Below are 55,077 nucleotides of genomic sequence, written 5' to 3'. Positions count from 1 at the left end.
AGCTCGGCCGCCGTCTTGCCGATCGTGATCGAGCGATCCACCTCCAGCTCGCCGGTCCGCGCATGCGCAGACTGCGCGTGGCGCATCGCGCCGAGCGCGCCCACGCCGGCGACCGCCGTCAGCGCGAGCGCGGCGGCGCCTTTCTTCCTGCCGCCGAGGCTGGCCACGATGGCGGCCCCGCCCAGTGCGACGGGAATCCAGCCGAGATCGCGCGCCGGTCCGCCGGCCGCGCCGGAGCCGGACGAGCGGCCCCATTGCGATGCCTTGCCCCGTCCTGTAGCTTGGATACTGCTTGCCATGATGGATCCTCCCTTGCTGATCGCCCGCCTGGCGGACTGGTGATGCGTGGACGGCGCGCGGGCGCCGCATGACGATGTCAGTTGCGTGGCCGGGGCAGGCGCCAGAGCTGGGTCGGCAGGGCCAGCGGCGCATCCCGGTTGAAGAAGGCCGAGTCCTGGATGCGCGACGTGGTCACGTACAGGCTGCCGTCCGGGCCCTGGCTGAAGGTGTCCGGCCAGCGCAGGCGCGGGTCCTGCACCACCGTGCGCAGGCCACCGGCCGGTCCCTGGGACAGGTTGCGTGCCTTGATGGCGTTGTCCTCGATGGCCGTGACGTACAGGGTGTCGGTACCCCGTGCGATCCACAAGCCGTCCGTGGGGCCGACCTTGCCGTAGGGCTGGACCTGGCTGGAGAGGTCTTGGCCGGCCATGCCTGCGCCCGTCAGCGCGGCCGTCCGGATGCGGTACAGGGTCGTGCCGGTGAGCGCCTTCCAGTACAGCCAGGCGCCGTCCGACGACAGGGCGATGCTGTCCGCCGCGAAGAGCACGGGACGCCCATCCGGATAGCGCAGCGGCTTGCCGTCCGTGCGGACGACGACGCCTTTCTCGGGCTGGGTCGACGGATGGCCGTCCAGCACGCGGCGCGCCTTGCCGCTGGCCAGGTCCACCACGACCAGGGCGCCGCGCTGGCCGGCGTCCGTCAGGTAGGCATGCCTGCCGTCGGCCGAGAAACGGACGTCGTTCAGGTAGGAGCCGGGGATCGCGACGTCCTGGCCGAAGCGGATGACCTGGGCCACGCGGTCCGTCGCGAGATCGATGCGCACCAGCTTCGGTCCAACCGGCACGAGGCCGTCCACGGCGGGGGCCGCGGGATCGACGACCCACACGCTGCCGCGGCCGTCGGCCACCACGCTCTGCACGCAGACCCAGTGCTCGGCCGGGTCCAGCTCGTCGCGCCGCACGTTGCGCCAGGCATTCCATTGCGCGTCCGGATAAGGGCGCAGGCTCCCGTCCCGCAGGACCTCGGCGACGGAGACGGGCGCGTCTTCCGTCCAGCGGGGAAAATTCACGAACAGCCGGCCGCCCTCGCTGACGGTCACGCCCGTGACCTGGTGGTCGAACTGCGCCGCCTGCTGCAGGGCTGAGTCGGAACGCCTGTGTTCGGGCTGGACCGCGGGTGCCGCTTGCATTTGCGCGGGCGCCGGCCCGGGATGCAGGCCGGCGCCGGCGCCGGCGACGACGATGGCGAAGAGGTAGCGGGAAAACAGGGGAAGGGATCGCATGACGCTTCCTTTCTGAAGGTGCAGCGTGCGCTGCAGCGGGCTCCGTCGGGCACGAGACGGACTGGAGATGCGCCGTCATCCGACGGATCATGTGAAGGGTGAATGCGCGAGGCTACGCCGATGCGCGCGATGCCGCAAGACGTTTCAGGCGTGCGCGCCAAAAGGACTGAAAAGCGACTGGACCGCGTTCGTTTGCGCTACGCGCGTTTCGTGAGGCCGGCCCGGGCGTAGGCTACCGCGCACGTTTTCGGCGTGCCGCCGTGTGCCCACGTGGCAAGCGAATCGCCGCTTGCGGTTCGTCGAACCCCTGTCTAATCTGGGTCGCTTGTCCCGCGGGCTTCTTCCGCGGTATCGCCATTCTCTGCCTGGACGCGTGGCCGCGTCCTGTCATGCGGGACAGGCTTCTTCCCGGCAGCTTACAGGAGTTAATCATGAAAGCTGTTGTCTATCGCGGTCCCAACCAGGTCGCCGTCGAGGATGTGCCGGATCCGAAGATCGAACGTCCGACGGACGCCATCATCAAGATTACCAGCACGAACATCTGCGGCTCGGACCTGCACATGTACGAAGGGCGTACCGATTTCGAACAGGGCCGCGTGTTCGGCCACGAGAACCTCGGGGTGGTAATGGAAGTCGGCCCCGCGGTCGAGCGGCTGCAGCCCGGCGACTGGGTCTGCATCCCCTTCAACGTGAGCTGCGGCCACTGCAAGAATTGCGAACGCGGCCTCACCAATTACTGCCTGAAGGCGAACGAGCCCGGCGTGGCCGGGGCCGCGTTCGGCTTTGCCGACATGGGACCGTGGCAGGGCGGCCAGGCCGAGTTCCTGCGCGTGCCGTGGGCCGACTTCATGTGCCTGAAGCTGCCGCCGGACGCGGAACAGAAACAGGCCGACTACGTGATGTGCGCCGACATCTTCCCGACCGGTTGGCACGCGACCGAGCTGGCCGGCATGAAGCCCGGCGATGCGGTGGTCATCTACGGCGCGGGGCCCGTCGGGCTGATGGCGGCGCACTCGGCGATGATCAAGGGCGCGTGCAGCGTGATGGTGGTCGACTGCCATGCCGACCGCCTGAAGCTGGCGGAATCGATCGGCGCGATCGCGATCGATTACTCGAAGGAGGATCCCGTGCAGCGGGTCAAGGACCTGACCCATGGACTCGGCGCGGACGCGGGGTGCGAATGCGTCGGCTACCAGTGCCACGACCACCATCACCACCGGCAGGAGCGTCCCAACCTCACGATGAACAACCTGGTCAACTCGGTCAAGTTCACCGGCGGCATCGGCGTGGTGGGCGTGTTCGTCCCCGAAGATCCGAATGCATCGGACGAGCTGGAAAAGCAAGGGAAGATCGCGCTCGACTGGGGCATGCTCTGGTTCAAGGGGCAGCGGGTCGCGACGGGCCAGTGCCCCGTCAAGGCCTACAACCGCCAGCTGCGCGACCTGATCCACGTCGGCCGCGCCAAGCCCTCGTTCATCGTGTCCCATCAACTGACGCTGGACCAGGCACCCGACGCCTACCAGAACTTCGATCGGCGCGAGCACGGGTGGACCAAGGTGATCCTGCATCCGGGCTCCTAGCACGGCGGGGCGTCCGGCGGCATCGAACGCCCATGTTCCACTGACGTCTTCGTCCCGAGGCAAACCATGAACCCAGCCAGACCCTTAACCACGGGCAGCGCCGCCCAACTCTTCCAGCCGGACGCCCATGGCGCGACGGCCGGTGCCGCCCACGACCAGGAAGTGCCCGAGGTCGACCTGCTCAGTCCTCTGGCCCTGCGCGGCGTCACCATGCGCAACCGCATCGCCATGGCGCCGATGTGCCAGTATTCGGCCCAGGAAGGCATGGCCAACGACTGGCACCTCGTGCACCTCGGCAGCCGTGCCGTGGGTGGCGTCGGGCTCGTGCTCGTCGAGGCCACCGGCATCACGTGGGACGGCCGCATCACACCGGGCGACCTGGGGATCTGGAGCGACGATCACGTCGAGCCGCTGGCCCGGATCGCCCGCTTCGTGCAGAGCCAGGGCGCCGTCGCCGGCATCCAGCTCGCACACGCGGGCCGCAAGGCGAGTACCGCAGCGCCCTGGACGGGCGGCGCGACGCTGGCGACGCCGGAAGAGGGAGGCTGGCCCGTCGTCGCCCCCAGTCCGATCCCGTTCCACCCGGGCGATCCGACGCCCGTGCCGCTGGACGAAGCCGGCGTCGACGGGATCGTCGACGCGTTCGAGACCGCGGCGCGGCGCGCCCTGGCGGCCGGGTTCGAGGTGCTCGAGATCCACGCCGCGCACGGCTACCTGCTGCACCAGTTCCTGTCGCCGCACAGTAACCAGCGCGAAGACCAGTATGGCGGCAGCCTGGAAAACCGGATGCGCCTGGTGCTGCGCGTGACCGAGCGCGTGCGCGCCGCCATGCCCGACAGGCTGCCCCTGTTCGTGCGCATCTCCGCCACGTACTGGGTCGCCGGAGGTTGGGACATCGAACAGTCGGTCGAACTGTCGCGGCGCCTGAAGGACCTGGGCGTCGACCTCATCGACGTTTCGACGGGCGGCAACCTGCCGACGGCGCGCATTCCCGTGGCCAAGCGCTACCAGATACCGTGCAGCCGCCGCATCCGCGACGGCGCCGGCGTCCCGACCGGCGCCGTCGGCCTGATCACGGATCCGAAGGAGGGCGACGAGATCGTTACCGGCGGCGACGCCGACCTGGTGCTGCTCGGGCGCGAACTGCTGCGCGAGCCGTACTGGGCATTGAAAGCGCAGCATGCGTTCGAGGAGGAGCCGGATTGGCCGGTCCAGTACGGGTACGCGGTGAAGCGGCGGGCGAAGTGAGCGCGTAGCGAACACGACGAGGTCCGCTCCGCGTGTCGGGGACTGCTCAGGGATGCGCGCCTTCGCCGTCGCGGGCGTATGCAGCGGGCCGGAAGTCGGATTCGGCCATGCCGTCGGGGATCGCGTGCCGGATCAGGCTGGCCAGCATCGACAGGCCGATGAGGAACAACAGTGCGAGTATGGGACGGAATCGCCGGCGGCAGCTTCTGCGCGGTGATCTGGTATAAATTGTTGAAGTAGACGCTCCGGCTGCGCGTGAACTTCGATGCGCGTGACGCCGGGATGGTCAAGCTGTTCGAGGCGAGCGCGCCGGGCTGGGCGACTGCAATGGCGTGACAGATAGGAAGCGGACATGGAAATGCCGTCGACGCCAACTCGGCGGGAGGCGGCGCCACGCGACGCGACGGACGGTGGCGGCACGAATCCATGCGGCTAAAAGGATCGCGTGAGTCGACGCAAGGTTCGCAAAGCGTCTAAGCGACACGGCTCGCGGATCGGAGCCGATTGTCGTGGGTCTGCCGCGTTGAAGAGGTCGATTTATGCGATGCATCACGCCATATCACGGCTTTTTGCTAAATTCGCATAATCTATATTATGTCAAATTCGGGATATGGATCAGTGCCACCAATGTCCCGCCTCGCCCGGAGGACCCGGACCACCCCATGTATCGAATCCTTATCGCGCCCATCCAGCCCGGTCGATATCCGGTACCGGATGGGACGCCTCTACCTTCTCAGGCTGCCGCCTTTACCGCTGCCGGCGTACCGGTCATGCGCGCGACGGCCGTATCCGTCGTCCACAGCGCATTCGCCAGCCAGCGGAAGTTGATCAGCGCGGCCAGGTAGCCGTCGCCTTCCGGCAGCATGCTGCCCGCGGTGGCGTCGCGCACGACGGCCACTTCGATGCCGTGCTCGACGAAATCGCGCAGGTGCGATTCGATGCAGAAGTTCGCGGCCATGCCGGCCAGGATGACCTGGTCGACTTTCTTCTTGCGCAGCTGGAAGATGACGTCGTTCGTTTGCGGGCCCGCGATCTTGTGCGGCGAACAGACGATCGTCTTGCCGTCCTCGATGTAGTCTCGGAATTCGGGCATCCAGTCGGCGCCGGAACCTTCGAAACCTTCCAGCGACAGCGCGCTGGGGCGGTCGAACATGTGCAGCCCGTGCATGAGGCGCTCGCCGGGCGCCGCGAAATCCCATTTGTGGTCGTGCGGATAGTAGTAATGCGGCGAGATGATGACCGGCAGGTCGACCTGCTTGGCCGCCGCGAACAGGCGCTCGAGGTTCGGCACCGTGTTGTGGTGCGTGATGCTCGCGCCGAACGCGCCCCAGGCCACGCCTTTCGGGCTCAGGAAGTCGATCTGCGGGTCGATCACGACCAGCGCCGCGCGCGACAGGTCCAGCTGCACGTCGACCTGCGGCAGGCCCGGGTTCGCCGGGTCCGCATACGGATCGGCTGCTGCGCCATTCGGGTTGTTCTTGGTATCCATGGCATTTCCTTTCAGGTTCGTTTTGGTTGAGCGGGCACCGCGTCGCGGCCCCGCGTTCTCGCTCCGGAGACGGGAAAATCGTACTCGTCCCGCGCGCCGATGCAAAAGGAAATGTGGCCACCCACGCCCTATGGTGGGCCGCCGTTTGGCCGGGGCATGGCGGCAGTCGCAGCAACCCTGCTGTTCGACCAGCTGCCAGGATCGGGCAGGCGCCCTATCGTCACGGGCGAGAGGGCACCGAAAATGCAACTCGACATTATGAATACTAATGTCGAGTTTGATGGATTGGCGGGATGATGCCGAACCGTCGGAACATTCCCGGAACAGAATATGCATTTGAGTGCGGCCAACGGCCCCCATTGCGCCTGCACGTTCGGCGTCGCCGACGGTCTTGGTGTCGCTCTTCCCCGAGCCTCTTCGCGGGCAGGAATCTGCATGCACGTCTACAAGACAACCGTGGTCCACATCGATGGCGCGCCCGAGCAGGAAAGCCGGTTCGCCCTCGCCGCCCCGTTAGTGCGTCGCGCGCGGTGCGTACCTGGTCGGCAGTGCCGCTACCAGCATCGCCTTGCTTGACTACACCCTGCTCACCGGCTCGATCTGCGCGCCTGCGGCCGATGCCGGCGCGGACTCCCGGGACTTGCGCGATTGCCGCCGGTGATCAACGCAAAGCGGTCCCCACCCTGCTCCAGCCGCTATCGACCGATATGACTTCGAGCCCGGCTGCCGGGAGCGCGTTCCCGCCCCCTCCTCCACCGCGGCGCGGTGCCGGCGAGAGCCGTCAGAGGATGCCGCGCCCGTTCACGGAAGCGATGATCTCGTCGTAGCGCTCGTTGTCCGTCTTGTGCAGATAGGCCGCCGTCGTCGCGATATTGGCGTGGCCGGCCGTGTCCTGCAGCGTCTTGAGCTGCACGCCGTTGTTGGCGTGGTTCGTCAGCATGCTGTGGCGCAGCCAGTGCGCCGACGCCTGGCGCAAGGCGGCGGCCGTGTCGGCATCGCCCCGGGCCGCGGCGACGCCGGCCGCGTCGGCGAAGACCGCCTTGATCGCTTCGGACGCCGCCTCGTCGGTGATGCGCGACAGCGTGCGGCTGCGGCTGGACAGCACCAGGGGCATGCGGTCGCTGCGGCTCGCCTGGGGCGGCAGGTCGAAGGCGATGCGGTAGGCCTGGAAGGCGTCGAGCATGTCGGGCGGCACCGGCAGGCGGCGCGGCTTGCTGCCCTTGCCGACGACGTCCAGCCACCAGCGGCCATTGCCCTCGGTGTAGATCGCGCCCATCGGGGCGCCGACGATTTCGTTCAGGCGCGCCCCCGTGTGGGCGAACGCGACGAGCAGGAAGCGGTCGCGCGCGCGCCGGCGCAGGTCGGCGGGTGTTTCGGCCGCCCGCGTGGAGACGGTCTCCAGCGCCAGCGCGATCGCGCCCTGCGTCAGGTAGCGCGTGATACGGCTGGCCGTCGGGGCCCGCACGTTGCGCACCAGGGCGGCCGGGTTGCGGCGCAGGTAGCCCGTCTGTTCGGCAAAACTCAGCAGCGCCTTCACGGCGATCATCGCCTGGCGCCGGCTCGGGTCGGACAGCGGCCCCGTGAACGGGCGGTAGCGCGCGTCGCTGCGCGGCCACTTGGTCTTGGACACCCAGGCGGGCGGCGGATCCTTGAGGAATTCCTTGTAGGCGGTCAGGTCGGCGACGTTCAGCTGCACGAGCGTCTTGCCGGCCTCCTCGCGGCACCAGGTCAGGAAACGGAACAGTTCCTTCTGGGTGTTCTGGATGGACTTCGGGCTCAATTCGCCGTGGGCGATGAATTCGCGCGCCAGTTCGATGTCCGTGGTCGCCTCGGTGATGGGGTCGTCGGCCGTGCGGAACATCTTGACGTGCATCCGTCCGCTCTCCCCGCTCACGAGATGGTCCGGCGTCGTAGGACCCAGGTCGATGGGGAAAAAATTCGGCATGGCGGCAATGGAATGAGACTGTATCTATATACAGTATAGCATCGGGCATCCGGACGCGACAGTGTTGCCGTCACCCGTGCGCCCCACGCCAGTAGCGGGCATACAGGGCGTTGTTCAGCAGCAGCACGGCAGCGGCCAGCAGGTACTGGATGCCCCGGTCGAGTCCCGCCGGATAGACCACGGGCAGCAGGTAGTGCGCGACGAAGCTTTCCCCGTAGACGCCCTCGCCCGCCAGCAGGCGCAGGCGGATTTCCAGGCCCGTCAGCGGACAGGCTGCGCCGGCCGCCTCGACCGTGAAGCCCCAGGCGACGGCCGCCAGGTGCCAGGGCAGCAGCCGGGGCCGGCGCGCCACCAGCAGTGCGCCGAAGGCGACGAACAGGATGAATGCCAGGTGCAGCACGAGGACGGCATCGGCGAGGACACGGTAGGCCATGGCGGCAAGGAATGGTTGGTGGACGGCGAGCCCGCACGCCTGATCGACATCAAGCCAGCACCGAAACGTCCACCTATCCTGCATCAGACTTCCCGGCGCGGCCGCACGGCTGGCGGCGCAAGCCCCCGGCCGCCTCGCCGTCGACACGTCGCCGAACTCCACGCCGCCGGTAATGTCTGAACAAGCACACGACAAGGCAAGCCCATGGCAACCAATACGGCATTCCGGCTGCGCGTGCGCGCGCCTCCGAGCCCTGCGCCCGGGATGACTGTCGCGCGCAGGCTGCTTCGCGTCGCATGTGCGCTGCTGGCGCTCCTTCTCGCATTGTTGCCCGTCGCGGCCACCGGCGCACCCGGCGTCGGGCTGATCCGCATCGACGGGGCGATCGGTCCGGCCAGCGCCGACTACCTGGTCCGGGGACTGGCCCGGTCGGCCGCCGCCAATCACCAGCTCGTGGTCGTCGAACTCGACACGCCGGGCGGGCTGGATACGTCGATGCGCAGCGCCATCAAGGCGATCCTGGCCTCGCCCGTCCCCGTGGCCGTCTTCGTCGCGCCCGGCGGGGCACGCGCCGCCAGCGCCGGCACCTACTTGCTGTACGCGAGCCATATCGCCGCCATGGCGCCGGGCACCAACCTGGGTGCGGCGACGCCGGTCGCCGTCGGAATGGAACCACCCGGAGCACCCGGCGGCCAGCCGCCGCGCGGCGAGGAGCGTGCGCTGGCCGGCAAGGATGATCGGGCGGCGGGGCCGAAGACACCGGCACCCGATGCCGACGGCGCCATGGCGCGCAAGCAGGTCAACGATGCGGCCGCCTATTTGCGCGGCCTGGCCCAGCTGCGCGGACGCAACGCCGACTGGGCCGAGCGCGCCGTGCGCGAGTCGGTGAGCCTGACGGCCGACGAGGCGCTGGCCTTGCGCGTCGTCGACTACGTCGCGCCGGACGTGCCGGCCCTGCTGGCGCGCGTGGATGGCAGCCGCATGGCCGTGCAGGGGCAGGTGCGCCAGCTGCATACGCGCGGCGCGCCGCTGGCGCGCTACGAACCCGACTGGCGCACGAACGTGCTGGCGGCGATCACGAACCCCAGCGTGGCCCTGCTCCTGATGACCATCGGCATCTACGGACTGGTGTTCGAGTTCATGAACCCCGGCGTGGTCGTGCCGGGCGTCGTGGGCGGCATCTCCCTGCTGCTCGGCCTGTACGCGCTGCAGCTGCTGCCCGTGAACTATGCCGGGCTGGGCCTGATCGTGCTGGGCCTCCTGTTCATGGTGGGCGAAGCCTTCCTGCCCAGCTTCGGCATCCTCGGCATCGGTGGCGTCGTGGCCTTCGTGGCGGGCGCCCTGATCCTCGTCGACACGGAGCTGCCCGGCTACGGCGTGCCGCCCATCCTCGTCGCCGTGCTGGCCCTGGCCAGCGCCTTGCTTCTCATCGGCACCGTGCAGGTGGCCATGGCCACGCGGCGCCGGCCCGTCCGCAGCGGGGCGGCGGCGCTGGTGGGTGCCGTTGGCCACGTCGAGCAGCTCGCCGGAAGCGATGGCCGTTCGGCGTGGGCACGCGTCGAGGGTGAGCTGTGGCAGGTGACGGGCGACGTGCCGCTGCGCCCGGCGCAGGCGGTCATCGTCACGGCGCGCGACGGGCTCGTCCTGCAGGTCGTGCCCGCCACCATGGACAAGGGAGAGCGGCGATGATCCTCGACGTCGGCTTCGGCCTCGGCGCCCTGCTCGTGCTGCTGTTGCCCCTGGTCCTGTCCGCCTTCAAGATCCTGCGCGAATACGAGCGCGGCGTCGTGTTCCAGCTGGGGCGGTTCTGGGGCGTGAAGGGACCGGGGCTGATCATCATCATTCCCGTGCTGCAGCAGATGGTGCGGGTCGACTTGCGCACGATCGTGCTCGACGTGCCGACCCAGGACGTGATCTCGCGCGACAATGTCTCCGTCAAGGTCAACGCCGTCATCTATTTCCGCGTGGTGGATCCGGAAAAGGCTATCATCCAGGTCGTCAACTTCATGGAAGCGACGAGCCAGCTGGCCCAGACCACGCTGCGGGCCGTGCTGGGCAAGCACGAGCTGGACGAAATGCTGGCCGAGCGCGAGCGCCTGAACATCGACATCCAGCAGGTGCTGGACGTGCAGACCGACGCCTGGGGCATCAAGGTGGCGAACGTCGAGATCAAGCACGTGGACCTGGACGAGTCGATGATCCGCGCCATCGCCCGCCAGGCCGAGGCGGAACGGGAACGGCGCGCCAAGGTCATCCACGCGGAGGGCGAACTGCAGGCTTCCGAGAAACTGCAGCAGGCGGCCGTGGTGCTTTCGCGGCAATCCGGGGCGATGCAGCTGCGCTACCTGCAGACGCTCAGCGCCATTGCGGGGGACAAGTCGTCGACCATCGTGTTTCCCCTCCCGATCGAGCTGCTGCCCGGCGTCCATGCGCCGCCCCGATAGACGTCATTCGATGGTGGAAGGAAAACATGCTTGCTGGACCACATCTGCCTTTCGGCCAGGTAGCGCGCGCACGGTTGGCGCGCGTTTGCAGCCTCGTCCCTCCTACGGGAGAATGGCTGCAAGCGTTTTCGATCGAAAGGACTCCGCATGAGCATCACCGTCAACAATACCAATCCGGATACCGTCAAGGTCACCCTGTTCGGCGAGCTGCAGGACGGCACGTTCGACGCCAAGGTCATGGCCGAAACCGACGTCCCCTACACGCGCTGCTGGGACAACGAGATCGAGCAGCGCATCATCTACATCCAGCCGGATCCCGAGCAGCTGCAGGCGATCCTGAAGGCGCTCAACGAGCGCCGGCTGTCGCTCGACCAGCTGCAGGAGTTCGGCAGCGTGGCGGGCGGCACGTCGGAAATCCCCGTCTGAAGGAAGGAAACCACGATGAATGCACAGGACACGAACGGGGCCGGCCAGGGTGGACATGCGCCCGACATCGGCATCGGCGGCATCACCAGCGGCGAGGAAGGCGCGACGCCCGGCCACGAGACCATGGCCGAGACGGGCGGCAGCGGCGGCGACGCGCTGACGCAGCCGCGGCGCGAGGAAGCGGCCCCCGCAACGCCGTCGACGGCACGGCAGGACGCGGCGGACGACGAGCCGGAGCCCGAAGGGGCCGATACGGCTGCAACGCATATCGCCCGCGGCGCCCAGGACACGCGCAGCCACCAGGCCAGTCCCGGGGATACGGGGCTGGGCACGCCCGAGACGGGCGGCAACCAGAGCGAGCGCGACCTGGCGCCGCCGCGTGTGCGCTGACGCTTCACACTAGCAGGTCGCGCTGGAACGCGCGCTGAAACGAGGGCCGCCGGCTTGTAGCGCCCGGCGACCCCGCACTCAAGCGGCCATGCGCCGGCACTCCTCGGCGCAGCGGCGGCAGGCGGCCGCGCATTGCTGGCAGTGGTCCATCTGGTGCTTGCCGCATTCGGCCGCACAGGCGTCGCATGCGTCGGCGCACAACGCACAGACGGCCTTCGTCAATTCGCCCCCGCGCGCCATGATGGCGGCGGCCGTGCGGCACAGCTGGGCACAATCCATATCCAGTGCGATGCAGCGCGCCATCATCTTGACGTCGTCTTCCTGCAGGCAGGCGGTGGAGCAGTTGTCGCATGCCGCCGCGCAGGCGTAACAGGCTTCGATGCAGCTGCGCATCGTGTCGATCGGTCGGTCCTGGGCCATCGATTCCTCCTTGGTGCTGGTGAATGGACGGACATCCCTTCGCCGCGCGGCCGGTGTCGTCCCGGCTCGCGCGTCGAGGGACCAGCTTAGCATGGTGCCTCCGCGAGGCTCGCCCGGCTCGGCCCCGGCGCCGGCTTATTGCGCCTGCTTGACGACGGCGCCGCCCTTCATGACGAACTTCACGCGGGTCAGCTCGGCCGGGTCCGCCAGCGGGTCGCCGCTCACGGCCACCAGGTCGGCGTACTTCCCGGCCGTGACGGAACCGACGCGGTCCTTCCAGTCCAGCAGCTCGGCGCCACGGATGGTGGCGGCCTGGATCGCCTGCATCGGCGTCATGCCGTACTTGACCATGTAGTGGAACTGGCGCGCATTGTCGCCGTGCGGGTAGACGCCGGCGTCGGTGCCGAACGCCATCTTCGCGCCGGCCTGGAACGCCTTCCTGAAATTGTCGCGCTGGACCTGGCCGACCATGCGCTCCTTTTCCAGCGACTCGGGCAGCATGCCGGCCGCGGCGCCTTCCTGCAGGATGTAGTCGTCGTTATAGATGTCCATGACGAGGAAGGTTCCCTTTTCGCGCGCCAGGCGGATGCCTTCGTCGTCGATCAGGCTCGCGTGCTCGACGGAATCGACGCCGGCCAGGATGGCGTCGCGGATCGCGCTCGCGCCGTGGGCGTGGGCGGCCACGCGGCGGCCCAGCTTGTGCGCTTCCTCGACGATCGCCTTCATCTCTTCCAGCGTGTATTGCTGGGCGCCCGCTTCGTCGCCCTTGGACAGCACCCCGCCCGACGCGCAGATCTTGATCGTGTCGGCGCCGTACTTGGCCATCTGGCGCACCTTGGCGCGCGCCTGCCACGGGCCGTCGGCCACGCCCGCCTCCGTGTAGTGGAAGTCGGCCGGCAGCAGGTTGTTGTCGCAATGGCCGCCCTGGATGCCAAGGGCGTAGCCGGCCACGCGCATGCGCGGCCCGTCCAGCTCGCCCTCGTTGATGGCGTCGCGCAGGGCGATGTCGCCGTAGCCGCCGGCGCCGACGTTGCGCACGGTCGTGAAGCCGGCTTCCAGCGTGACCCTGGCGGCATGCGCCCCGTACAGCGCGGCGCGGATGTCGGACACGCCCAGCGACTGGTAGCCGTGCAGGCGCGGGTCGCCCGTCAGGTGCACGTGGGCGTCGATCAGGCCCGGCAGCACGGTCGACGCGGACAGGTCGATGAGGCGCGCGCCGGGCGGCACCGCGGTCGACGCGCTGGGCCCGACGGCGCTGATGCGCTGGCCGCTGACGATGATCGTCTGGTCGGCGAGCACCTTGCCGGCGACGACGTCGACGAGCTTGCCGGCGCGGATGGCGACGACCTGTTCCGCGCCGCTGGCGGATGCGGCAAACCCGAGCGCGGCCAATGCTGCCGCGAGCACATGATGTTTCATTGCGGACTACTTTCGATGGTGGGAGAAGACGGGTGGCCGGCGTCCTGTCGCCGTCGTTCACGCGCGAGGCGGCGCCAGTTCAGCCACGAAACGACGGCATTGATCCAGAAGCCGGCGTACAGCACGGAGGTCAGGACCAGTCCCCGGCTGTAGTAGAGCGGGACGGCGATGGTGTTGACGAGCACCCAGAACGGCCAGTTCTCGACCCGGCGCTGCATCATGAGGATCTGGCCGATGACGGAAAACACCAGCACGGCGGAATCGATGAACGGGGCGTAGGCGTTCGTGGTCAGATGCAGCAGCGTGCCGTAGGCGGCCGTCGCCAGCACGCCGGCGGGCACGATCCACAGCAGGCTCCTGGCACTTGCATGGGTGATGGGCAGCGGCTCCCCATGGTCGCCGCGCACCCACTTCCACCAGCCCAGCACGCTGGTGGCGACGAAGAAGCCCTGCAGGACGACGTCGGCATACAGACGGTTGTCCGCATACAGCATGCCGAACAGCGTGCAGCCGACGATGCCGGTCCACCAGGTGTGGACGTTGTTGCGGCCGGCCAGCACGATGGCCAGGGCGGTGAAGACGTTTGCCGCCAGTTCGAGCGGCTTGACCAGCTCCGTCATCCTGCTCCGCCCTGCCCGTTCGAATCCATCGACGCTCCCGTTGAAGAAGCGCCTACTGTACGACAGCCCCTGCTTTTATTGCAAGAGAGGAATTGCTCTCGCAGGGGAGGGTCACAGCTTCAGCGTGCGGTGCTCGCTGTCCATGTCCGGCGTGGTGCCCGTCACCGCCGCCTTGGCCATGGCGAACATGCGCACCATCTTGCTGTCGTTCGAATCCCAGTACTCGGCCGAGTGCGGGTCGACGCGCACCAGCACGGCGTGCTCGTCGTCCGGGCCGGCCGGGAACCAGGCCTGGGCGCCGGCATTCCACTTCGCGCGGATCAGTTCGCGGTCGACGACGCGCTCGGCGGTGCCGCTGACGGACACGTACAGGCTGTCGTCCGGGTCGGCGAACGCCAGGTTCACCTGCGGACGGTGGGCGATGCAGTCCCACAGCGACGTCAGGGTCGAGGTGAAGAACCAGATGCCGCCGTCCTCGTCGACGTCTTCCTTCGTCATCGGCTGGCTCAGCAGGTGGCCGTGGGCGTCCTGCCAGGTAAACATGGGAAAGCGGACGTCCGCGATCTTGGCCTTCAACTGGGCCACGTTGTTAGCGTCATGGGTGGTCATGGTAGATCCTTTCTGTTTCGACAAGCCTCGATCGTCGCGGATTGCCGCCTGCCCGTCCGTGCGGCGGCGTACCGATGACGCCCGCAGTCCTTTGAGCACTGTCAAGGGCGCCGGAAAGCACGGGATGGCGCCCGTTGCATCGCAATATAATCCTCCTGCTGTCCGCAGCGGCGCCGGCGCGCCGCCCAACGAGCTGGAACCGCACGAGGATGGAACCGCCATGGACCACCACGCACATCACGCCCAGTCCGTCGTCCCGCGGGGTGCCGCCGCCGGGCCGGCGCCGCGCATGCTCCCGCAGGCCGCCTGAGCGGATGCCGAGGCCATGGGTGCGCAACATCCCGCCAGTGCCACGCTGTCCGCTCCGGGCGAGCGCACGCGCCTGGTCGCCCACCTCGTCGACGGCCTGGACGGCGCCCAGCTCGACGGGGCCCTGCTGAACCTGATCCGCCACCTGCCGGCCGGACGCTACCGCCACGCCATCGTCTGCCTGCACGAACACGGAGAATACGTGGGCGAACTGCGCGCCCGCGGCGTCGACGTCGTCAACCTGCACCGGCGCGAAGGACGCGATCCCTTCCTGTGGCTGCGCATGTACCGCGCGCTGCGGGCGCTGCAGCCCGACCTGGTCCACACCCGCAACCGCTCCGGCCTGCCGGCCCAGCTGGTGGCGGCGCTGGCCGGCGTGCGCCTGCGCGTGCATGCCGAACACGGCCGCGAGGATGCCGCCGGCCAGGGCGGCTGGATCCTGCGCCGCCTGCTGCGCCCCCTGATCGGGCATTTCATCGCCGTCAGCAGCGACCTCGAACAGTGGCTGATCGACGCCGTCGGTGCCGAGCCGGCGCGCGTGTCGCAGATCGCGAACGGGGTCGACAGCGTGCAGTTCCACCCGCGCCTGGGCCCGTCCGCCGCCGTCGGGCCGCCCGGCTTCATGCAGGACGGCGCCTTTGTCGTCGGCAGCGCGGGGCGCATGACGGACGCCGCCAGCCACGTCACGCTGGTCGAGGCCTTCCTGCGCCTGATCGCCTCGCCGCACCCGGCCCATGCGCGGCTGCGCCTGCTGATCGTCGGCGACGGGCCCGCGCGCCAGGAATGCCAGTCGCTGCTGAACCGGGCCGGGGCCGGCGCGCGCGCCTGGCTGCCTGGCGCGCGCGCCGACCTGCCGCAGCTGCTGCGCGCGATGGACTTGTTCGTGCTGCCGGCGCCGTCCGAGGACAGGACGAACGCCATCCTGCAGGCGATGGCCAGCGGCCTGCCCGTCGTCGCCAGCGCGGTGGCCGGGAATGCGGAACTGGTCCACGCCGGCTTCACGGGCATCCTGGTGCCGCCGCTGGCGCCGGACCTGCTGGCCGCGGCCATCGCCGACTACTGCCGCATTCCAGACATGGCCGCCCGCCACGGCGCCAGGGCGCGCAGCCAGGTCATCGCGCGCCACAGCATGCCGGCGATGGCGCGCGACTACCTGGCCGTCTACGACACGCTGGCGCGGGGAGGCGCCGACCTGCCCCGTGGCGGCGGCCGGCACGACTGGGATGCCTGACCGGGATGCCCGATGCGCGTCCTGCACCTGTTCGAGCACGCCGTGCTCCTTCCCACGGATTACGCCCGCCGCGCGCTGGCCTTGCTGGAAGGCTTGCGCGGCCAGGGCGTGCAGACGGTGCAGCTGGCCGGCCCCGCGACGCGCAACGCCGGCGCTGGTGCCGTGCCGGCGGGCTGGCAGTTCTACCGGACGGCGCCGGTCCGGCCGCCGGGCTGCCTGACGAACTGCATGCCGGGCTGCCTGACGGGCTGCATGCCGGGCTGCCTGAGCCGCGGCGCCGGCGGCCTGCTGCTGGCGCGGCGCCTGCACGACGTGGCGCGCCTGACCCGGCCGCAACTCATCCACGTCCATGCCGGCAGCCGCCACGCCCTCGCGGCCTGGCCGGCCGCACGGCTGGCCGGCCTGCCGCTGCTGGTCGAGGCGGACCGGCGCGGCGGTGCGGATGCGGCGCTGCCCCTGCTGGACCGGCTCGCCTGGCGCGGCGCGGACGCGCTGGTGGCGGCGACGCCCGACGCCCGGGCCCTGCTGCGCGCGGGCGGCATTCGCGCGCGCCGCATCGCTGTGCTGCCGTCCGCCGCGGACCTGCCCGGCGCCTGTGTCGCCACGCGGGTGCCGCCCGGTCTGGAAGGCGCGCCGCTGCTGGCCTATGCCGGGCCGCTGGAACGTGCCGACGGCATCGACCTGCTGCTGGAGGCGCTCGCGCTGCTGCGGCGCACCCGGCCGGCGCTGCGCCTCGTCGTCGCCGGCGCGGGCCTGCGCCTGGACGAACTGGCGCAGCGCGCCGCCGCCCTGGGCCTGCGCGGCCACGTCGTCTTTACGGGAGAGCTCGCGGGACGCCGCATCGCCGACCTGCTGCCGCGCGCCGACGTCACCGTGTTTCCCGCGATGCCCGGTTCCCGCGCGGCCGGCATGGCGCCGCCGCGCCAGCTGCTCAATGCGATGGCGCGGGGCTGCACGGTCGTCGCCTCCGACATCGCCTGCCACGCGGGGCTGCTGGTCCACGGCCACAACGGCGTGCTGTTTCGCGCCGGCAGCCGCACGGCGCTGTGTGGCGCCCTCGCGCGCCTGCTGGACGAGCCGCTGCGCCTGCGCCCGCTCGGCCGGGCCGCGGCCGAGACCATCGCCGCGCGGCACAGCTGGCCCGTCACGGCGGCGCGCTACCGCAAGCTGTACGAGACGATCCTGCACGACCATCGCCGCCATCCCGGGGTGCCGGGATGCCGCCGGCGCGGAGGCGCCGATGCATGAATATCATGTCCGGCCGGGCGACGCCCGCACAAATCGTCTATAGTGATGCTCTTTCGACATACCTATAACAATCCAAGAGTCTTGCGATGAAATTTGACGTCGTCATCGTCGGCAGCGGCCTGGCCGGCCTGTCCGTTGCCCTGCACCTGGCCCAGACCCGCAAGGTCGCCATCATCTCCAAGCGCGAACTGCTCGAAGGGGCCAGTAACTGGGCCCAGGGCGGCATCGCCGCCGTGCTCGACTCGGGCGACAGCCACGACCAGCACATCGCCGACACCCTCGTCGCCGGCGCCGGCCTGTGCGACGAAGGGGCGACCCGCTACATCGTCGAGCACGGCCGCGAAGCCATCGAATGGCTGATCGACCAGGGCGTGCCCTTCACCCGCGACGAGAGCGCGGAAATGGGCTTCCACCTGACCCGCGAGGGCGGCCACAGCCAGCGCCGCATCATCCACGCGGCCGACGCCACGGGCCACGCCGTGCAGGTGACGCTGGAACAGAAGGTGCGCAACCACCCGAACATCGCCCTGTTCGAACACCACAGCGCGATCGACGTGATCACCTCGGACAAGCTGACGCCCACCGGCGTGCACGGCGGCGCCCCGGCGCTGGCGGGCCAGCCGCGCTGCCACGGCGTCTACGTCCAGGACGGCGCCACCGGCAAGGTGCTGACCTTCGAGGCCGAGCACACGGTGCTGGCCACGGGCGGCGCCGGCAAGGTCTACCTGTACACGACGAATCCGGACACCGCGACGGGCGACGGCATCGCGATGGCCTGGCGCGCCGGCTGCCGCGTGTCGAACATGGAATTCATCCAGTTCCACCCGACCTGCCTGTACCACCCGTACGCGAAATCCTTCCTGATCAGCGAAGCGGTGCGCGGCGAAGGCGGCTTGCTGAAACTGCCGCCCGAGGCCGGTGCGACGGCCGGGACCCGCTTCATGCCGGCCCACGACGAGCGCGGCGAGCTGGCCCCGCGCGACGTCGTCGCCAGGGCCATCGACTTCGAGATGAAGAAGCGCGGCCTCGACTATGTCCACCTGGACATCAGCCACCAGAGCCCGGAATTCATCCAGGAGCACTTCCCGACCATTTACGCGCGCTGCCTGGAACTGGGCATCGACATCACGAAAGAGCCGATTCCCGTGGTGCCGGCCGTCCACTTCACCTGCGGCGGCGTCGTGACGGACCTGGCCGGACGCACCGACATCGCCGGCCTGTACGCCGTCGGCGAGACCGCGTGCACGGGCCTGCACGGCGCCAACCGCCTGGCCAGCAATTCGCTGCTCGAATGCCTCGTCGTGGGACGTGCCTGTGCGCAGTACATCGCGGCGGCGCCGTCCGTGGGGCAGCCGCAGCTGCCGTCCTGGGACGAAAGCCGCGTTACCAACGCCGACGAGGAAGTCGTGATCGCCCACAACTGGGACGAGCTGCGCCGCTTCATGTGGAACTACGTCGGCATCGTGCGCACGAACAAACGCCTGGAACGCGCCGAGCACCGCATCAAGCTGCTGAAGGAAGAGATCGGGGAGTACTACCGCAATTTCCGCGTCACCAACGACCTGCTGGAACTGCGCAACCTGGTCGAAGTAGCGCACCTGATCGTGCGCAGCGCGCTGTCGCGCCACGAAAGCCGCGGCCTGCATTATTCGCGCGACTATCCGGACACGCTGCCCAAGGCCCTGCCGAGCGTGCTGGCCCCGGGGCCGCGCTGACGTGAAGGGCAAGCTCGCGTCGTCGCTGACCCCGTCGACCGCCCTGCTGCTGACCGTCCCGCCGCTGCTGTGGGCCGGTAACGCCATCGTCGGCCGCCTCGTGCGCGAGGCCGTGCCGCCGATGACCCTGAACCTGCTGCGCTGGACCATTGCCCTGCTGGTGCTGCTGCCGCTCGGGCGTGCCGCCCTGCGTCCCGGCAGCGGCGTGCTGGCCAACTGGCGCCGCTACGCGCTGCTGGGCCTGCTGGGCATCGGCATGTACAACTCGCTGCAGTACCTGGCCCTGCAGAGTTCCACGCCCATCAACGTGACGCTCGTCGCTTCCGGCATGCCCGTCTGGATGATGCTGGTGGGCCGCCTGTTCTTCGGCGTGCCCGTGCGCGGACGCCAGGTCGGCGGCGCCGTGCTGTCGATCGCCGGGGTGCTCGTCGTGCTGTGCCGCGGCGACGTCGGTCAGCTGCTGGCGCTGCGCCTCGTCGCCGGCGACCTGTACATGATCCTGGCGACCATCGCCTGGTCGTTCTACAGCTGGATGCTGCTGCAGCCGAAGGACGTGCCGGCGCTGCGCGGCGACTGGGCCGCCTTCCTGCTCGCCCAGGTCGGCTATGGCCTGTTGTGGTCCGGCCTGTTCGCGGGCGCCGAATGGTCGCTCGGCGCGCCCCCGATCGCCTGGAGCCCCGCGGTGGCGGCGGCGCTGCTGTTTGTGGCCGTCGGCCCCGCCGTGCTCGCGTTCGCGCTGTGGGGCGCGGGTATCCGCCGCGCCGGTCCCGGCATCGGCGCCTTCTTCGTCAACCTGACGCCGCTGTTCACGGCCCTGCTGTCGTCGGCCTTCCTGGGCGAATTGCCCCACGCCTACCACGCGCTCGCCTTTGGCCTGATCGTCGGCGGGATCGTCTGGTCGTCGCGCTGAGCGCCGGCGGGCATGTGCGCGGGCGTGCCGCGCCGGAAACGTGTGTCCGCCCCGGCAGTAAGGATGTTAGGATCGGCTGGTACCAACGCGCAAGCAGCGACAAGGAAGCAGCCCGATGTCCGAAGCACTCACCCTTCCCGCCACCCTCCACGCGCACGCGGCCGCGATCGCCGGATTCCTCGACCGCCATCCCCGTGCGCTGGTCCTGACCGGCGCCGGCCTCTCGACGGCGTCCGGCATCCCGGACTACCGCGACGCCGACGGCAACCGCCGCGGCAAGCCACCGATCCACGGCCCGGACTTCCGTAAATCGGAATACGTCCAGCGCCGCTACTGGGCGCGCAGCATGATCGGCTGGCCCGTGCTGGCGCGCGCCCGGCCGAACGCGGGGCACGTGGCGATCGCGGGGCTGGAGGCGATCGGCAGGATCGGGTCGGTGCTGACGCAGAACGTGGATGGGCTGCACGGCCAGGCCGGCAGCCAGGGCGTGCTGGAGCTGCACGGCAACATCCACTCGGTCGTGTGCCTCGAATGCTCCGCGCTGTTCCCGCGCGCCTTCATCCAGGACCAGCTGGAGCGCGACAATCCGCACATGACGGGGGCGAACGCCACGCCGCTGCCCGACGGCGACGCCGCCGTCGAGCCGGCCGAGCTGGCGGATTTCCGCCTGCCCCATTGCGTGTGCTGCGGCGGCAACCTGATCCCGAACGTCGTCTTCTTCGGCGACAACGTGCCGCCCGCGCGCACGGCTATCGCACTGGACCGCATGGAACGGGCCGATGCGCTGCTCGTCGTCGGCTCCTCGCTGATGGTGTATTCCGGCTTCCGCTTCTGCCGCATGGCGCAGGCGGCGGGCAAGCCGATCGCCGCGATCAACCTCGGACGCACGCGCGCCGACGACCTGCTGGACATCAAGATCGAAGACTCGGCCGAGCGCATCCTGCCGCTCGCGCTCGACCTTTTGCAACGGGGACTGGAGCCGGCCGGAGGAGACACGCCATCCATTCAACTCGACGGGGGAATACTGTGACGAACAAGCTGAGCAACACCGTAGCGGGCCGCGGCATCAAAGGCTGGCAGGCGGGCGCCCTCCTGGCCGGCATCGGCCTGGCCGCATCGTTCTTCTACGTGAAGGCGAAGACGAAACAGGCCGAGGCCGCGCATCCGCCCGAGGGCCGCTTCGTCACCGTCGACGGCGTGCGCCTGCACTACCTCGAACGGGGCAAGGGGCCGGTACTGGTCCTGCTGCACGGGAACGGCGTGCTCGCCAACGATTTTGCCTACAGCGGCATCATCGACAAGGCGGCCGAGCACTACCGCGTGATCGCCTTCGACCGTCCCGGCTTCGGCTACAGCGAGCGCCCGCGCAACCGCGTCTGGACGCCGCAGGCCCAGGCGCGGCTGCTGCACCATGCGCTGCAGGAGATCGGCGTCGATGCCGCGATCGTCGTCGGCCACTCGCTGGGCACGCAGGTCGCGCTGTCGATGGCGCTGGACGTGCCGGACTTCGTGCGCGGCCTCGTGCTGCTGTCCGGTTACTACTATCCGAGTTTGCGGGTCGACGTGCCCTTGCTGTCCGGCCCCGCGATCCCGCTGGTGGGCGACGTAATGCGTTATACGATCTCGCCGCTGGCGGGGCGCATGCTGTGGCGTCCCCTGACGAAGAAGATGTTCGCGCCGTTGTCCGTCGATCCGCGCTTCGGGCAGATCTCGCCGTGGATGGCGCTGCGACCCGGCCAGCTGCGCGCCGCCGCGGCGGACAACACGCTGATGGTGCCGGCCGCGCTGGCCTTGTCCAAGCGCTACCCGGAGCTGAAGGTGCCGGTCACGATCATCGCCGGCACGCAGGACCGCGTGGTCGACTTCGGCCACAACTCGGAGCGCCTGAACGAACGCGTCCCGGACAGCGAACTGCAGCTGGAACCGGGCGTGGGACACATGACGCACTACGCACACCCGGACAAGGTACTGGAAGCGGTCGATGCGATCGCGGCGCGGGTGGGACAGCCCGTGCACCTGCGCGATCCGCGCGCGGAGGCGTTGGCGAGGGCGAGCGAGAGCGGAACATAGCGCAAAGGGTCAGAGCCCGGTGTTGCCTTCAGGGGCCCTGACCCGGGTTCTCGGCGGCGGCGGTGGCACACCGGGGTCAGAGCCCAACCGACAACACCGGGCTCTGACCCCTCCCACCATTCACGCGTGACGCATCACGGAAATATCAGCCGACGATACGCAGCGAATAATCGGTCGCCCGGATATCCTTGGTGAGGCTGCCGATCGAGATCCGGTCCACGCCCGTTTCCGCGATCGCGCGCACGGTCTGCATATTGATGCCGCCGGATGCTTCCAGCAGCGCGCGGCCCGCGTTGATGCGCACGGCCTCGCGCATCATGTCGAGGTCGAAGTTGTCGAGCAGGACCGACACGGCGCCTGCCGCCAGCGCTTCTTCCAGTTCGGCGATCGATTCGACCTCCACCTGGATCGTCACGCCCGCGTCGAGCGCGGTCGCCGCCTTCAGCGCGGCCGTGATACCGCCGGCGGCCGCGATGTGGTTTTCCTTGATCAGGATGCCGTCCCACAGCGCCATGCGCTGGTTCTCGCCGCCGCCCACGCGCACCGCGTACTTCTGCGCCTGGCGCAGGCCGGGCAGCGTCTTGCGGGTGTCGAGGATGCGTGCGCGGGTGCCGGCCACCACGTCGACGTAGGTGCGGGTGCTGCTGGCCACGCCCGACAGCAGCTGCAGGAAGTTCAGCGCCGAACGCTCGGCCGTCAGCAGCGAACGGGGCGAACCCGCGATGGTGCAGACGACGCTGTCGGCAGCCATGACGTCGCCCTCGGCGTACTGCCAGTCGATCTCCGTGTCCGGGTCGATCGCCAGCATCACGCCTTCGAACCAGGGCGCGCCGCACAGCACGGCCTGTTCGCGCACGATCACCCGTGCCTTCGCGCGTGGCTGTTCGGGGACCAGCTTGCCCGTCAGGTCGCCGCTGCCGACGTCTTCCAGCAGCGCGGCCAGGATGTTCTGTTCGAACGCGGCCTGCAGCTTGTCGTCCATCTGGCCTTCGTCCGCATACGGGTTACGCAGAGTCGTCATGCGGGTCCCACTCCCGAGAACAGTTTGCCTTCGTTTTCCAGCGCGCCCGTCGGCAGCGCCTTGGACTTCTTCGCGGCCGCGAAATCGAGCATGCGGTCGATCGCGCGCTTGGCCTGGCGGCCGATGTCCGGATCGACCTCGATGGCGTTGCGACCATCGGTCGCTTCCAGCACGGCGGCCAGGTTCTGCAGGCCGTTCATCGCCATCCACGGGCAGTGCGCGCAGCTCTTGCAGGTGGCGCTGTTGCCGGCGGTCGGCGCCTCGATCAGGGTCTTGCCCGGCGCCGCCATGCGCATCTTGTGCAGGATGCCGTTGTCGGTGGCGACGATGAAGTGGGTCGCGTCCATCGTCTGGGCCGCGTTGATCAGCTGCGTGGTCGAGCCGACCACGTCCGCCTGTTCGACCACGTTGGCCGGCGATTCCGGGTGCACGAGCACCTTCGCCTCAGGGTATTGGGCGCGCAGCAGGTCCAGTTCGATGCCCTTGAACTCGTCGTGCACGAGGCAGGACCCCTGCCACAGCAGCATGTCCGCCCCCGTCTGCTTCTGGATGTAGGAACCCAGGTGACGGTCCGGCGCCCACAGGATCTTCTTGCCCTGGGCATGCAGTTCCTTGACGATGTCCAGGCCGATCGACGACGTCACCATCCAGTCCGCGCGCGCCTTCACGGCGGCGCTGGTGTTGGCGTAGACGACGACGGTACGGTCCGGATGCTGGTCGCAGAAGGCGGCGAATTCGTCGGCCGGGCAGCCCAGGTCCAGCGAGCAGGTCGCGTCCAGGTCCGGCATCAGGATCGTCTTTTCGGGGCTCAGGATCTTGGCCGTCTCGCCCATGAAGCGCACGCCCGCCACGACGAGGGTCCTGGCGGGATGGTCGCGGCCGAAGCGGGCCATTTCCAGCGAGTCGGACACGCAGCCGCCCGTCTCCTCGGCCAGGTCCTGCAGGTCGGCGTCGACGTAGTAGTGCGCGACCAGGACGGCCTCGCGCTCCTTGAGCAGGCGGCGGATGCGCTCCTTGAGCGCCGTCTTTTCGGCGACCTCGAGGGGCGATGGGGTGCGGGCCCAGGCCTCGGCGGTCGAGCAGACGCCGCCGACCGGGCGGTCGTATTCGAAAGTCTTGATGGGGGCGATGGTGTTCATGTCGGTGTCAGTGGTGGGGACACTGGTGGGCACGTGGTGCCCACCCTACATTTGCAATGCGCAGGGTGGACGCCATGTGCCCACCATTTCACGATCGATTACTCGAGCCCTTGGCTCTTCAGGTAATCCTCGTAATTGCCCTGGAAGTCGATGACGCGGTCTTCCTTGACTTCGAGGATGCGCGTGGCCAGCGAGGAGACGAACTCGCGGTCGTGCGACACGAAGATCAGCGTGCCCGCGTACTTGTCCAGCGCGATGTTCAGCGATTCGATCGATTCCATGTCCATGTGGTTCGTCGGCTCGTCGAGCAGCAGCACGTTGTGACGGCCCAGCATCAGCTTGCCGTACATCATGCGGCCCTTCTCGCCGCCGGACAGCACGCGCACGGACTTCTTGACCTCGTCGCCGCCGAACAGCAGGCGGCCCAGGATCGAGCGCACGGCCTGGTCGTCGTCGCCTTCCTTGGTCCACTGGCCCATCCAGTCGGTGAGATTCGCGTCGGTCGCGAATTCCTCGGTCGGATCCTGCGGCATGTAGCCCGGGTTCGCGTTCTCGGCCCACTTCACGCGGCCCGTGTCGGCATCCAGGCCCGTGATCGGACCGCTGCCGATGGAGCGCAGCAGCGTGGTCTTGCCGGCGCCGTTGGCGCCGATGATGGCCACGCGCTCGCCCGCCTCGATCATGATCGAGAAGTCCTTGAACAGCGTGCGGTCGTAGGACTTCGACAGGCCTTCGGTCTCGACGGCCAGGCGGTGCAGCTTCTTCTCGCCTTCGAAGCGCACGAACGGATAGGCGCGCGAGGACGGCTTGAATTCCTCGATCTTGATCTTTTCGATCTGCTTGGCGCGCGAGGTCGCCTGGCGGGCCTTCGACTTGTTGGCCGAGAAGCGGCGCACGAAGTCCTGCAGCTCGGCCACTTTTTCCTTGGCCTTCGCATTGTTCGCCAGCTGCTGGTTCCGGGCCTGGGTCGACGCTTCCATGTAGTCGTCGTAGTTGCCCGGATAGACCTTCAGCGTGCCGTAGTCCATGTCGGCCACGTGGGTGCAGACCGAGTTCAGGAAGTGGCGATCGTGCGAGATGATGATCATCGTCGAGTTGCGCTGGTTGAGCATGTCCGCCAGCCAGCTGATCGTGTGGATGTCCAGGTTGTTGGTCGGTTCGTCCAGCAGCAGGATGTCCGGATCCGAGAACAGCGCCTGCGCCAGCAGCACGCGCAGCTTCCAGCCCGGCGCCACGGCGCTCATCGGGCCCTGGTGCAGGTCGGTGGCGATGCCCAGGCCCAGCAGCAGTTCGCCGGCGCGCGCCTCGGCCGAGTAGCCGTCGTATTCGGCGACCTTGCCTTCGAGCTCGGCCGCTTTCATGTAGTCCTCGTCGGTCGCGTCCGGGTTGGCGTAGATCGCATCGCGCTCGGCGATCGCGTTCCACAGCTCCGTATGGCCCATCATGACCACGTCGAGCACGCGCTTGTCCTCGTAGGCGAACTGGTCCTGGCGCAGTTTGCCCAGGCGCTCGTTCGTATCGAGGCTGACGTTGCCCGCCGACGGCTCGAGGTCGCCGCCGAGGATCTTCATGAAGGTCGACTTGCCGCAGCCGTTGGCGCCGATCAGGCCGTAACGGTTGCCGTCGCCGAACTTGACGGAAATGTTTTCGAACAGCGGCTTGGCGCCGAACTGCATCGTGATGTTGGCTGTACTGAGCACTGGAGAAACCCTTTGTGGTTTTGCGCGGTTATGCTAATAAACCGTACATTTTACCATCCTGCGCCGCCCTTGCCATAGCGAGCACGCCCGTCCGGCGCCGAGTCAGCCGGCGCGCAAGGTCGGATAGTCGGACAGCGTCAGCGTCCAGCCGCCGTCGCGCGCCACCAGATGCCCCCGCGCCCCGAACGGAATCGTCACCCGGCGCTGGATATGGCCGAACTCCAGCCCCGTCAATACCGGGCACGGCAGCGTCGCGCGGACGTAGGCCAGCATCGCGTCGAAATCGTAGCCATTGTCCATCGGCCCCAGCCGGTAGCCGGAAAAGTCGCCCAGCACGATGGCGCGCTGGCCGTCCAGCACGCCGGCCTGCATCAGTTGCAGCAGCATGCGTTCCACGCGGTACGGGTGCTCGGCAATATCTTCGAGCCACAGGATGCCGTCGTCGATGCGGGGGAAGTATGGCGTGCCCAGCAGCGAGCAGATCATCGCCAGGTTGCCGCCCCACACGGTGCCGTCGACGTCGAGCGCCGGATTACCGGCGCCCTCCCCGCGGATCGTGTGGGTCGGACCGGCCAGGCATTGCCAGAAGTCGTCCAGCGTGAAGTCGACGGGCGGTTCGGCGCCGAAGTCGCCGGCGAACATCGGGCCTGCGTAGCTGATCGCGCGGCGTTTCGCGTACAAGGCCATCTGGAAAGCGGTGATGTCGGAAAAGCCGACGAACAGCTTGCCGCTGTCGGCCATGCGGTCGAAGTCGATGCGCGGCAGCAGGCGCGTCATGCCGTAGGCGCCGCGCAGGGCCATGACGACCTGCACGTCCGAATCGGCGGCCGCGGCGTCGAGCTGGGCCAGGCGGCCTTCGTCCGTATCGCCGAAGCGCAGGTGGCGGCGCGCGTGCTCGTAGTAATTGTGGACGAGGATGCCCTGGGCTTGCAGGCGGGCGATGCCGCGCTCGACGGCTTCGGGGTCGGGCGCGTAGCTGCCCGGCGCGACGATGGCGATGCCGACGCGCTGAGAGAATCGGGGAATGGTCACTGTTTGACGAAGAGCCTGGGTGTCGAGTCGGGCGTCATCTTACCGTGGGCATGGGCGTCGATCAAGGCGAGCAGGCGCTCGAGCAGCTGGGATGGCAGGTCGTGGCCCATGCCTTCGATGACCTCCAGGCGCGCGCCCGGCACGGCCTGGGCCGTATCGATGCCGCAGGCGAGCGGGATGACGGGGTCGGCCGCGCCGTGGATCACCAGCGTGGGCGTGGCGATGCGCTGCAGCTGGGTGGTGCGGTCCCCTGCGGCGGCCACGGCCAGCATCTGGCGCGCAATGCCGCCGGGACAGCAGTTGCGCCGCATGGCCCGGGCCACGCGCCGGCGCAGGTGTTTTTCCGGCGTCGGATAGGCGGGGCTGCCGATGGCCTGCAGCAATTGCACCGTGTGGTCGATGGCGGCGTCGACGTCCATGCTGCTGCGCGGCCGCCGCAGCAAGGCACGGCGCACGGCCGGCGCCGGGCCCGGCAGGCCGCGCCGGCCCGTGCTCGACATCAGCGACGTCAGGCTCAGCACGCGCGACGGATACTTCGCCGCGACCAGCTGGGCGATCATGCCGCCCATCGAGGCGCCGACCACGTGGGCGCGGGCGATGCCCAGCGCCGACAGCACGCCGATGGCATCATCGGCCATGTCGTCCAGCGCATACGGCGGTTTCAGGGACAAACGGAGCTTGGATTTGAGCCAGGCCAGCCCCAGGCTGGGCGTGCCGGCGTGCTCGAACTTGGTCGACAGGCCGCAGTCGCGGTTGTCGAAGCGGATCACGTAGAAGCCCAGGTCGACGAGGCCCTCGACGAAGTCGTCGGGCCAGGCGCTCATCTGCAGGCCCAGGCCGGCGATCAGCAGCAAGGGAGCGGCCTTCGGATCGCCGGCGGTGTCGAAGGCGATGCGGATGCCGTTGGCGTTCAGGCTGGGCATGGCAGCGACGCCGGCACCGGGCGGGACCGGAAGGGGTGGGGGAGCCGGGAAATAAGCCGCGAACTAAGCCGCGAGGTAAGCCGCAAAGTATCCCGGTAAGTGAGCGCGTGGTCCAAGTGATTCTCCGTGCCGCGTCGAGCGGCTGCTGGAATCAGCATACCATTTTCGACATTTCGGCGGCGCGACGGGAGAATCGTGTGCTTTGCGCTACGCTTGCGGCGGCTCGGGCAGTGGCGGCGCCTTGCGCGCGGCTCGCCGTTCGGCAAAGAAGCCGCGCAGCATCGTGGCGGCCTCGTCGGCCAGCACGCCGCCCACCACCGCCGTGTGGTGGTTCAATTGTTCGAGCGCGAACAGGTCGAGGATCGAGCCGCACACGCCCGTCTTCGGATCGGGCGCCGCATACACGACCCGCGCCAGCCGCGCATGCATCATCGCGCCGGAGCACATGGCGCAGGGCTCCAGCGTGACGTACAGCTCGCAGCCGGGCAGGCGGTAATTGCCGAGCTTGTCGGCGGCCGCGCGCAAGGCCACGATCTCGGCGTGCGCCGTCGGGTCGTGGCGGCCGATCGGCTGGTTGAAGCCGGCGGCGACCACCTCGCCGTCCTTGACGACGACGGCGCCCACCGGCACTTCGCCGGCCAGCCAGGCCTTGCGCGCTTCCTGCAGGGCCAGGCCCATGAAGGCCTCGTCGGCCGCGGTGTGCGGCGCGTCCATGCCCGGCAGCGGCGGCGACTCGTCGTCAGGCATCCGCGATCTCGGCCCAGCAGTTCGGGGTTTCGTGCAGCACGAGCTTCTGCAGGCGCAGGCCGGTGCCGAAACGGTCCGTGTAGGCCGCCTTCAGGATGTTCCAGGCGACCTGCGCCAGGTTCTCGACGGTGGGGATGCGGTCGATCACGACGGTCTTGTGGCCCGGCAGGCTGGCCAGGAATTCGCGCACCTTGTCGTCTTTTTCGTACACGAGGAAGGCGTGGTCCCAGACATCGACCAGATGCTCCTTGGCGATCGCCTTGATGTCCGAGAAATCCATGATCATGCCGTTGTCGGAATTGCCTTCAACGTTGATGACTTCTCCGGTCAGCGTGATTTCCAGCGTGTAGCGGTGGCCGTGCAGGTTGCGGCACTGGCTCTTGTGGTCGGGGATGCGGTGACCGGCATCGAATTCGAGTTTGCGGGTGATGGTCAGCATGGAGCGCGCCTCTCAAGGAATCTGTAAAAGTTTGTGGGTCTGGAGGCTGAGCTTCCATTTCGGGTTGCCGCGGCAGGTGTCGATCGCCAGCTTGGTATTGAACTCGGCCAGCGGCCCGTCCATGGGCTGCACGTAGAAATTCTCGAAATCCAGGTGCTCGTAGGCGGCCAGGTCCTGCCCCGCCTGCGGGATCACGACCTTGATTTCATTGCCTTTGCCGACGACCAGCGTCGAACCCATCTTCGGGCTCACGCAGACCCAGTCGACGCCGGCGGGCACAGGCAGCGTGCCGTTGGTCTCGATGGCGATCGTGAAGCCGCGCGCATGCATGGCGTCGATCAGTGCCGCGTCCAGCTGCAGCAGGGGCTCGCCGCCCGTAAACACGACGTACTTGCTGGCCGGGTACGATGCCGGCCACAGGCCGTCGATCTCGTCGGCCAGCAGCGCCGCTTCCTTGAACTTGCCGCCCCGTTCGCCGTCGGTGCCGACGAAATCGGTGTCGCAGAAGGTGCAGGTGGCCGTCGCGCGGTCTTCCTCGCGGCCAGTCCACAGGTTGCAGCCGGAGAAACGGCAGAACACGGCCGGCCGGCCGGCATGGGCGCCTTCTCCCTGCAAGGTATAGAAAATCTCTTTGATGCTGTAAGTCACGTTAAGCCTCTCGTCAACCTTCCATTATAGCGCGCCCCGGCCCGGCCGTAGAAGGGGGCCGTTTTTTGGTCCGCCTATGAGGCGCACAGGAAAATTGATCGCAAGCAAAATAATTCTGTTCAGAAAGACGTACCTTCTCGTTGAGGAAAATTCCTAACCCACCTGTCGGAAGCTTCGCCATGAGATCGCCAATGTTCTGGGTAGCAACCACCGCCCTGCTGCTGCTTCTGCTGGCACTGGGTGTCGTTGCCTGGCATGCGGTGGCCGGCGTCGGCGTCCCTGCCCTGCCGCAACGGCTGCATGCCGGCATGCTGATGCTGGGAGGGATCGTCGTCCTGCTGGGCCTCGTCTCCTGGGCCGTGCACGGCGAGGACGCCGCCACCCGTCGCGAGGCGGCCCGTTGCCGGGAGTGCACGCCCGGAAGCCGTGCCGACCTGGCGCTTGCGGAGTCCGATCTGCTGCTGGGCCGCTTGGGTGCTCCGGGCATCGGCACGGGGCCGGGCGCCCAGCTCGCCTTGATCCGGGCCGAACTGGGCCAATTGCAGCGCCAGAGCGCCATCGACGACCCGCTGCTGGCAGCCCGCATGGAGCTGCTGTGCGCCCGTGTCGACCGCGTGCTGCACGCTCTTCGGGAACGGTATTGGGTGGCCGATACCGGATAAGCTTCGCCCGTTGGGCCTTGCTATAAATCAAAGGTGCGCAATTGGCCGTGGCGCACAATCGGTGCCTGTCAGCAATCAATTTCCCAATAGACAGAACCGAAGGAAGGCCATGACAAGTACATCGACACAGCGGCTTGCCGACGTTGCGCTCGCGCGAACTGCGTCATTTTCCTCTTCCATCCCGCCGCTGCGCGGCGGCGTGCCGGACCGGGCGTTCGCCCACCAGTTGATGGAAATGCTGGCCATTCCCGTGTTCGTGCTCGACCTGCAGTGCCGCGTCATGCTGTGGAACCTCGCCTGCGAGCGCCTGACGGGGGTCTCCGCCAGCGACGTCGTAGGCACGCGCAATCACTGGCGCGCCTTCTTCGACGAGCAGCGCCCGACGCTGGCCGACCTGCTGGTCGAGGACCGCGCCGACGCGGTCCAGCGCCTGCGCGCGCGCCGCAGCCAGCAGGCAGGCGCGGACCATGGCGTGCAGCACGGCCATTTGTCCGCCGAAAGCTGGTGCGACATGCCGCGCATGGGCCGGCGCCGCTACCTGGCGGCGGATGCCAGCCCGATCCACGACGAACACGGACAACTGGTCGCCGTCGTCCAGACGCTGCGCGACCTGACCGAGGAAAAGATGGCCCAGGCCGCGCTGGAACAGCTGGCCACCCGCGACGGCCTGACGGGCCTGGCCAACCGCCGCTGCTTCGACGACACCCTGCACGCCGAATGGGCGCGCGCGTTGCGCCAGCACCAGCCGCTGTCCCTGCTGATGGTCGATGTCGACAATTTCAAAGCCTATAACGATGCCAACGGCCACGTCGGCGGGGACGAGTGCCTGAAGCGGATCGCCGCCTCCATCGCCAGCGAGATGCGCGCCAACGACCTCGTCGCGCGCTATGGCGGCGAGGAGTTCGCCGTGATCCTGCCGAACCAGTCGCTCAAGGGCGCGGCCAGCGTGGCCGAGCGCATCCGCACCCGCGTCGAGGCGCTGCAGGTGCCCAACGGCCTGGCACCCGGCGCGCACGTCACCGTCTCGATCGGCGCCGCCACCGCCATCGCCTCGCACGACAACAGTGCCGGGGAGCTGGTCGCCACGGCCGATGCCGCCCTCTACCGGGCGAAGCACATGGGCCGCAACCGCATCAGCCTGCCGCTCACCGACGGCGCTTGAGGCCGTGGCGACACCGCGCTGTCGTCTTCCCGCGCCCCCAACAAAAAAGCCGGCATGTCGCCGGCTTTGTTCATCGTGTGCGACCGCTTACGAGGTCATGCGATCCCAGCCGTGACGCACGGCCGACTTCATCTTTTCCCAGGTCGACGGCTCGCCGTTCTTGCCGTAGCGCGTATCCCAGTCGGAACGGAGGTCGGACTCGACGTCCGTCCAGTTGCGGCCCGTGTACTTCGGGTTGCGGCGCATCTCGTTGCCGTAGCGGTAAGCCGGCTGGTAATCGTTGTAGGTGTCGCCGCTGGTGCCGTAGGTATTGCTCCAGTGGTTGCGGTAGTAGTCGTCGTCGTCATTCATGTCCGGGGTGATCTTGTCCCAGCCATGGCGCACGGCCGCCTTGAACTTTTCCCAGGTCGACGGGCCGCCCGAGCTGCCGTAGCGGCTGTCCCAGTCGCTGCGCAGGTCATTTTCCACGTCGTCCCAGTTGCGGCCACTGTACTTGCTGCGCGATTCGCTGCCGTAGCGGTAGGCCGGTGCGTAGTCGTCGTAGGCGCCGCCCAGGGCCGCGTAGTTCGAATTCCAGTCGGTGCGGTAGTAGTCGTCGTCGTTGCTGTCCGGGGTGATCTTGTCCCAGCCGCGCTTGATTGCGGCCTTGAACTTTTCCCAGGTCGAGGCGCCCGAGCTGCCGTAGCGGGTGTCCCAGTCGCTGCGCAGGTCGGACTCGACGTCGTCCCAGTTGCGGCCGCTGTACTTGCTGCGCGATTCGCTGCCGTAGCGGTAGGCCGGCGCGTAGTCGTCGTAGCTGCCGCCCAGGCTGGAGTAGTTCTTGTCCCAGTCGCTGCGGTAATAGGTGTCGTCGTCCAGGCCGCCCATGTCGACGGCGGCGTTCTCGCCGGCGCGCGAATAGACGCGCACGCGGTCACGGCTCAGGCTGCTGTTCGAGCCGAAGCCGTCGCCGCGCTGCAGCGACTGGCCGGACAGGCTGCCGCCCATCGACGAGCCGGCGGCGCTGGTGGTCGCCGCGGTGCCGCCCAGCGACATGTCGTTCGAACCCTGCAGCGACGCGGTGCCCTGCAGCGAACCGCTGCCGGCCGAGGTGCGCGGCTGCGCTGCGCTGCCCGTCTGCAGGAAGTCGGCCTGGGAGTTGCCCATCGTTTCCTGGTAGGTGGTGCCGCGCGGCACGTCGTCGTTCAGGTCCTGCTTTGCCGGGTACGGCAGGTCGTCCTCGTCGCGCTGCATCGAGGCCGACTGGGCGTTCTGCAGGGAGTCCGAGCGGGGGTCGACGTTGCTCGGGTTCAGCGCGCCGCTGCCCGGCACGACCGACGAATTCGCCGCCGAGCTCACCGAGGGATTGGACGACTGCAGCGATTGCGACGACATGCCGGCCGATTGCGACTGCGCCGACATCGAGCTCGATTGCTGCATGCCGGCCGTCGTTGCGCTCATTGCGCCGGCCATGGAGCCGGTGCCGAGGGTGGCGGCGCCCAGCGTGCTGGCCGGACCGCTCAGGTCGTGGCGCTCGTCGATGTCGACGGGGCCGAAGCGCTCGATGATGTCGGCCGCGCGTTCGACTTCCGGCTCCGATTGCGTGGTCACGGTCACGACGTGGTGGCCGCGGGTGACGGCGTCCGAATAGCGCGACGCGTGTTCGTCGTTGTCCGCACCGAACAGGTTCGTGAAGAAATGCTTGATCGAGGCGCCGATGCCTTCTTCGTGGACGCCCGAGCCCAGGCTTTCGCTGCTGCCGGTCACGCTGTCGGTCTGGCCGGTCGGGTCGGCGCTCGACAGGTTGACGTCGGTACGGCCAAAGCCCGAGGCGAGCAGCTCGTCCATTGCGTTCTGCGCATCGCTACGGTTGTCGAAAACCGCTACCAGGGTATGTTGCATGATCGATCCTCCAAAAATGGTTGTCATTTTTTTCAGACTACCCCAAAGCGGCAGCGTTGCGCGCACCATTGACTCGCTGCAATTCCGAGCGCTTGCTGCCCTGTTTTCGCGTCGGTTCGGACGAAAAAACAGCGGCGAAAACCCGGCCTCAGCGGCGTTGCGTGCGCACCCGCACCGACCGGATCCGGCTCATGCGAAGGGATTACCGACGGTCTTCACGTCCGGCGGCGGCAGCCGGTCGGGCAGGTCCTTCGCCTCGAGGCTGGCAACGACTCTTGCGAGCAGCCCCTGCAGCAGGCGTGCCTGCTCCAGGCCGCGGCGGTCGGCCGTCAGGTCGACGTCGCCGGAGATGGTGACGCGGTCGGAGCGGTTTTCCAGCATCAGGTTGCCGACCTCGACGACGTCGGCTTCGTTTTCGTAGGGGGTGAAGGCGGGTTCGCGTGTGCTCATTGGGATGCTCCTGGCGGTCAATCGTCCGAGGGACGCTCTTTGCGGTTCTTTTTCGCGCGCTGGCGGATATTCGGCAGCTTCAGCACGCGCTCCTTCTCGGCGTCGGACAGCGCCGGCAGCAGGTTGATGCCGATGATGCGTTCCAGTTCCGGAATCGGCACCACATTGGCCTTCGCATCGGCCTGGTTTTCCACGAACCAGGCGGCGCCGGCCTTCTGGCGCGGGCTGTACACCAGTTTATACAGGTGCGTGGGCACCAGCACGTTGCCGACCTTGCGCAGGTTCGCGCCCAGGAAGGCCGGCCCCGTCACCACGTACAGCTCGCCCTCCTTCTTCGCCATCGAGCGCACGGCGCCCTCGATGCCGGCCCACAGGTGGCGGTTGTTCTCGCCGTCCTGGGGCACGATGTTGGCCAGGCTGAAGCTGTCGCGCTGGCTGGCGCGATCCGGCATGTCGCCATTGGGCGCCAGGTGGCCGCGGTCGAAGCCGCTGCGCGAATAGTCGGACAGCTCGGCCCGCTGCGAGGCCGGCAGGCGCTTCTCCGGGTGGAAGGAATCCTCGCGTGACAATTCCTGGGCCGCTTGCAGGTTCTGCGCCTCCAGGTGCTCGGCCGACCAGAGAGGCGTGCGCGTCACCCCCGAGTGCATGACGCTGAACACGTTGAAGCACAGCGACTTCGTGTCGACGGCGAGCTTGGGATTGACGATCTGCGGCGCATCGCCGCCGACGAAGTGGTCGTTGCAGGATTGCGGCACGGGCGCGGCGGCGCGGGCATCGTGGCGCTCCTGGGCGGGAACTGGCCGGGAAACGTGGCGCGACGCCGTGCCGTCGGACTGGCCATGGCAGCCGGCGATGGCGAGCAGCCCGGCCATCAGGATGGCGGGGATGGAGAACTTTCGGAGCATGGTAAATCGGTAAGATCAAGTGGGCCGACATTGTATCCGACCATGTCTTGAGCACGATCAACGATCGGATTGAGGTGCGCACGCTTGAATTCGCAATGGCAATTTCTGGTGAGAATGTAATAGAATTGCGGTTTCAAAAAGTTAATACTTTCGTACAAAAGTAAATTAGCGATGGACAAGCCCTCCATACCCGAGGACATCCGGCGCTTCGTGCTGACCAGTATTCCTTCCGTTCCCTTCCTGGAGGCCCTGCTGCTGATGCGGGCCGACCCGCTGCAAGCCTGGCACCGCGATTCGCTGGCCCGGCGCCTGTATGTGCGCGAAAGAACCGCCGACAGCCTGCTGGCCGACCTGTGCACGGCCGGCATGGTCGCCCGTTGCCCGCCGCCGGACGCCGACTGCTTCCGCTACGCGCCGGCGATGGAATCGCTGCGCGAGCGCATCGACTGCCTGGCCGACCTGTACTCGACCCACCTGGTCGAAGTGACGCACCTCATCCACTCTTCGCTGGACCGCAAGGCCCAGCAGTTTGCCGACGCCTTCAAGTGGCGCAAGGATTCCTAAGTGGCGATCATCATCTATTCGCTGTGCACGCTCACGTCGCTGGCTTGCGCGTGGCTGTTGCTGGGCAGTTATCGGAGGACGCGGCACCGGCTGCTGTTCTGGAGCGGTGCCTCGTTCATCGCGATGACGGTGAACAATGTTTTCCTTGTATTGGACAAAGTCGTGTTCCCGGACGTCTACCTGCTGCCCGTGCGCCAGCTGTCGGCGCTGGTGGCCATGCTGCTGCTGCTGTACGGACTGATCTACGAGAAGGAATGAGATGAACGACCTGATTACCGGCGCCATCGCCATGGCGTCGCTCGTCATCGCACTGTTCTTCCTGCGCTTCTGGCGCAGCACGGGCGACCGCCTGTTCCTGTGGTTCGCGCTGTCCTTCGGCATCGAGGCCGTGCACCGCGTCGTCACCGCCCTCACGTTCGACGAGCACGAGGACTCGCCCTGGCACTACCTGATCCGGGCCGCGGCGTATGGCCTCATCATCTGGGCGATCCTGGAAAAGAACCTGCCGGCGCGGCGCCGCAAGCGGGGCGGCGCCGGGTAGCGTGCGCCCGCCCTGGCGCGGCCTGCGCCATAATCGGCCGCAGATCCCATCCAAGGAGAACAGCATGGCGACACCAGACCAAGGCAAGGACAACCTGCAACGCGCGCCGGCCGGCGCGCAGCAGCGCTCGGAAAACCTGCTGCCGGCCGACAGCGGCAATGGCAGCGATGCGGGCGGCGATGCGGCCGGCGACGACGGCCGCTACGAAGTGGCCGAGGAAGTCAACCTCGACCAGCAATCGGACCTGGCGCGCCGCGTCGGCAAGCCGCCCAAGGGCATCGCTTCCGACGCGCTCGCGGACTCGCTCAAGGGCGAGGACGGCCGCAAGCAGTAAGCAAGTACTGCACGCACACCTCCGTCGCCCCTGCGCAGGCAGGGGCCCAATTTGCTGCCGACGCAAGATCACGCGACATCGAGCCTTGCCTGCGCAGGGGCGACGCTGCTCCGCCTACCCCTCCAGCCCCATCTTCAATCCCTCGATCGTGTGCGCCTGCTCGATCGTCTCCAGTTCCGGCACGATGCGGCAGCGCAGGTGGGCACGCACGGATTCCGGCAAGCCGTCCCAATAGGCCTGGGTGACCTGCAGGTCGTGCTTTTCGGCGTTGCGGGCGTCGGGCGCGTCCACGCCGAGCACGAACACGGGCCGCGACTGCGTGCTGCGGTTGGCCGTGCCGCGGTGGATCGCCAGCGCCGAACGGGCCGAGATGTCGCCGACCTGCGGCAGCTTGCGCTGGGCCAGCGCTTCGTAGCGCGGATAGTTGTCCTTCGGCGGGAACATCGGATCGCCCTCGCCCAGGTCGTCCCACTGGGTGCCGGGCGCGATCTCGAACGGCCCGATCTGCTCGGTGACGTTCACGGTGATAATGTTGAACGCCAGCGAATTCAGGCGCCGGCCCTTGAGCGTTTCCGGCGGCGATGCGAAGTCGCGGTGCCAGGGCTGGTGCATCGCTCCCGGGAACGGGATGTCGAAGCCCGCCTCGACGATCTTGTACTCCGGCCCCAGCACGGCGCAGCACACGGCCACGACCCAGGGGTGGTTGACGAGGTCGACGAAGCCGCGCACCCGCTCCGGATGCACTTCCACGTAATAACGCTGCGGCCCGCGCTCGAGCGCGCCGCCGGGCCGGGCGCGTGCCTCGGCGAACAGGGTCTCGATGTCGTCCTTCAGCTGCGCCACCCAGGCCGCGTCGAAGGCGCCGCGGCAGGCGATGATGCCGTCGCCGTACAGGCCGCCCATGATCGTCGCGACGTCGTAGGCGCCGGGGCTGTCCTTGCGTTCCATATGATCTCCTCCATCGTCTCGGCAATCCTAGCGGCAAATCGACGGGGCTGGCGCGCAAGAGCAGACATTGACTTTCGATCGCCGCCCACCTACAGTCGCACGCATAACAACGATCTCCTGTGCGCCATGCTCCCAGCAATACACGAAACCGCCGCGGCGTCCCGGACACGGCGCGCGTGCGCATGACGCGGCCGCAGCACGGCCGCGTGCTGTTCCTGTGCGATCGCCCCGTGTCGGATCCGGCCGTCGGCGAAGTGGCCGCCGAGCTCGGTTATGAGCTCGTGCGCGCGCGCAGCCTGGCCGAAGCGATCGGCCATGCGCGCCCGCCCGGGTTCGCCCTCATCCTGGCCGGCTATTCGGGCGACGCCGAGGCGCTGTTCGAGAGCGTGCGCCGCCTGCGCGGCCTGCTGCCGTCCACGCCCGTGATCGTGCACGGCATCCCGAAGGAGGCGCCGTTCTCGCTCGAGGCGATCTACGAGGCAGGCGCGCTGGCCGTGCTGCACGACCCCGTGTCGCGCCCCATCCTCAAGGCCAAGGCCACATTCTTCCTGGAAGCCTACGCCAATGCGGGCGCGCGCCACCGCGCGCAGGCTGCGCTGGAAGACACGCGGGCGCGCCTGGAATCGATCATCGGCCTGGCCGAGGTGGCTGCCTGGACGCTGGACGTGGACAGGGGCACGGTGCGGGGCGACGCGCGCATGCTCGCCCTGTACGGCTTGCCGCCCGGGGATGCCGGCAGCGTGCCCGCGGACATCCCCGTCGATGCCTTCTTCGCGGCGCTCCATCCGGACGACGTGCCGCCCACGCGCACCCTGCTGGCCCAGGCCATCGAAAGCGGCGAACCCTATCACGCGACGTTCCGCGTGCGTGCCGACGGCGGCGCCTGGCGCTGGATGCTGGCGCGCGGCCGGTGCGAGCGAAGCGGCGCGCAGCGCCTGATGCGCGGCGTCGTCGTCGACGCCACCGTGCAGAAGCAGGCCGAGGAACGCCTGCGCGCCAGCGAGGAACGCTACCGCACGCTATTCGACGCGATCGACAGCGGCATCTGCGTCATCGAGATGCTGTACGACGATGCCGGCCGGCCGGTCGACTACCGCTTCCTCGAAGTCAACCACGCGTTCGTCCGCGACACGGGCCTGCCCGACGCCGTCGGCCGCACCATGCGCAGCATGCGGCCGGAGCACGAGCAGCACTGGTTCGATACCTATGGCCGCGTGGCCGAGACGGGCGAAGCGGCGCACTTCGTGAACGAGGCGGCGCAACTTAACCGCTGGTACGACGTGTACGCCGCGCGCGTGGGCCCGGCTGGCAGCCGCAAGGTCGTGGTCCTGTTCACCGACATCACGGCGCGGCGCCGCGCCGACCTCGAGCTGCGCCGCCTGAACGACGACCTGGCCGAACAGGACCGGCGCAAAACGGAATTCCTGGCCACGCTCGCGCACGAGTTGCGCAACCCGCTCGCGCCGATCCGCAACGGCCTGCAGCTGCTGCGCCGCGCCGGCCACGACGCCGCCGCGGCCACACGCGTGCAGGACATCATGGAACGCCAGCTCGACCACCTCGTGCACCTCGTCGACGACCTGCTGGACGTCGCCCGCATCACGCGCGGCCAGGTCGAGCTCAAGCCCGCCTGGATCGCGCTTGCCGACGTGCTGAGCGCCGCGGTGGAAACCAGCACGCCGCTCATCGAGGCCAACCGCCACCGGCTCGACGTGCGCCTGCCGGCCGCGCCGCTGACGCTGTACGGCGACGGCACGCGCCTGACCCAGGTGGTCAGCAACCTGCTGAACAACGCCGCCAAGTACACGCCGCGCGGCGGCGCCATCGTGCTGGCCGCGGAGCGCGACGGCGACGAGGCCCTGGTCGCCGTATCCGACAACGGCATCGGCATCCCCGCCGACGCGCTGGAAGACGTCTTCACCATGTTCACCCACGTCTCGCATGGGAGCCAGGCGGTGCCGGGCGGCCTGGGGATCGGGCTGTCGCTCGTGAAGAGCCTCGTCGAGCTGCACGGCGGCAGCATCGTGGCCGCCAGCGCCGGCCCCAACCTGGGCAGCGTGTTCACCGTCCGGCTGCCGCTGGGAGAAGCGGCGCCCCGCCCTGCCCCGGATGCGGCCGCCGCGGCGCGGCCGCCCGGCAGCCTGCGCGTGCTGGTGGTGGACGACAACCGCGACGCCGCCGAGACCCTGGCGGCCCTGCTGGCGATGATGGGGCACGAGGCGGCGGTCGCCAACGACGGCCATGCCGCGCTGCGCATGCTGGCCGGACTGCAGCCCCAGATCGTGTTCCTCGACATCGGCATGCCCGGCATGAGCGGCTACGAGGTCGCCCAGGCGGTGCGCGCCAATCCTGGCTGGAACGGCGTGCGCCTGGTGGCCCTGACCGGCTGGGGCGGCAGCGCCGACCGGGCCCGCACGGCGGCCGCCGGTTTCGACGAGCACCTCACCAAGCCGGCGACGCTGGCCGCGATCGAGGCCGTGCTGGCCCGCATCGCGGCCTCCTCACCAGTCGAGCGCCAGTAGCCGCTCGGCCATGCGCGGCCAGCACAGCCGCGCCACCTCGGCGCGGGTGGCCCAGCGGTAGCCGTCCATTTCCGGCGTCGGCTTGCCCGTGCTGCGATGCGGGAAGAAACTGCGGCAGGACAGGCCGTCGAGCGCGACCAGGTCGGTGCCGGCATCGACGCGGAACAGGTGCAGCGCCTTGTCGCGCCGGTAGTCGATGCGGCCGATCTCGACGAAGCGCTCGGCCGCGAACGCGAGACCCGCCTCCTCGTAGAGCTCGCGCATGGCCGCCTCCAGGGGTGTCTCGCCCGGATCCTGCAAGCCTTTCGGGATGTCCCAGCGCGGCGTGTGCGTGACGTGGCCCAGCAGCAGCCGGTGCCCGGCGTCGACGACCAGGGTGCCGCAGGAAACGGCCATTTCCTTCATCGGATCATGTGTGTAGATGCCATCGGCCCAATGTAGGCTCAGCAATTCCGAATGTCAATTGTGCGCACCAGCATGCGCACCCCGGCCAAACTAGGGACTGCTTCCACGCCGTACCGGAGTTTGTCGATGACGTTGCCTTACCTGACCCAAGCAGGCCATTTTTACTTCCTCAGGAATTCCCTCGAAGACTGGGCGCTGGCCGTCGGCGCCGGCGTCGCCGCCACCGCCGTCATGCTGCTGGTGCGCGGCTTCGTGCTGCGGCGGCTGGCCGCGCGCGCCTCGCCCACGTCCAAGTTGCTGGACGATTTCGCCGGCGCCATGCTGCAGCGCACCTACCTGGTCTTCATCCTCACGCTGGCCTTCTACCTGGGCAGTACCTTCCTCGACCTGACGGCGAAGCAGGAAAAATTCGTGACCCGCATCGGCATCGCCGCCCTGCTGGTCCAGGTCGCGATCTGGGCCGATACGGGCCTGCGCGCCTGGCGCGACCAGTACCGCTCGGGACCGAGCGCCGACGGCGAGCGCCGCGCCTCGAGCAACGTGCTGTGTTTCATCTCGCGCCTGGTGCTGTGGGCCATCGTCACGCTGATGGTGCTCGACAATTTCGGCATCAACATCACGACGCTGGTGGCCAGCCTGGGCATCGGTGGCGTGGCCGTCGCGCTGGCGACGCAGAACATCCTGGGCGACCTGTTCGCCTCGCTGTCCATCATGCTCGACAAGCCCTTCGAGGTCGGCGACTTCATCATCGTGGGCGACGTGCTGGGCTCCGTCGAGCATATCGGACTGAAGACGACCCGGGTGCGCGGCCTGGGCGGCGAGCAGGTGGTTTTTTCCAACGGCGAGCTGCTCAAGAGCCGCATCCACAACCACAAACGCATGCAGACGCGCCGCGTCGCCTTCATGCTGCGCGTGACCTACGGCACCAGCGAGGAATTGCTGTGCCGCATTCCGCAATTGATCCGCGAGGTAATCATCGCCAAGCCCAACGTCGACTTCGAGCGCGCCCACTTCATGATGTGGGGAGAGTGGTCGCTGAACTTCGAGGTGGTGTACCACTACCGCAGCCCCGATTACTTCAGGCATATGGATGCCCAGCAGGACATCTTCCTGGAAATCTACCGCCGCTTCCAGCAGGAGGGCATCGCCTTCGCCCATCCGATGTCGATCGTGCGCCTGGCCGATCCGGAACTCGCCGGGGCGCTGCAAGGCGGTCGCAACGGTGCGCCCCCACCCGGTGCTTCCGTGCACTGAGTTCGTGAATAATTGGATGCCGGACCCATCCTACAGCACCGGGCTGGTGCGTCCTATGCACAATGCATGGTCCGGGCACTACCATGGTTGCACCTCTTCCCGATCGACAGTCATCCGACGCCGATCCGGCAGTGGCCTCAGACAACCATTCTTCAAGGAGAACGATCATGGCATCGAATAACCAGCAAGGTGGCAACAAAGGCAATAACCAGAGCGGCGATACCAGCAACCGCGGTTTCGCATCGATGGATCCGCAGAAGCAGCGCGAGATCGCGGCGGAAGGCGGCCGCGCCGCCCACGCTTCGGGCAATGCCCACGAGTTCGACTCGGAAGAGGCGCGCCGCGCCGGCTCCATGAGCCACAAGAACGACGGCAACAGCCAGTCGCAGAATTCGGGCAACAACCAGTCCCAGAACGCCGGCAACAACCAGCAGAGCGGCAACTCGACCCGCGGCGGCACGCCGGAACAGCACGCGAAGGCCGGCTCGCAGAGCCACAAGAACCAGAAGTGACGCATCCGCCCTGCGGGGCGCACGCAGTCCGACAAGACCGCTGGCTTCGGCCGGCGGTCTTTATTTTTCCTTTTTCGTGACGCGTTCCGTTTATTTGACCGCAAGTTCCCGGCGCATTTTCGGGCGCTCGCGCGGGCAGCGGCGTCGTCTGCTCAGCAGTCGATCTCAATTGTGCGGAGCAAAATGGATGTTCAATGATATATTTTTTGCACTAATTTCACATTCGCACCAAGACGAGGCTGTCTGCCACGCGGTCATTACAGAATAAGAATGACGTGGGAATGAACCCAGCCAAGCGGCGAATGTGAAATCGGCCACGTCGCCCGGCACAAGCATCCGCGCGGCTCAAGCCCCCTGGGCAGACAACAACCAACAGTCAGGATAAACGAATGAAAAAGAATATTGCCATCGTCGGTGCCGGGTTCTCCGGAGCTGTCATCGCAAACCAGCTCGCCCAAGCAGGGTACACCGTCGACGTCTTCGAGTCGCGCCCCCATATCGCCGGCAACTGTCATTCGGAACGCGATCCCGAGACCAACGTGATGGTGCACGTCTATGGCCCGCACATCTTCCACACCGATAACGAGCGCGCCTGGGAATTCGTGAACCGCTACGCCGAGTTCAAGCCCTACGTCAATCGCGTGAAAGCCATCACGGGCGGCCGCGTGTTCACGCTGCCGATCAACCTCCTGACCATCAACAACTTCTTCGGCAAGACCTTCCGTCCGGCCGAGGCGCAGGCCTTCCTGGAATCGGTGGCCGACAAGTCGATCGAGAATCCCCAGACCTTCGAGGAACAGGCGCTGCGCTTCGTCGGCCGCGAGCTGTACGAAGCCTTTTTCAAGACCTACACGATCAAGCAGTGGGGCCTGGAGCCGAGCCAGCTGCTGGCCAGCATCCTCAAGCGCCTGCCGGTGCGCTTCAACTACGACGACAACTACTTCAACCACAAGTACCAGGGCATGCCGGCCAACGGCTACACGGAACTGGTGGAGAACATCCTCAAGGTGCCGGGCATCACCGTGCACCTGAACACCCGCTTCGACCCGGCCGACAAGGCCAACTACGAACACGTGTTCTACTCGGGCCCGATCGACGCCTGGTTCAAGCATGCCGAAGGCCGCCTGCCCTACCGCACGCTGGACTTCGAAGTCTTCCGCGACAAGGGCGACTACCAGGGCAACGCGGTGGTCAACTACTGCGACGACGCCCAGCCCTACACCCGCATCACGGAACACAAGCACTTCTCGCCGTGGGAAAAACACGACGGCACGATCATGTACAAGGAGTACAGCCGCCAGTGCGAGGAAAACGATACCCCGTACTACCCGATCCGCCAGGCGCGCGAGAAGGCCCAGCTGGAAAAATACGTGAACCTGGCCAAGGACGAACCGAACGTCACCTTCGTCGGCCGCCTGGGCACCTACCGCTACCTGGACATGGACGTCACCATCAACGAAGCGCTGGTCACTTCGGACAAGTTCCTGGAAGCGGCCAAGAACGGCGGCCGCATGCCCGCCTTCGCGATCGATCCGCTGGCCTGATGCGGGCCTGACGCGTGTGACGCGTCACAAATAAAACGTCGCCCCTGCGCAGGCAGGGGCCCAATTTCTGCGGGCACCGACGTGACGCCTGCAAGACTGGGCTCCTGCCTGCGCAGGGGCGACGGCTTTTCTCCGGCTTAAACCGCCTGTTCCATCTCGTCGCGCGCCCGCTCGAAGGAAGACTTCTGCGGCGACATCGCGATCGCGGCCACGATGCCGGCGATCCCGAGCACCGGCACCAGCCAGGCCAGCACCAGCACCGCGCGGGTATTCGGCGCCGGCGCCGGGCCGAAGCGGTTCGCTCCCGCGTCACCGCGTGCGAAGATCAGCCACAGGCTGACGAACAGGTTCACGACCGGCACGAGCAGCAACAGCGTGAACCAGCCGCTGCGCCGGAGGTCATGGAAGCGGCGCCGGCCCAGCACGACCGCCATCGCCAGCGCGACGACGCCATACACCAGCTGCGTGAAGCTGCCGTCGCCGACGCCGCCGCCGAGCAGCGCGACGATGAACAGGCACACCACGAGCGCGAGGTTGAGCAGGAGCCCGTATGCGAGGTAGCGCGCCCTGCCGATCCGGCCGTTCAGCTGCAGCAGCTTGGGCAGGTAGGTCTGTTCTTCTTGTGCGGGCGCGCCAGGGTATGTCTCCGGGGTCTTGCCGAGGTCGATCACGATGATCCTTTGCTGAGTCGATGGTAGAGCGCATCTTACAGGGTTTGACGGCGCCGGGCGGTGCTACACTGGCGGACCACCGTCACAGTCGACAAGCACGCATGTCCCTGCCCGTCCCCATCGACCTCCATGTGCGCAGCTACGGCCGGGTCCGCGAATCGGACCGGCATGCGTACGCCCAGCTCGTGCTGCCGCTGGACGGCGCCGTCGCCCTCGAGATCGAGGGCCGCGAACGGATGCTCGATCCGCTGCAGGCCGCTTTCATCGCCCCGGGGGCGACGCATTCCCAGTACGCCGAGGGCCTGAACCGCTCCTTCATCGTCGACGTGGCGCCGGCCACGCTCGATCCCGTCGTCGGCGATCGCCTGCACGAGCGCCGCTTTGCCCCCGTGGGTCCGGAGGCGCGCAAGCTGGTCGAGTTCATGCGCCTGCTGGTCGAGCGCGGCGCCGCGACGCCCGCGCTCGTGGCCGGCTGGGCGCCACTCCTGCTCGATACGCTCGCCCTCGATGCGGCGCGGCCGCTGTCGCGCCTGGACGCGCTGCTGGCCCGGGTCGAGGCCGATCCCGGCGCGCCCTGGACGGCGGAATCGATGGCGCGCTGCGCGGGACTCAGTCCTAGCCGCCTGCACGCGCTGTTCCGCGAGGAGCACGACACGACGCCGCGCGCATGGTTACTGCAGCTGCGCCTGGCGCGCGTGTGCGCCTGGCTCGGTGCGGCCGAGCTGCCGATCGCCGAGCTCGCGCTGCGCGCCGGCTTTTCCGACCAGAGCGCCCTCACCCGCGCCATGCGCCGCAGCCTGGGCACCACCCCGGCCGAATTCCGGCGCCGGCGGCGCACGTAGCGGCCGCGATCCAACAGTAGCCCCGGCCAAACGCCCAGGAGCCAGCGCCAAGACCGCGATCCCCGCGCACTCCATACTCGGGCTTTTGGGAGAACACGATGATGTCGAATCGAACGTGGCGCGGCCTCGGCGCCGGCCTGCTGGCCGGGGCCATGTGGGGCCTCGTCTTCCTCGCGCCGGAACTGGCGCGCGGCTTCACGCCGGCGCAACTGGCCGCCGGCCGCTATCTTGCCTACGGCCTTATCGCCGCCCTGCTGGCCGCCCCGTCGTGGCGGCGCCTGCGCGGCACGCTGGGGCGCTCGGAGTGGATGGCCCTGGCCTGGCTGGGCTTCACGGGCAACATCCTGTACTACCTGTGCCTGGCGGGAGCGGTGCAGCTGGGCGGGGTCGCGATGACGTCCATCGTCATCGGCCTGCTGCCCGTGACGATCACGCTGGCCGGCAGCCGCGACGCCGGCGCCGTGCCCTTGCGCCGCCTGGCGCCCTCGCTGCTGCTGGGCATCGCCGGACTCGTGGCGATCGGCTGGCCTTCATTGGCCTCGGCCGGGAGCGGCACGCTGTCGGAAGGCTTGCTGGGCCTGCTGTGCGCCCTCGGCGCCCTCGGGTCCTGGACCGTCTATGCGGTGACGAACAGCCGCTGGCTCGCGCGCCTGCACGGGGTCAGCGGGCACGACTGGAGCCTGTTGACGGGCGTGGCCACGGGCGCGCTCGCCCTCGTGCTCGCTGTCCCCGCCTTCCTGCTGGCGCCGCAGGCGCACGGGCCCCGTGAATGGGCGTGGTTCGCGGCCGGCATGGGCACCGTCGCCCTGCTGTGCTCCGTCGTGGGCAATGCGCTGTGGAACTTCGCCAGCCGCCTGCTGCCGCTGACGATGGTGGGCCAGGTGATCCTGTTCGAGACGCTGTTCGCGCTCCTGTACGGCTTCATGTGGGAACGGCGGTGGCCAGCCGTGCACGAGGTGCTGGCGATGGTGCTGCTGGGGGCGGGACTGCTGGCGTCCGCGCTGGCGCACCGGCCGGCGGCAGCCGCCGACGAGCATGTCGACCGCGTCACGGTGACGTGAATGACGTCGCCCCTGCGCAGGCAGGGGCCCAACCTCGCAAGCGTTGCGACAGCGCTTGAAAACTTGGGCCCCTGCCTGCGCAGGGGCGACGGAGTGATGCCGGGATTGCCGGGTCAGCCTGCGGCCTGCACGCGGCCGTCCTGGCCCGCAGCGCGGCTGGCCGCGGCCGGGTGGATGCGCAGCGCGTCGACGTTGTCGGCATCGACTTCGTCCAGGTCGGCGCTGTCCAGGGCCGGGTTCAGCAGGCGCGCGGCCTTGTTGCCCGGTTCCGTGGTCTGGATCAGGTGGTGCATCTTCTGGGCAGTCTTGTCCCACGAGGTGTTGGCCACGATGGCGCGCATGCGTTCCTTCAGCGCAGCCTGCTGTTCCTCGGTCATGTTCAGCATGCGCTCGCAGGCGGCGATGAACTTTTCCGGGGTGTCGGCGATGGCGACGACGTCGCCGTACGGGACCTTGACGTCGGTGATCGGGGTGCTGACCGACGGCAGTTCCGCAGCCATGTATTCCAGCACCTTGGTCGGCGAGATGAACTTGGTCGACTCGTTCAGTGCGAACGGCAGCAGGCACACGTCCCAGCCAGCCAGGAATTTCGGCAGGTCGTCATAGTTGCGCTGGCCCATGTAGTGGATGTTCGGCGCCTGCGGCAGGTCTTTCGGATCGATCTTGACGACCGGGCCGACCAGCACGATCTGCCAGTCCGGACGGGCCGCGGCGACTTCCTTGATCAGGCCGGTGTCGAAACGCTCGTCGATGACGCCGTAGAAGCCCAGACGCGGATGGGCGACGTGCGCCTGGTCCGGGTGGCTGTTGTCGCGGTTCTGGGCTTGCTGGAAGTGCTTGGCATCGACGCTGCTCGAGAAGCAGTGCGCGTTGGCGTGGCGCTCGCGCTTGGACTCGTACAGGCTCGGGCCGCCGGTGAAGCACAGGTCGGCGATGTTCAGCAGGGCGCTCTCGCGCTGCAGCAGCTGTTTCGGGGCGTTCTTGAACGCGGCCAGCTCATCCATGCAGTCGTAGATGACGAGCGCCGGATCGAAGGCCTTCAGCAGCGGCAGGGCCATCGGGGTGTAGAACCAGACGACGGGCTTTTCGCCTTCCGGCACCAGGTCGCCTTCGGCCAGCAGGGTTTCCAGGGTCGGCAGCTGGTCGTCGTGGAAGCCCGGGGCGTGGATTGCGGTATGGGGCTGGACCACCGTGATGTTCGGAGCGACTTCGCGCTTCTGCAGGTGTGCCTGCCCTTCGTGGAAGATCGGCTCTTCGACCAGGACGATCTTGTAGTGTTCCGCCAGGCGCGTCATGAGGTGCTGGGGGCGCTGGAAAACGAAATCCCAGCGCAGGTGGCAAAACACGATCAGGGTTGGCATGTTCAAGTTCCTTTCGCCTTCGTGGCGTTCTAGTTGATCTGAATTCCTGTCGGTCGCACGCTGTCGCGATGCTCTTGGAAACTGGCGCACTCTCGCAACCGGACCAGGCAATCGTAACATGCAAAATTCTTAATATTGCTCGTGTAGGAATGCAATCCTGCTAACAAGACACTGAGTTTCGGTAAATTCGTCGCGGTCCCCCAGCAGGGACGGACGAATGGGCTCCACTTGTAGGCCGCGTCCTACGTGCGCTCAAGAAGAAACACTACGAGATCGGATCCCGCGTTCTTGTGCAGTGCGGCGTGCGCGGGCATGAAAGATGCTGAAAATCCGTGTTATAACGCAGAAAACTGCCGGAATTGACGGCTGGAGAGATGGATGGACGCGGCGGTGGCGCCGGTCGCGCCGCGGCGCCCGGCCGGGCGCCGCGGTCCTGCAATGGATGCGGCCGTCGTCAGGCCGTCAGGTACGGCTCGGCTTCTTCCGGCTGGCCGCCGGCGTCGAACCCCCGTGCCAGCAGCACGCCGTCCAGGCCCAGCGTGCCGAGGGCGTCGCACAGGTCCGCGAGTTCGCCTTCGAGCTCCGCACCCGGGTCGAGCGGCTTGTCGACGGTGCAGAGCGGCGCGCCGCCGTCGAGCGGGTACAGGTTGATGCGCAGGACGCCCTGCCCGTCCGCCTGCACGGGTGCGACGACGGCCTTGATCCGCTCGGGATCGCGGTCCTGTTCGTCCAGGCGCAGGTTGACCTCGGCCAGCGTCGCCAGCATGCCCAGCTCCGCCAGGCCTTGCTCCTTGGCGCCGTAGAACAGGTCCTGGTACAGGAAGTTCAGCTCGACGCCCGTCGGATCCGCGGCCAGGCAGCGCTGCAACACGGGCGCCATGCTGCCGGCCCACATGCGGTAGCGCGCCATGCGCGCCTCGAAATAGGCGTCGGCCGCCGCCTCGTCCTTCGGCACCTTGTAGAACGGGTCGTCGGCACGCTTGAGCGAGAAGCCGAGCAGGAAGCGCAGCTGCATCGCGTCGTCCTCCGGCCCGTAGCCGCCGTCGCGCCAGGGACGCATGCTGGCCTCGATCGTGGGCGCCGCCACCAGCTTCTTCGAACGCAGTACCTGGACCGCCTCGCGCAGCATTTCCTGCAGCTCGCTGTAGCGCACGCGGTCCACGCCGTCCAGGTCGTACAGCCAGCGTGCCAGCACGATGCGCGTGTCGGCGCTGGCCAGGCCCGCGCCGCGGAAGCTGTCCACCAGTTCCTCGTAGGCGGCATCGTCGGCGAACGCCTCCTCGGCCTTGAGGCCGCCCGTGCTGTGCACGAACAGGGGGATCATGAAGGCGTCGATCTCCAGCTCGGTGCCGTCGTCCTGGCGGACCAGCAGCGTCGCCGCCTCCTCGTCGACGCGCTCGCGCAGGTAGCGGCCGCACTCGGGTCCCGTGTACAGGGCCAGCTCGACGGCGCCGTACAGCACTTCGTCGTGCTTGCGCCGCAGCAGGCGCCGCACCAGCGTCGTCAGGTCCTGCTCGCGCGCGGCGAGGGTCGGCGGGTCCAGGTCTTCGCGCTCGGTGATCTCGAGGGCGAGGTCGACCAGGTTCTGGGCGAGCGCGTCGTAGTCCGGCTCCTCCGCCTGCTTGGCGGGTTTGCGGGGGACGGGGCGCTTGTTGTTGGGCATGGCGGGATCGCAAAGAGTGAACAAGGCGACATGGTAGCAAATCGGCGGCGCCGACCCAAACGTCGTCGAGCCTTCACGCGTCCACGAACGCGGCCAGCTCCTCGGGCGTCCCCTGCGGGAAGGCGGCACGCAGGTGGTCGAGGAAGGCCGCGACGCGCGCGCTGAGCAGGCGGCGTGACGGATACAGCGCCCACAACGCCGTCTCCGGGCCGTCGACGTCGCCCCAGTGCGCCAGCCGGCCCGCCGCCAGGTCGCCCGCCACCAGCGACAGCGGCAGGCTCGCGGCGCCGGCGCCGGCGCGCACGGCATCGCGCACCATCACCAGCGAGGACAGGCGCAGCACGGGATCGAAGGGGATGGTCGCCGCTCCCTTGATGTCCCAGGCCGCGCGCCGTTCGCCGCGGCCGCGCACGACGGCGGGTACCGGTGCAGGGAGCTGAGTAGCCCCGGCAGCCGGACGCGCCAGCGCGGGGTGCGCGACGACCACCAGGCGGTCGCGCAGCAGGACGCGGCCGATCAGGTTCTCGTCCGGATCCGGATTGACGCGGATGACGAGGTCGATGCCCTCCTCGACCATGTCGACGGCGCGGTCTTCCGTCGTGACTTCGAGCCGCACCTCCGGATAGGCCAGCGCGAAGCCGGCCGCCAGCCGGCCCAGCGCCACCTGGGAGAACAGCAGCGGCGCACTGACCCGCAGCACGCCCCGGGGCCGCGCGCCGCCCGAGGCGATCTCCGCGGCCGCCTCGTCGATCTCGACCAGCAGCGCGCCGGTGCGCGCGTGCAGTGCCTTGCCTTCTTCGGTGAGCTGCAGCGTGCGCGCGCCGCGTTCCAGCAGGCGCACGCCCAGGTCCGCCTCCAGTTCCAGCACGCGGCGCGACAGCGTGGCCTTCGGGCGGCCCGTCGCCCGGGCGGCGCGGCCGAAGCCGCCGTGGCGGGCAACGAGGTTGAAATCGGCAAGGGCGAGCAAGTCCATGTGTTCCACCAGTGAGACAGGATGTCCAATATTACCGTCTATCGGACCAGTCGTGGGATGGCTACGATGGAATCACGTCATCACCGTCGTTCAACCCCAACCTAGGAGCACACCATGACCATCCTCGTTACCGGCGCAACCGGACTCGTCGGCCGCAACGTCGTCGAACAACTCGCCCGCCGCGGCGCCTCCGTCCGCGCCCTCGTCCGCGACCCTGCAAAGATCAGCGCTGCCCCCTTCCCCGCCGGCGTCGACGTCGTCCAGGGCGACCTGCTGGACGTCGATTCCCTGCGCGCCGCCTACCGGGGCGTTTCCACGCTGTTCCTGCTGAACGCCGTCGTGCCCGACGAATTCACCCAGGCCCTGGTCGCGCTGAACCTGGCGCGCGAGGCCGGCATCGAACGTGTCGTCTACCTGTCCGTGATCCATGCGGACCTGTACGCGAACGTGCCGCACTTCGCCGGCAAGTTCGGGGTCGAACGGATGATCGACCACCTGGGCATTCCCGCCACCATCCTGCGTCCCGCGTATTTCATGGACAACGACCGCAGCGTACAGGACGTCGTGCAGCAGTACGGCGTGTATCCGATGCCCGTCGGCAGCCGCGGCCTGGCGATGGTCGACGCGCGCGACATCGGCGAGATCGCCGCCATCGAACTGCTGCGCCGGGCGCAGGCGGCCGCGCCGTTGCCGACCGAACGCATCGATATCGTGGGGCCGGACACGCTGACCGGCGACCAGGTCGCCGCGATCTGGTCCGACGTGCTGCAACGTCCGATCGCCTACGGCGGCGACGACGGCGCCGCGTTCGAGCAGAACCTGCGCCACGCGATGCCGTCGTGGATGGCCTACGACATGCGCCTGATGAGCGAACGCTTCCACGACGTGGGGATGGTCGCCACGGACGGCGCCGCCGCGCGGCTGGCCGCCATGCTGGGCCGCCCGCTGCATTCCTACCGCGAGTTTGCCGCTTCGGTGGCCGCCTCGCACTGACACTTTCACCGACCGCACAAGGAGAACATCATGATCTATTCGACCGCCACCGTCCCCGTCAACCCGGCCGGGGAAGCCCCATTGACCCGTGCCCAGGCCTGGGCCGGCCTCGTGCTGAAGGCACGCGATGCCCGCCTGTTCCTGCCGCCGGGCCTGTGCACCCGCTGCGACGTCGTCGAGGACAGCGCCACCCACATCGTGCGCGAAGCCACGATCGGCGGCCAGGACCTGCGCGAAATCATCGTTTTCGAAGAAGCGCGCAAGGTCTCCTTCTTCCAGGCGACCGGCCCGCGCGAGGGCGTCATCGTCAACGAGCTGTTCGAAGACGACGCGGGCCGGCTGATGCTGCGCTTCTACGGCTACCTGGGCCTGCGCGACAAGACGCCCGGCGGGCCGGAGGAACGGGCCGAGCAGGCGACGCTGGACGGCGACAACGGCTACCGCGCCGCACTGCTGTCGACCTTGAAGCGCACGCGCGCGCTCGTGGCCGAAGGCCGCATCTAGTCAGGCATCGCGGCGCGGGGGATGATGGCGCCGCGCACGCCGATCACGGCGCCGGCCAGGCGGTGCCCGGCGCGGGCCGCCGCCTGCGGATCCTGGCCGGACAGGCGGGCGGCAACGTAGGCGGCGCCGAACGAGTCGCCGGCCGCCGTCGTGTCGACGACCCGCGCGACGGGTTCGCCGGCCACCTCCGCCAGCGCGCCGTCGTGCCAGACCAGGCAGGGCGCGGCGCCGCGCTTGACGACGATTTCCCTGACGCCCAGCGCGCGCGCCCGTTCGATGGCCGCGTGCGGGTCGGCATTGCCGTACAGCGCCGCCTCGTCGTCCAGCGTCAGCAGCGCCAGGTCGCTGTGGGCCAACGCGGCGCGGTAGGCGGCGCGTGCCGCCTCCGCGTCGTCCCACAGGCGCGGGCGGTAGTTGTTGTCGAAGGCGACGCTGCCGCCGTTGGCGCGGCAAGCGGCCAGCGCGGCCAGCAGGCGGTCGCGGTCCAGAGCGGGCAGGATCGCGAGGCTGATGCCGGACAGGTAGCACAGGCGCGCCGTCGCCAGGCGGGCCAGCACGTCTTCCGCCTGGGGCGCCTGCAGCCAGTGGCGCGCGGCCGAGTCGCGCCGCCAGTAATGGAAGCGGCGCTCGCCATCGGCATCGGTCTCGATCAGGTAGATGCCCGGCAGGCGGTCCGGAAGGCGCAGCACGGACCCGGTGGCGATGCCTTCGCCGTCCCAGGCCGCCAGCATCTCGTCGGACATGCCGTCCGTGCCGAGCCCCGTCACGAAGGCCACGCGGGCCAGCGCGGGATCGAGCAGGCGCGCCATGTAGACGGCGGCGTTCAGGGTGTCGCCGCCGAAGCGGTAGTCCATCGTGCCCGTGCCGGCCGGGCTGCGCTGGAGTTCGATCATGCATTCGCCGATCGCGTAGATGGTGGGTGTCGTCATGGTGGCGACAGTGTAATCGAGGAGGCGGGGTCGCGACACCCCGGCGCCGGGTGTTATGCTTCGGCCATCGTCCCGCTACCCACCCCTCCCATGTTCGAACGACTCTTCAAGCTGAAGCAGAGCGGCAGCGACGTCCGCACCGAAATGCTGGCCGGCCTGACCACCTTCCTGACGATGGCCTACATCATCTTCGTCAACCCGTCCATCCTGGGCGACGCCGGCATGCCGAAGGACGCCGTGTTCGTCGCCACCTGCCTCGTTGCCGCCCTCGGCAGCGCCGTCATGGGCCTGTACGCGAACTACCCCATCGCGATGGCGCCGGGAATGGGCCTGAACGCCTATTTCGCCTATGCCGTCGTGCTGGGCATGGGCGTGCCGTGGCCGGCGGCGCTGGGCGCCGTGTTCGTGTCCGGCTGCCTGTTCATCCTGGCATCGCTGTTCGGGCTGCGCGCCATGATCGTGAACGGCATCCCGCATTCGCTGCGGGTGGCGATCACGGTCGGCCTGGGCATGTTCCTCGCGCTGATCGCCCTGAAGAACGCGGGCATCGTCGTGCCGAACGCGCCGACGCTCGTCAAGGCCGGCGACCTGCACCAGCCCGGCCCGATCATGGCCGTGGCCGGCTTCCTGCTGGTCGTCACGCTGGACCGGCTGCGCGTGCGCGGCGCGATCCTGATCGGCATCGTCGCCGTGACGGTGCTGAGCTTCTTCTTCGGCGGTAACACGTTCCAGGGGGCGTTCTCGGCGCCGCCGTCGATCGCCCCGACCTTCCTGCACCTGGACGTGCCGGGCGCGCTGGCGGTCGGCATCCTGAACGTGATCCTCGTGTTCTTCCTGGTCGAGCTGTTCGACGCCACCGGCACGCTGATGGGCGTGGCCAGTCGCGCCGGACTGCTGGTGGAAGGCAAGATGGAGCGCCTGAACAAGGCGTTGCTGGCCGACAGCGCCGCCATCGTCGCCGGCGCGGCGCTCGGTACGTCGAGCACGACGGCCTATGTGGAAAGCGCGGCCGGCGTGCAGGCGGGCGGGCGCACGGGCCTGACGGCGCTGACCGTCGCCGTGCTGTTCCTGGCCTGCCTGTTCATCGCCCCGCTGGCCGCCGTCGTGCCGCCGTACGCGACGGCGCCGGCGCTACTGTTCGCCGCCTGCCTGATGCTGCGCGACCTGGGCGACATCGAATGGGGCGATACGACCGAGGCGATTCCCGCGGCCATCACGGCCCTCGTGATCCCGTTCACGTATTCGATCGCCGAGGGCATCGCCTTCGGCTTCATCACTTACGCGGCGCTGAAGCTGACCACGGGAAGGGCGCGCGAAGTCGCGCCCGTCGTCTGGGTGATCGCCCTGCTGTTCGCCTTCAAGATCGTGTACGTGGGCACCTGACGTTTCCAGCCCGGTCGCCTGCTATGCCGTGCCGCCTGCCATCCGCCCGGCACGCAGCAGGCGCCCGAAGTCGTCCGCCGGCACGGCCCGGCTGTAGTGCCAGCCCTGGATCAGGTCGCACCCCAGCTGCTCCAGCAGCGCGAGCTGGCCCGCGTTCTCCACCCCTTCGGCCACCACCGTCAGGCGCAGGCCGTGCGCCATGGCGATGACGGCGCGCGAGATGGTCAGGTCGTCGCCGTCGTGCAGGATGTCGCGCACGAACGATTGGTCGAGCTTGAGCTTGTCGACGGGGAAGCGCTTCAGGTAGTTCAGGTTCGAGTAGCCGGTGCCGAAGTCGTCGATCGCCAGGCGGATGCCCATGGCCTTTAATTGCGCCAGCAGCGCGACGCTCTTGCCGGCGTCGGCCATCGACGCGCTTTCCGTCAGTTCCAGTTCCAGCAGGCTGGGGTCGACGCCGTAGTCGTCCAGGATGCGGCGCAGCGTGGGCACGATGCGCTCCGAGAACTGCAGCATCGACAGGTTCACGGAAACGGGCACCGGATCGATGCCTTCCAGCTGCCACGCGCGCAGCTGGGCGCAGGCCTGGCGCAATGCCCATTCGCCGATCGTCATGATCAAGCCGCTTTCCTCGGCCAGGCCGATGAACACGGACGGCGACACGAGTCCGCGGTCCGGGCTGCGCCAGCGCAGCAGCGCCTCGGCGCCGACGATCTCTCCCGCCATGTCCACCTGGGGCTGGTAGTGCAGCTCCAGTTCGTCCCGCTCCAGTGCCCGGCGCAGGGCATTCTCCAGGCGGAAGCGGTCGTTCGCGCCGTGGTTCAGCTCCGGGCGGTAGAAGGCGAAGCGCTGGCCGATGCCGTCGGCGGCCAGCCGCTGGGCCGCCTCCGCGCCCTTGGCCAGCACGTCGAAGTCGTCGCCGTCGTTCGGGTACACGGCAATGCCGATGCACGGGTCCAGGTGCAGGTCTTCCCCTTCGAACTGGTAGGCGGGGTCCAGGCCCGCCAGCAGGCGCCGCGCCAGCGCCGAGAAAGCGTCGGTGTCGTCGCACACGGCCGCCAGTGCGAACGCCCCTTCGGAAAACCGTCCGACGGGGTCTGTACCGGCCAGTTCCTTGAGGCGCGCGGCAGCCTGCTGCAGCAGCACCTGTTCGGCACGCGGGCCGAGCGTCTCGCGGATCAGGGCCATGCGCCCGAAGCGCAGCAGCAGGAAGCCGAGCGGCTTGCCCGACGCGCGCGCCTGCGTTTCCAGTTCGGCGAAGCGCTCGCCCAGCAGCTGGCGGTTCGGGAGGCCCGTGAGC

General features: G+C 68.4%; 56 protein-coding genes (1 of these 56 cut by a window edge). 27 read left to right on the top strand and 29 right to left on the bottom strand.

All coding sequences use genetic code 11. The features are described from left to right. Positions 1 to 299: the beginning of an SRPBCC family protein gene (locus ACI1V7_RS08000; RefSeq protein WP_404531220.1), read on the bottom strand. 433 nt of this gene lie to the left of the window's left edge; 299 of the gene's 732 nt are visible here — the first part of the coding sequence; it begins with the start codon at positions 297 to 299; its stop codon lies off the left edge, out of view. Between the two features lie 77 nt (positions 300 to 376). Beyond that, positions 377 to 1,561, bottom strand: coding sequence for an L-dopachrome tautomerase-related protein (locus ACI1V7_RS07995; protein ID WP_404531219.1), 1,185 nt, complete (start codon positions 1,559 to 1,561; stop codon positions 377 to 379). 431 nt (positions 1,562 to 1,992) lie between these two features. Here ACI1V7_RS07995 and ACI1V7_RS07990 point away from each other — a divergent pair, with 431 nt between their 5' ends. Both ACI1V7_RS07990 and ACI1V7_RS07985 read left to right on the top strand, forming a co-directional pair. Continuing rightward, positions 1,993 to 3,141, top strand: coding sequence for a glutathione-independent formaldehyde dehydrogenase (locus ACI1V7_RS07990; RefSeq protein WP_404531218.1), 1,149 nt, complete (start codon positions 1,993 to 1,995; stop codon positions 3,139 to 3,141). A 66-nt stretch (positions 3,142 to 3,207) separates the two neighbouring features. Beyond that, positions 3,208 to 4,389, top strand: a complete 1,182-nt coding sequence (locus tag ACI1V7_RS07985) for an NADH:flavin oxidoreductase/NADH oxidase (protein ID WP_404531217.1) — start codon at positions 3,208 to 3,210, stop codon at positions 4,387 to 4,389. 46 nt (positions 4,390 to 4,435) lie between these two features. On the opposite strand, the gene ACI1V7_RS07980 is transcribed toward ACI1V7_RS07985, so the two are convergent. The 4 genes from ACI1V7_RS07980 to ACI1V7_RS07965 all read right to left on the bottom strand — a co-directional run bounded on the left by ACI1V7_RS07980 (position 4,436) and on the right by ACI1V7_RS07965 (position 8,256). Continuing rightward, a complete protein-coding gene (locus ACI1V7_RS07980; RefSeq protein WP_404531216.1) occupies positions 4,436 to 4,558 on the bottom strand; it encodes a hypothetical protein in 123 nt (40 codons plus the stop codon). 564 nt (positions 4,559 to 5,122) lie between these two features. Beyond that, positions 5,123 to 5,878: a cysteine hydrolase family protein gene (locus ACI1V7_RS07975; RefSeq protein ID WP_404531215.1), complete on the bottom strand. Its 756-nt coding sequence runs from the start codon at positions 5,876 to 5,878 to the stop codon at positions 5,123 to 5,125. Between the two features lie 781 nt (positions 5,879 to 6,659). After that, positions 6,660 to 7,823, bottom strand: a complete 1,164-nt coding sequence (locus tag ACI1V7_RS07970) for a tyrosine-type recombinase/integrase (RefSeq protein WP_404531213.1) — start codon at positions 7,821 to 7,823, stop codon at positions 6,660 to 6,662. Between the two features lie 70 nt (positions 7,824 to 7,893). Beyond that, positions 7,894 to 8,256, bottom strand: a complete 363-nt coding sequence (locus ACI1V7_RS07965; protein WP_404531212.1) for a DUF2784 domain-containing protein — start codon at positions 8,254 to 8,256, stop codon at positions 7,894 to 7,896. Between the two features lie 204 nt (positions 8,257 to 8,460). Between ACI1V7_RS07965 and ACI1V7_RS07960 the strand changes: the two genes are divergently transcribed. From ACI1V7_RS07960 to ACI1V7_RS07945, 4 genes are all read left to right on the top strand, one after another. Beyond that, complete coding sequence (locus ACI1V7_RS07960) at positions 8,461 to 9,945, top strand: NfeD family protein (RefSeq protein WP_404531211.1); 1,485 nt, start codon at positions 8,461 to 8,463, stop codon at positions 9,943 to 9,945. After that, entirely contained in the window at positions 9,942 to 10,700 is a 759-nt protein-coding gene (locus ACI1V7_RS07955) for a slipin family protein (RefSeq protein ID WP_404531210.1), read from the top strand. Before ACI1V7_RS07960 ends, ACI1V7_RS07955 begins: the two co-directional genes overlap by 4 nt. Before the next feature lie 147 nt (positions 10,701 to 10,847). Next, positions 10,848 to 11,126 carry a hypothetical protein gene (locus ACI1V7_RS07950; protein ID WP_404531209.1) on the top strand — a complete coding sequence of 93 codons (279 nt, stop codon included), beginning with the start codon at positions 10,848 to 10,850 and terminating at the stop codon, positions 11,124 to 11,126. Between the two features lie 15 nt (positions 11,127 to 11,141). Then, a complete protein-coding gene (locus tag ACI1V7_RS07945) occupies positions 11,142 to 11,516 on the top strand; it encodes a hypothetical protein (RefSeq protein ID WP_404531208.1) in 375 nt (124 codons plus the stop codon). Between the two features lie 78 nt (positions 11,517 to 11,594). Here the strand turns inward: ACI1V7_RS07945 and ACI1V7_RS07940 are convergent, their stop codons facing one another. From ACI1V7_RS07940 to ACI1V7_RS07925, 4 genes are all read right to left on the bottom strand, one after another. Then, on the bottom strand, positions 11,595 to 11,936 hold the full coding sequence (locus tag ACI1V7_RS07940) for a four-helix bundle copper-binding protein (RefSeq protein ID WP_404531207.1): 342 nt from the start codon (positions 11,934 to 11,936) through the stop codon (positions 11,595 to 11,597). 135 nt (positions 11,937 to 12,071) lie between these two features. After that, positions 12,072 to 13,355: a Xaa-Pro dipeptidase gene (locus ACI1V7_RS07935; RefSeq protein WP_404531206.1), complete on the bottom strand. Its 1,284-nt coding sequence runs from the start codon at positions 13,353 to 13,355 to the stop codon at positions 12,072 to 12,074. After that, a complete protein-coding gene (gene pnuC, locus ACI1V7_RS07930) occupies positions 13,352 to 13,975 on the bottom strand; it encodes a nicotinamide riboside transporter PnuC (protein ID WP_425593023.1) in 624 nt (207 codons plus the stop codon). The genes ACI1V7_RS07935 and pnuC overlap by 4 nt, the downstream gene beginning before the upstream one ends. A 111-nt stretch (positions 13,976 to 14,086) precedes the next feature. Beyond that, a complete protein-coding gene (locus ACI1V7_RS07925; RefSeq protein WP_404531205.1) occupies positions 14,087 to 14,584 on the bottom strand; it encodes a pyridoxamine 5'-phosphate oxidase family protein in 498 nt (165 codons plus the stop codon). Positions 14,585 to 14,909: 325 nt separating this feature from the next. Between ACI1V7_RS07925 and ACI1V7_RS07920 the strand changes: the two genes are divergently transcribed. The 6 genes from ACI1V7_RS07920 (at position 14,910) to ACI1V7_RS07895 (ending at position 22,067) form a co-directional block, all read left to right on the top strand. Then, a complete protein-coding gene (locus ACI1V7_RS07920; RefSeq protein ID WP_404531204.1) occupies positions 14,910 to 16,124 on the top strand; it encodes a glycosyltransferase in 1,215 nt (404 codons plus the stop codon). 12 nt (positions 16,125 to 16,136) lie between these two features. Then, positions 16,137 to 17,372: a glycosyltransferase family 4 protein gene (locus ACI1V7_RS07915; protein ID WP_404531203.1), complete on the top strand. Its 1,236-nt coding sequence runs from the start codon at positions 16,137 to 16,139 to the stop codon at positions 17,370 to 17,372. Between the two features lie 86 nt (positions 17,373 to 17,458). Then, positions 17,459 to 19,087, top strand: coding sequence for an L-aspartate oxidase (nadB, locus tag ACI1V7_RS07910; RefSeq protein WP_404531202.1), 1,629 nt, complete (start codon positions 17,459 to 17,461; stop codon positions 19,085 to 19,087). A 1-nt stretch (position 19,088) separates the two neighbouring features. Then, a complete protein-coding gene (locus ACI1V7_RS07905) occupies positions 19,089 to 19,997 on the top strand; it encodes a DMT family transporter (protein WP_404531201.1) in 909 nt (302 codons plus the stop codon). Positions 19,998 to 20,112: 115 nt separating this feature from the next. Further along, the gene (locus ACI1V7_RS07900; RefSeq protein WP_404531200.1) at positions 20,113 to 21,027 is read left to right on the top strand and encodes an NAD-dependent protein deacetylase; all 915 of its coding nucleotides are present in this window, start codon (positions 20,113 to 20,115) and stop codon (positions 21,025 to 21,027) included. Further along, positions 21,024 to 22,067, top strand: coding sequence for an alpha/beta fold hydrolase (locus ACI1V7_RS07895; RefSeq protein ID WP_404531199.1), 1,044 nt, complete (start codon positions 21,024 to 21,026; stop codon positions 22,065 to 22,067). Before ACI1V7_RS07900 ends, ACI1V7_RS07895 begins: the two co-directional genes overlap by 4 nt. Before the next feature lie 145 nt (positions 22,068 to 22,212). On the opposite strand, the gene nadC is transcribed toward ACI1V7_RS07895, so the two are convergent. The 8 genes from nadC to queE form a co-directional block, all read right to left on the bottom strand. Further along, the gene (nadC, locus tag ACI1V7_RS07890) at positions 22,213 to 23,088 is read right to left on the bottom strand and encodes a carboxylating nicotinate-nucleotide diphosphorylase (RefSeq protein ID WP_404531198.1); all 876 of its coding nucleotides are present in this window, start codon (positions 23,086 to 23,088) and stop codon (positions 22,213 to 22,215) included. Then, entirely contained in the window at positions 23,085 to 24,227 is a 1,143-nt protein-coding gene (gene nadA, locus ACI1V7_RS07885; RefSeq protein ID WP_404531197.1) for a quinolinate synthase NadA, read from the bottom strand. Before nadA ends, nadC begins: the two co-directional genes overlap by 4 nt. Before the next feature lie 98 nt (positions 24,228 to 24,325). Continuing rightward, positions 24,326 to 25,927 (bottom strand): ABC-F family ATPase, encoded by a 1,602-nt coding sequence (locus ACI1V7_RS07880; RefSeq protein ID WP_404531196.1) that lies wholly within the window; start codon positions 25,925 to 25,927, stop codon positions 24,326 to 24,328. A 102-nt stretch (positions 25,928 to 26,029) separates the two neighbouring features. Next, on the bottom strand, positions 26,030 to 26,959 hold the full coding sequence (gene ldcA, locus ACI1V7_RS07875; protein ID WP_404531195.1) for a muramoyltetrapeptide carboxypeptidase: 930 nt from the start codon (positions 26,957 to 26,959) through the stop codon (positions 26,030 to 26,032). Then, positions 26,956 to 27,882 carry an alpha/beta fold hydrolase gene (locus tag ACI1V7_RS07870; RefSeq protein ID WP_404531194.1) on the bottom strand — a complete coding sequence of 309 codons (927 nt, stop codon included), beginning with the start codon at positions 27,880 to 27,882 and terminating at the stop codon, positions 26,956 to 26,958. Before ACI1V7_RS07870 ends, ldcA begins: the two co-directional genes overlap by 4 nt. A gap of 207 nt (positions 27,883 to 28,089) precedes the next feature. Then, positions 28,090 to 28,629, bottom strand: coding sequence for a tRNA adenosine(34) deaminase TadA (gene tadA, locus ACI1V7_RS07865; RefSeq protein WP_404531193.1), 540 nt, complete (start codon positions 28,627 to 28,629; stop codon positions 28,090 to 28,092). Next, a complete protein-coding gene (gene queD, locus ACI1V7_RS07860) occupies positions 28,622 to 29,068 on the bottom strand; it encodes a 6-carboxytetrahydropterin synthase QueD (RefSeq protein WP_404531192.1) in 447 nt (148 codons plus the stop codon). Before queD ends, tadA begins: the two co-directional genes overlap by 8 nt. A 12-nt stretch (positions 29,069 to 29,080) precedes the next feature. Continuing rightward, complete coding sequence (gene queE / locus ACI1V7_RS07855) at positions 29,081 to 29,716, bottom strand: 7-carboxy-7-deazaguanine synthase (protein ID WP_404531191.1); 636 nt, start codon at positions 29,714 to 29,716, stop codon at positions 29,081 to 29,083. Between the two features lie 191 nt (positions 29,717 to 29,907). Between queE and ACI1V7_RS07850 the strand changes: the two genes are divergently transcribed. Next, a complete protein-coding gene (locus ACI1V7_RS07850) occupies positions 29,908 to 30,378 on the top strand; it encodes a hypothetical protein (RefSeq protein WP_404531190.1) in 471 nt (156 codons plus the stop codon). Between the two features lie 229 nt (positions 30,379 to 30,607). Further along, positions 30,608 to 31,540 carry a GGDEF domain-containing protein gene (locus tag ACI1V7_RS07845; RefSeq protein ID WP_404531560.1) on the top strand — a complete coding sequence of 311 codons (933 nt, stop codon included), beginning with the start codon at positions 30,608 to 30,610 and terminating at the stop codon, positions 31,538 to 31,540. An 87-nt stretch (positions 31,541 to 31,627) separates the two neighbouring features. Here the strand turns inward: ACI1V7_RS07845 and ACI1V7_RS07840 are convergent, their stop codons facing one another. The 3 genes from ACI1V7_RS07840 to ACI1V7_RS07830 all read right to left on the bottom strand — a co-directional run bounded on the left by ACI1V7_RS07840 (position 31,628) and on the right by ACI1V7_RS07830 (position 34,776). Beyond that, on the bottom strand, positions 31,628 to 33,421 hold the full coding sequence (locus tag ACI1V7_RS07840; protein ID WP_404531189.1) for a hypothetical protein: 1,794 nt from the start codon (positions 33,419 to 33,421) through the stop codon (positions 31,628 to 31,630). 189 nt (positions 33,422 to 33,610) lie between these two features. After that, a complete protein-coding gene (locus ACI1V7_RS07835) occupies positions 33,611 to 33,871 on the bottom strand; it encodes a hypothetical protein (protein WP_404531188.1) in 261 nt (86 codons plus the stop codon). A 17-nt stretch (positions 33,872 to 33,888) separates the two neighbouring features. Next, positions 33,889 to 34,776, bottom strand: coding sequence for a DNA/RNA non-specific endonuclease (locus ACI1V7_RS07830; RefSeq protein ID WP_404531187.1), 888 nt, complete (start codon positions 34,774 to 34,776; stop codon positions 33,889 to 33,891). Positions 34,777 to 34,947: 171 nt separating this feature from the next. Between ACI1V7_RS07830 and ACI1V7_RS07825 the strand changes: the two genes are divergently transcribed. From ACI1V7_RS07825 to ACI1V7_RS07810, 4 genes are all read left to right on the top strand, one after another. After that, the gene (locus ACI1V7_RS07825; protein WP_404531186.1) at positions 34,948 to 35,340 is read left to right on the top strand and encodes a hypothetical protein; all 393 of its coding nucleotides are present in this window, start codon (positions 34,948 to 34,950) and stop codon (positions 35,338 to 35,340) included. Beyond that, positions 35,341 to 35,598 carry a DUF5985 family protein gene (locus ACI1V7_RS07820; RefSeq protein WP_404531185.1) on the top strand — a complete coding sequence of 86 codons (258 nt, stop codon included), beginning with the start codon at positions 35,341 to 35,343 and terminating at the stop codon, positions 35,596 to 35,598. It begins immediately after the preceding gene. Between the two features lies 1 nt (position 35,599). After that, the gene (locus ACI1V7_RS07815; RefSeq protein WP_404531184.1) at positions 35,600 to 35,881 is read left to right on the top strand and encodes a DUF5985 family protein; all 282 of its coding nucleotides are present in this window, start codon (positions 35,600 to 35,602) and stop codon (positions 35,879 to 35,881) included. 64 nt (positions 35,882 to 35,945) lie between these two features. Further along, positions 35,946 to 36,215, top strand: a complete 270-nt coding sequence (locus ACI1V7_RS07810) for a hypothetical protein (protein ID WP_404531183.1) — start codon at positions 35,946 to 35,948, stop codon at positions 36,213 to 36,215. A gap of 114 nt (positions 36,216 to 36,329) precedes the next feature. Here the strand turns inward: ACI1V7_RS07810 and ACI1V7_RS07805 are convergent, their stop codons facing one another. Then, entirely contained in the window at positions 36,330 to 37,163 is an 834-nt protein-coding gene (locus ACI1V7_RS07805; protein ID WP_404531182.1) for a phytanoyl-CoA dioxygenase family protein, read from the bottom strand. A 119-nt stretch (positions 37,164 to 37,282) separates the two neighbouring features. Between ACI1V7_RS07805 and ACI1V7_RS07800 the strand changes: the two genes are divergently transcribed. Continuing rightward, positions 37,283 to 39,685 (top strand): ATP-binding protein, encoded by a 2,403-nt coding sequence (locus ACI1V7_RS07800; protein ID WP_404531181.1) that lies wholly within the window; start codon positions 37,283 to 37,285, stop codon positions 39,683 to 39,685. Here the strand turns inward: ACI1V7_RS07800 and ACI1V7_RS07795 are convergent. Further along, positions 39,665 to 40,081, bottom strand: coding sequence for an NUDIX hydrolase (locus ACI1V7_RS07795; RefSeq protein ID WP_404531180.1), 417 nt, complete (start codon positions 40,079 to 40,081; stop codon positions 39,665 to 39,667). The genes ACI1V7_RS07800 and ACI1V7_RS07795 overlap by 21 nt on opposite strands. 135 nt (positions 40,082 to 40,216) lie before the next feature. Between ACI1V7_RS07795 and ACI1V7_RS07790 the strand changes: the two genes are divergently transcribed. The 3 genes from ACI1V7_RS07790 to glf all read left to right on the top strand — a co-directional run bounded on the left by ACI1V7_RS07790 (position 40,217) and on the right by glf (position 43,400). Then, a complete protein-coding gene (locus tag ACI1V7_RS07790) occupies positions 40,217 to 41,344 on the top strand; it encodes a mechanosensitive ion channel family protein (protein ID WP_404531179.1) in 1,128 nt (375 codons plus the stop codon). A gap of 167 nt (positions 41,345 to 41,511) precedes the next feature. After that, positions 41,512 to 41,856, top strand: a complete 345-nt coding sequence (locus ACI1V7_RS07785; protein WP_404531178.1) for a KGG domain-containing protein — start codon at positions 41,512 to 41,514, stop codon at positions 41,854 to 41,856. Between the two features lie 389 nt (positions 41,857 to 42,245). Continuing rightward, complete coding sequence (gene glf, locus ACI1V7_RS07780; RefSeq protein ID WP_404531177.1) at positions 42,246 to 43,400, top strand: UDP-galactopyranose mutase; 1,155 nt, start codon at positions 42,246 to 42,248, stop codon at positions 43,398 to 43,400. Between the two features lie 137 nt (positions 43,401 to 43,537). On the opposite strand, the gene ACI1V7_RS07775 is transcribed toward glf, so the two are convergent. After that, complete coding sequence (locus tag ACI1V7_RS07775; RefSeq protein ID WP_404531176.1) at positions 43,538 to 44,071, bottom strand: DUF805 domain-containing protein; 534 nt, start codon at positions 44,069 to 44,071, stop codon at positions 43,538 to 43,540. Positions 44,072 to 44,172: 101 nt separating this feature from the next. Between ACI1V7_RS07775 and ACI1V7_RS07770 the strand changes: the two genes are divergently transcribed. Both ACI1V7_RS07770 and ACI1V7_RS07765 read left to right on the top strand, forming a co-directional pair. Beyond that, a complete protein-coding gene (locus ACI1V7_RS07770; RefSeq protein WP_404531175.1) occupies positions 44,173 to 44,913 on the top strand; it encodes a helix-turn-helix transcriptional regulator in 741 nt (246 codons plus the stop codon). A 98-nt stretch (positions 44,914 to 45,011) separates the two neighbouring features. Further along, positions 45,012 to 45,974 carry a DMT family transporter gene (locus ACI1V7_RS07765; protein ID WP_404531174.1) on the top strand — a complete coding sequence of 321 codons (963 nt, stop codon included), beginning with the start codon at positions 45,012 to 45,014 and terminating at the stop codon, positions 45,972 to 45,974. 113 nt (positions 45,975 to 46,087) lie between these two features. Here ACI1V7_RS07765 and ACI1V7_RS07760 read toward each other — a convergent pair whose 3' ends face one another. From ACI1V7_RS07760 to ACI1V7_RS07750, 3 genes are all read right to left on the bottom strand, one after another. Beyond that, positions 46,088 to 47,335, bottom strand: a complete 1,248-nt coding sequence (locus ACI1V7_RS07760; protein WP_404531173.1) for a glycosyltransferase — start codon at positions 47,333 to 47,335, stop codon at positions 46,088 to 46,090. 454 nt (positions 47,336 to 47,789) lie between these two features. Then, positions 47,790 to 48,998: a hypothetical protein gene (locus ACI1V7_RS07755; RefSeq protein WP_404531172.1), complete on the bottom strand. Its 1,209-nt coding sequence runs from the start codon at positions 48,996 to 48,998 to the stop codon at positions 47,790 to 47,792. 73 nt (positions 48,999 to 49,071) lie between these two features. Then, positions 49,072 to 49,971 carry a LysR family transcriptional regulator gene (locus ACI1V7_RS07750; RefSeq protein WP_404531171.1) on the bottom strand — a complete coding sequence of 300 codons (900 nt, stop codon included), beginning with the start codon at positions 49,969 to 49,971 and terminating at the stop codon, positions 49,072 to 49,074. Positions 49,972 to 50,085: 114 nt separating this feature from the next. On the opposite strand from ACI1V7_RS07750, the gene ACI1V7_RS07745 reads away from it, so the two are divergent. Together ACI1V7_RS07745 and ACI1V7_RS07740 are read left to right on the top strand one after the other, a co-directional pair. Continuing rightward, on the top strand, positions 50,086 to 50,964 hold the full coding sequence (locus ACI1V7_RS07745; RefSeq protein WP_404531170.1) for an SDR family oxidoreductase: 879 nt from the start codon (positions 50,086 to 50,088) through the stop codon (positions 50,962 to 50,964). 30 nt (positions 50,965 to 50,994) lie between these two features. Then, positions 50,995 to 51,468: an AtaL-like protein gene (locus tag ACI1V7_RS07740; protein WP_404531169.1), complete on the top strand. Its 474-nt coding sequence runs from the start codon at positions 50,995 to 50,997 to the stop codon at positions 51,466 to 51,468. On the opposite strand, the gene kdgK is transcribed toward ACI1V7_RS07740, so the two are convergent. Further along, on the bottom strand, positions 51,465 to 52,397 hold the full coding sequence (gene kdgK / locus ACI1V7_RS07735) for a 2-dehydro-3-deoxygluconokinase (RefSeq protein WP_404531168.1): 933 nt from the start codon (positions 52,395 to 52,397) through the stop codon (positions 51,465 to 51,467). The genes ACI1V7_RS07740 and kdgK overlap by 4 nt on opposite strands. 90 nt (positions 52,398 to 52,487) lie before the next feature. On the opposite strand from kdgK, the gene ACI1V7_RS07730 reads away from it, so the two are divergent. Then, the gene (locus ACI1V7_RS07730) at positions 52,488 to 53,780 is read left to right on the top strand and encodes an NCS2 family permease (protein ID WP_404531167.1); all 1,293 of its coding nucleotides are present in this window, start codon (positions 52,488 to 52,490) and stop codon (positions 53,778 to 53,780) included. Between the two features lie 21 nt (positions 53,781 to 53,801). Here ACI1V7_RS07730 and ACI1V7_RS07725 read toward each other — a convergent pair. Next, positions 53,802 to 55,077: putative bifunctional diguanylate cyclase/phosphodiesterase (locus ACI1V7_RS07725; RefSeq protein ID WP_404531166.1), on the bottom strand; the 1,276-nt coding region annotated here is incomplete at its 5' end.

The sequence above is a fragment of the Massilia paldalensis genome (assembly GCF_044901715.1).
GTDB classification, from domain to species: domain Bacteria; phylum Pseudomonadota; class Gammaproteobacteria; order Burkholderiales; family Burkholderiaceae_D; genus Telluria; species Telluria paldalensis.
Note: the sequence above shows the minus strand (reverse complement) of the source record. Positions and strands in the feature narration are given on the sequence as shown.

Excerpts from the sequence above, each read along its gene's own strand:
- ACI1V7_RS07810 (WP_404531183.1), top strand. The coding sequence starts at position 35,946 with ATGGCGACACCAGACCAAGGCAAGGACAACCTGCAACGCGCGCCGGCC.
- ACI1V7_RS07850 (WP_404531190.1), top strand. The coding sequence starts at position 29,908 with ATGTTCTGGGTAGCAACCACCGCCCTGCTGCTGCTTCTGCTGGCACTG.
- ACI1V7_RS07755 (WP_404531172.1), bottom strand. The coding sequence starts at position 48,998 with ATGCCCAACAACAAGCGCCCCGTCCCCCGCAAACCCGCCAAGCAGGCG.
- ACI1V7_RS07990 (WP_404531218.1), top strand. The coding sequence starts at position 1,993 with ATGAAAGCTGTTGTCTATCGCGGTCCCAACCAGGTCGCCGTCGAGGAT.
- nadA (WP_404531197.1), bottom strand. The coding sequence starts at position 24,227 with ATGAACACCATCGCCCCCATCAAGACTTTCGAATACGACCGCCCGGTC.
- ACI1V7_RS07845 (WP_404531560.1), top strand. The coding sequence starts at position 30,608 with ATGGAAATGCTGGCCATTCCCGTGTTCGTGCTCGACCTGCAGTGCCGC.
- ACI1V7_RS07945 (WP_404531208.1), top strand. The coding sequence starts at position 11,142 with ATGAATGCACAGGACACGAACGGGGCCGGCCAGGGTGGACATGCGCCC.
- ACI1V7_RS07825 (WP_404531186.1), top strand. The coding sequence starts at position 34,948 with ATGGACAAGCCCTCCATACCCGAGGACATCCGGCGCTTCGTGCTGACC.
- ACI1V7_RS07995 (WP_404531219.1), bottom strand. The coding sequence starts at position 1,561 with ATGCGATCCCTTCCCCTGTTTTCCCGCTACCTCTTCGCCATCGTCGTC.
- ACI1V7_RS07815 (WP_404531184.1), top strand. The coding sequence starts at position 35,600 with ATGAACGACCTGATTACCGGCGCCATCGCCATGGCGTCGCTCGTCATC.
- ACI1V7_RS07965 (WP_404531212.1), bottom strand. The coding sequence starts at position 8,256 with ATGGCCTACCGTGTCCTCGCCGATGCCGTCCTCGTGCTGCACCTGGCA.
- queD (WP_404531192.1), bottom strand. The coding sequence starts at position 29,068 with ATGCTGACCATCACCCGCAAACTCGAATTCGATGCCGGTCACCGCATC.
- ACI1V7_RS07830 (WP_404531187.1), bottom strand. The coding sequence starts at position 34,776 with ATGCTCCGAAAGTTCTCCATCCCCGCCATCCTGATGGCCGGGCTGCTC.
- ACI1V7_RS07950 (WP_404531209.1), top strand. The coding sequence starts at position 10,848 with ATGAGCATCACCGTCAACAATACCAATCCGGATACCGTCAAGGTCACC.
- ACI1V7_RS07840 (WP_404531189.1), bottom strand. The coding sequence starts at position 33,421 with ATGCAACATACCCTGGTAGCGGTTTTCGACAACCGTAGCGATGCGCAG.
- ACI1V7_RS07750 (WP_404531171.1), bottom strand. The coding sequence starts at position 49,971 with ATGGACTTGCTCGCCCTTGCCGATTTCAACCTCGTTGCCCGCCACGGC.
- ACI1V7_RS07975 (WP_404531215.1), bottom strand. The coding sequence starts at position 5,878 with ATGGATACCAAGAACAACCCGAATGGCGCAGCAGCCGATCCGTATGCG.
- ACI1V7_RS07795 (WP_404531180.1), bottom strand. The coding sequence starts at position 40,081 with ATGGCCGTTTCCTGCGGCACCCTGGTCGTCGACGCCGGGCACCGGCTG.
- ACI1V7_RS07790 (WP_404531179.1), top strand. The coding sequence starts at position 40,217 with ATGACGTTGCCTTACCTGACCCAAGCAGGCCATTTTTACTTCCTCAGG.
- ACI1V7_RS07740 (WP_404531169.1), top strand. The coding sequence starts at position 50,995 with ATGATCTATTCGACCGCCACCGTCCCCGTCAACCCGGCCGGGGAAGCC.
- ACI1V7_RS07960 (WP_404531211.1), top strand. The coding sequence starts at position 8,461 with ATGGCAACCAATACGGCATTCCGGCTGCGCGTGCGCGCGCCTCCGAGC.
- glf (WP_404531177.1), top strand. The coding sequence starts at position 42,246 with ATGAAAAAGAATATTGCCATCGTCGGTGCCGGGTTCTCCGGAGCTGTC.
- ACI1V7_RS07745 (WP_404531170.1), top strand. The coding sequence starts at position 50,086 with ATGACCATCCTCGTTACCGGCGCAACCGGACTCGTCGGCCGCAACGTC.
- nadB (WP_404531202.1), top strand. The coding sequence starts at position 17,459 with ATGAAATTTGACGTCGTCATCGTCGGCAGCGGCCTGGCCGGCCTGTCC.
- ACI1V7_RS07765 (WP_404531174.1), top strand. The coding sequence starts at position 45,012 with ATGATGTCGAATCGAACGTGGCGCGGCCTCGGCGCCGGCCTGCTGGCC.
- ACI1V7_RS07730 (WP_404531167.1), top strand. The coding sequence starts at position 52,488 with ATGTTCGAACGACTCTTCAAGCTGAAGCAGAGCGGCAGCGACGTCCGC.
- ACI1V7_RS07760 (WP_404531173.1), bottom strand. The coding sequence starts at position 47,335 with ATGCCAACCCTGATCGTGTTTTGCCACCTGCGCTGGGATTTCGTTTTC.
- ACI1V7_RS07870 (WP_404531194.1), bottom strand. The coding sequence starts at position 27,882 with ATGCCCAGCCTGAACGCCAACGGCATCCGCATCGCCTTCGACACCGCC.
- ACI1V7_RS07900 (WP_404531200.1), top strand. The coding sequence starts at position 20,113 with ATGTCCGAAGCACTCACCCTTCCCGCCACCCTCCACGCGCACGCGGCC.
- ACI1V7_RS07935 (WP_404531206.1), bottom strand. The coding sequence starts at position 13,355 with ATGAAACATCATGTGCTCGCGGCAGCATTGGCCGCGCTCGGGTTTGCC.
- ACI1V7_RS07770 (WP_404531175.1), top strand. The coding sequence starts at position 44,173 with ATGTCCCTGCCCGTCCCCATCGACCTCCATGTGCGCAGCTACGGCCGG.
- kdgK (WP_404531168.1), bottom strand. The coding sequence starts at position 52,397 with ATGACGACACCCACCATCTACGCGATCGGCGAATGCATGATCGAACTC.
- ACI1V7_RS07940 (WP_404531207.1), bottom strand. The coding sequence starts at position 11,936 with ATGGCCCAGGACCGACCGATCGACACGATGCGCAGCTGCATCGAAGCC.
- pnuC (WP_425593023.1), bottom strand. The coding sequence starts at position 13,975 with ATGACGGAGCTGGTCAAGCCGCTCGAACTGGCGGCAAACGTCTTCACC.
- ACI1V7_RS07955 (WP_404531210.1), top strand. The coding sequence starts at position 9,942 with ATGATCCTCGACGTCGGCTTCGGCCTCGGCGCCCTGCTCGTGCTGCTG.
- ACI1V7_RS07785 (WP_404531178.1), top strand. The coding sequence starts at position 41,512 with ATGGCATCGAATAACCAGCAAGGTGGCAACAAAGGCAATAACCAGAGC.
- nadC (WP_404531198.1), bottom strand. The coding sequence starts at position 23,088 with ATGACGACTCTGCGTAACCCGTATGCGGACGAAGGCCAGATGGACGAC.
- ACI1V7_RS07925 (WP_404531205.1), bottom strand. The coding sequence starts at position 14,584 with ATGACCACCCATGACGCTAACAACGTGGCCCAGTTGAAGGCCAAGATC.
- tadA (WP_404531193.1), bottom strand. The coding sequence starts at position 28,629 with ATGCCTGACGACGAGTCGCCGCCGCTGCCGGGCATGGACGCGCCGCAC.
- ACI1V7_RS07835 (WP_404531188.1), bottom strand. The coding sequence starts at position 33,871 with ATGAGCACACGCGAACCCGCCTTCACCCCCTACGAAAACGAAGCCGAC.
- ACI1V7_RS07970 (WP_404531213.1), bottom strand. The coding sequence starts at position 7,823 with ATGCCGAATTTTTTCCCCATCGACCTGGGTCCTACGACGCCGGACCAT.
- ACI1V7_RS07920 (WP_404531204.1), top strand. The coding sequence starts at position 14,910 with ATGGGTGCGCAACATCCCGCCAGTGCCACGCTGTCCGCTCCGGGCGAG.
- ACI1V7_RS07805 (WP_404531182.1), bottom strand. The coding sequence starts at position 37,163 with ATGGAACGCAAGGACAGCCCCGGCGCCTACGACGTCGCGACGATCATG.
- ACI1V7_RS07915 (WP_404531203.1), top strand. The coding sequence starts at position 16,137 with ATGCGCGTCCTGCACCTGTTCGAGCACGCCGTGCTCCTTCCCACGGAT.
- ACI1V7_RS07985 (WP_404531217.1), top strand. The coding sequence starts at position 3,208 with ATGAACCCAGCCAGACCCTTAACCACGGGCAGCGCCGCCCAACTCTTC.